A 56,798-nucleotide genomic window follows, 5' to 3' on the forward strand; every position below is an offset into this window, starting at 1 on the left:
TGGAGGTAAGCGGGATCGAACCGCTGACCTCTTGCATGCCATGCAAGCGCTCTCCCAACTGAGCTATACCCCCACTGAGGCGTTACGTTGTGCGTCAGTCACAACGTGGGGCGCATAATAGACGCCCGTTTTGGGTGTGTCAAGCATTGGTCCGCATTTTTTTGCCAGATGGTGCCGGGCTGCGGTTTGGCGGCCACTTGCCTTTATAATGCAGGCTTTGTTTCGGGCAGGGTGCTGTCATGTCGGTAGGGCATTACGAAAACTTTCCGGTAGGGTCCATCCTGTTGCCGCGGCGCATGCGCCGGGCGGTGCACGCTATCTACCATTTTGCCCGCTACGCCGACGATATTGCCGACGAGGGCGATGCGCAGCCGGCAGAACGGTTGGCCGCACTGCAGGCGCTGCGCGACGAGCTGGGCCGCATCGAGGCCGGGCAGGCGCCGCAAACCGCGCTGATGCAGCGGCTGGCGGCGGTGATTGCCGAGTACCGGCTGCCGCTGGCGCCGTTTTACGATCTGTTGTCGGCGTTCAGCCAGGACGTGGAGAAAACCCGCTACCAGAATTTTGCCGAGTTGGTGGACTACTGCCGCCGTTCGGCCAATCCGGTGGGGCGGCTGATGCTGCACCTGTACGGCGAGCACGACCCGAAAAGCGTGGCGATGTCGGACGGTATCTGCACCGCGCTGCAGCTGATCAACTTCTGGCAGGACGTGGCGGTGGACTGGAGCAAAGGCCGCGTCTACATTCCGCAAGACGACCTGGCGCGGTTTCGCATTGGCGAGGCGCAGATTGCCGCCCGCGACGCCGGCGGCGTGTGGCCGATGCTGATGGACAAGGAAGTGAAGCGCGCGCTGGCCATGCTGGAGGCGGGCTCGCCACTGGGGCTGAAACTGAAGGGCCGCCTGGGGCTGGAGCTGCGCCTGATCATCCTGGGCGGCGAGCGCATACTGAAAAAGATTCACGATGCCCGTGGCGATGTGCTGACGCAGCGCCCGGTGCTGGTGTGGAAAGACTGGCTGTACATGGTATGGAAGGCACTGACCGTACCGTACGCCACCAAGAGGAGGCGGGCGTGACCCCCCAACAATATTGCGAAGACAAAGCGGCGAAAAGCGGCTCCAGCTTCTATAGCAGCTTCCGTTACCTGCCGGCCGACAAGCGCGACGCCATGGTGGCGCTGTACGCGTTTTGCCGCGAGGTGGACGACGTGGTGGACGAGATTCACGACGACAACGTGGCGCGTACCACGCTGGCGTGGTGGCGCACCGAGCTGGCCGCGCTGTACGAAGGCACCCCCAGCCACCCGGTAATGCAGGCGCTGAAGCCGCATGTGGCGGCGTTCGACCTGCCGCAGGCCTGGCTGGCCGAGATCATCGACGGCATGCAGATGGACCTGGACGTGCCGCGTTACAGCCGCTACAGCGACCTGCAGCTGTACTGCCACCGCGTGGCCGGCGTGGTGGGCCAGCTATCGGCGCAGATTTTCGGCTACACCGACCGCGCCACGCTGAAATACGCGCACGAGCTGGGGCTGGCGTTCCAGCTCACCAACATCATCCGCGACGTGGGCGAAGATGCGCGCCGTGGCCGGCTGTACCTGCCGGTGGAAGACCTGCAGCGCTTTGGCGTGCCGGCGGCCGACATCATGGCGTACAAGGAGTCGGACGCGTTCGACGCGCTGATGCGCTTCCAGATCGAACGCGCCCGCGAGTGCTACCAGCGCGCGTGGCAGCTGCTGCCGGCGGCCGACCGCAAGGCGCAGCGCATCGGTCTGGTGATGGCGGCCATCTACCGCGCCACGCTGGACGAAATCGAGCTGGACGGCCCGCGCAAGGTGTTGAACCAGCGCCTGTCGCTGTCGCCGGGCCGCAAGCTGTGGCTGGCGTGGAAGACCGCCACCTTCGGCTACAAGCCTTGACCCCGCGCGTTGCCATTATCGGTGCCGGCTGGGCCGGCTTGTCGGCGGCCGTGGCGCTGGCGCCGGCGGCCAACCTGGTACTGTATGAAGCCGGCAAGGTGGCCGGTGGCCGCGCCCGCCGCGTCGAGCTGGACGGCATGGCGCTGGATAATGGCCAGCACATCCTGATCGGCGCCTACCGCGACACCCTGCAGCTGCTGCGTACCGTCGGCGTGGACCCGGCGGCACAGTTGGCCGCACAGCCGCTGGCGTGGCTGCAGGTAGACGGCATGGCCATGCGCTGCCCGGACTGGCCGGCGCCGCTGCACCTGCTGGCCGGGCTGCTGAGCGCGCGTGGCCTGCGCTGGCGCGACAAGCTGGCCATGCTGCGGCTGTTGACTTGGCTCAGGTGGCAAGGCTGGAAAATCGGGCAAGATGCGCCGGCTTTGGCCTGGCTAGCCGCCCACGGCCAGAGCGAGGCGCTGCTGCAGCGCTTCTGGACGCCGCTGATTCTGGCTACGCTCAACACCCCGCCGGTGCAAGCCTCCATGCAGTTGCTGGCCAATGTGCTGCGCGACAGCCTGGGTGCGCCGGCGGCCGACGCCAGCCGCCTGCTGCTGCCGCGCTGCGACCTGGGCCGCCTGCTGGTGGACCCGGCGCTGCAATGGTTGGCCGCACGCGGCGCCGACATCCGCTTGGGGCACCGTGTCGCCGAGCTTGCGCCACAACCGGATGGTAGCTGGCGGGTGGACGGCGACGCCTTCGACGCCGTGGTGGTGGCGGTGGCGCCGTACCACGCTGGCGCATTGCTGGACCACGCGCCGTTGCAGGCCTTGCTCAAGGGCTGGCAATACCAGCCGATAAGCACCGTATACCTGCAATTCGAGGGCAGGGTGCGTTTGCCGGCGGTGATGACCGGCCAGGCTTACGGCTGCGGCCAGTGGTGGTTCGACCGCCAGGCGCTCAGTGGCGAGCCGGGGTTGGTGTCGGTGGTGATCAGTGCGCAAGGGGCGCACGACACGCTGACGCGCGACGCGCTGCGCGAGCAGCTGCTGGCGGAAATGCGTCGCCATGTGCCGGATTTGCCCCCGCTGAAAGCCAGCTGGCAGATCACCGAGCAGCGCGCCACCTTTGCGGCCAACGTGGGCTTGCCGCGCCCGGACGTGCGTCTTGGCGTAGAATCCGCTTATCTTGCGGGCGACTGGCTGTGCGCCGATTACCCGGCCACGCTGGAAGGTGCCGTACGCAGCGGCATCGTGGCTGCCCGAACCCTCATGCAGGACTGGACTAAAAAGAATGATGGAAACCTTCGATAAAGATTACCTGGCCGGCCGCGTGCTGTTGGTGACCGGCGCTACCCAGGGCATTGGCCGCGAAACCGCGCTGGCCGCTGCGGCGCATGGCGCCACCGTGGTATTGCTGGCGCGCAGCGTGAAGGGCCTGGAAAAAGTGTACGACGCCATCGTCGAGGCCGGTGGCCCGGAGCCGGTGGCCATTCCGCTGGATTTGCTTACCGCCAGCGACGACGACTTCAACACGCTGGCCTACCAGATCAAGCAGGCCGTGGGCCGCCTGGACGGCATCGTGCACTGTGCCGCGCATTTCTATGCGCTGTCGCCGCTGCGCGACCAGCGTATCGATGAATGGATGAACCAGTACCGCATCAACACGGTGGCGCCGTTTGCGCTGACCCGCGCCTGCCTGCCCTTGCTGGTAGAGGCGCCGGACGCCAGCGTGCTGTTTGTGGGTGAAACCCATGGCCTGCAGCCGGGGCCGTTCTGGGGCGCGTTTGGCGCGTCCAAGGCCGGTGTCAGCTACCTGGCCAGCGTGGCCGCGTCGGAGTGGGACGTGTTCCCCAATCTGCGCGTGAACCAGCTGGTGCCGGGCCCGGTCAATTCGCCGCAGCGTACCCGCACCCATCCGGGCGAGGCCAAAAACGAGCGCGGCGAGCTGGCCGACCTGATGCCGCACATGCTGTACTGGCTGGGTGCTGCCAGCCGTGGCCGCAGCGGTGAAACCACGGTGCTGGATCTGCGCAAGAAACTTGCATAAGGACAAGGGATGCGGGCTTATCTGTTACTGCCGGCGTTGGCATTGCTGACGGGCTGCAACTGGGTGATGAACGTCAGCGGCCTGGCCGCCGAGTCGAACAAGGCGATCGGTGCGTCCTGCCGCCAGACCGGCCGTTCGCTCGAGGAGTGCTATAACCGCAACCCGGATGCAGACAAGGCGCAGATTTTTGCCGGCTGGCGCGAAATGCACGAGTACATGAGCAAGAACAAGCTGGAAACGGTGGCGCCGCCGCCCGACCCGGTGCCACCGCCGGTGGCCGAGGCCGAGGCGTCGCAACCGGCCCCGGCCGAGCAGGCTCAAAAAAAAAGTGACCACGCCGTAGCCCCGGCCGCGCCGGCAGCCGCAGCCGCAGCCGAGCACGGTGCGGCTGCGGCTCATTCCCCGGCCGCCGCTGCACAAGCGGCGGTGCCGCAGGGCAAGCGCGTGCTGACCAACGAAGAAGCCGAAGCGTTGGCCAAGAACGACCCGCTGATCGATTCCATCCTGTCTACCGTGCGCGGTGCCGAAAAGCAGGAGGGCGCCGCCAAAGGTGCCCCCAGTGCCACCGACAACCGCCTGCTGAACATCCTGAACGAGCTGGAGGCCGACAAGAACGCGCCGGCCGCCCCCGCCAAACCGGCCACCCCGGCGCCCAAGCCGGCGGCAGGCCACTGATTTCCCCGACATGGCAAAAATCAAGACGCAGTACCAGTGCGGCGAGTGCGGTGGCACCTCGCCCAAGTGGCAGGGCCAGTGTCCGCATTGCGGCGCCTGGAACAGCCTGAGCGAAACCGTGGCCGCGCCGCCGGCTGCTGCGGCCAACGCCCGCTTCCAGAGCTGGACGGCGCAGACGCAGCCGGTGCAGCAGCTGTCGCAAGTGCAGGCGGCCGAGGTGCCGCGCGAATCGTGCGGTATCGAAGAGCTGGACCGCGTGCTGGGCGGCGGCATCGTCAAGGGCGCCGTGGTGCTGCTGGGCGGCGACCCCGGCATCGGCAAGTCCACGCTGCTGTTGCAGGCGCTGGCCACCATCGGCAGCACCCGCAAGGTGCTGTACGTGTCGGGTGAGGAATCGCCGCAGCAGATCGCGCTGCGCGCCACCCGCTTGGCGGTGGACGCCAGCCGCGTGCGGCTGCTGTCCGAAATCCGGCTGGAGGCCATCATCCCCACGCTGCAGGCCGAAATGCCGGAAGTGGCGGTGATCGACTCCATCCAGACGCTGTATTCCGACCAAGTGACGTCGGCGCCAGGCTCGGTGTCGCAGGTGCGCGAGTGCGCGGCGCAGCTGACGCGCATTGCCAAGCAGAGCGGCATCACCATCATCCTGGTGGGCCACGTCACCAAAGAAGGCTCGCTGGCCGGGCCGCGCGTGCTGGAGCACATTGTCGATACCGTGCTGTACTTCGAGGGCGACAGCCACTCCAGTTACCGCATGATCCGCGCCATCAAGAACCGTTTTGGCGCGGCCAACGAGCTGGGCGTGTTCGCCATGACCGACCGTGGCCTGCGCGGCGTATCCAACCCGTCGGCCATCTTTTTGTCCAGCTACCGCGACGACGTGTCCGGCTCCTGCGTGCTGGTGACGCAAGAGGGCAGCCGGCCGCTGCTGGTGGAAATCCAGGCGCTGGTGGACGACGCGCACGGCTTTCAGCCCAAGCGCCTCAGCGTGGGCCTGGAACAAAACCGGCTGGCCATGCTGATGGCGGTATTGAACCGCCACGCCAGCATTGCCTGCTTCGACCAGGACGTGTTCCTGAACGCGGTAGGCGGGGTGAAGATCAACGAGCCGGCGGCCGACCTGGCAGTCATTCTGGCCATGGTGTCGTCGCTGAGGAACAAGCCGCTGCCGGAAAAGCTGGTGGTATTCGGCGAAGTGGGCCTGTCCGGCGAGGTGCGGCCGGTAACACGTGGCCAGGAACGCCTGAAAGAGGCGGCCAAGCTGGGCTTTACCCGCGCCATCGTGCCGGCGGCCAACAAGCCGCGGCAGGATATCGATGGCCTGGAAGTGATTGCCGTGGAGCGGCTGTCTGAGGCCGTCGATTATTGTGTGCGCCGTTAGGATCGCCATGACCATTACCCCGCAACAGATCGAAGCCGAACGCCCCTACTTGCTGCGCTATGCGCGGGCGCAGCTGCAAGACCAGGCCGCCGCCGAAGACGCGGTGCAGGACGCGCTGCTGGCGGCGCTGGAAGGGCAGGCGCGCTTTGCCGGCCAATCCAGCGTGCGCACTTGGCTCACGTCCATCCTGCGTTTCAAACTGGTGGATGTCATTCGCCGTCAGGGGCGCGAGCAGGCTACCGACCTGAGCGAAGACACCGACTTGTCCGACCTGGACGGCCTGTTCGATGGCCATGGCGCCTGGCAGCAGGCGGTGCGCGCCTGGGGCGTGCCGGAGGAGGGCTTGCTGGCCAAGCAGTTCTGGCAGGTGTACCAGCAGTGCGCGCAGGCGATGCCCAAACGCACGGCGATGGTGTTTGCCATGCGCGAGGTCATGGACATGGACATCGCCGAGATTTGTCAGAATTTATCGATTACGGCGACTAACTGTTCGGTAATGTTGTACCGCGCACGCATGAGCCTGCGCGAATGCCTGGAGACGCGCTGGTTTCAGCAGGAGGTAGCCCGATGATGATGAATTGCCAGCAGGCTAGCCGCCTGATTTCGGATGGCATGGACCGCCCGCTGACACGTAGCGAACAGGTGCGCTTGTCGTTTCACCTGCTGATGTGTCGCAACTGCCGCCACTTCCGCCAGCAGCTGCAGCAGTTGCGCCAGGGCATTCGCCGCGCCCGCGACGAGTAGGCGCAGGCGGCATGTGGCCGCAGACGATGCCCCGAAAAAGACGGCCAGCGCGCTACCCGCCGCTGGCCGTATCACATGAAGAGGAAGCGATCGTCCGCGTACGGACACGGTCGGGCCGGGCAGGGCCGGCCCTGGGGTAACTTGATCAGTGCTTGCGCGCCTTGCCGCCGTGGCTGGCTTTCTGGCAGGCATTCGGGCAGCTGGCACAGTGCGCTTTTTCGGCAATGCCGACACAGTCCAGCTGCTGCTTCAGCGAGCACACCGAACGGCGGCAGGCAATGAAGCGCACTTTTTCTTCGTTGGCCAGTTCGCGGAAGTGCTTCATCACGTTGTGGCCGAGGAAGTCGGTAAACAGGATCAGCAGGTCGGTGCCGGCCGGCAGGCGGTCCAGCTTGCGCTGGTGCGAGCTGTTGCGGCCGCTCAGGTGCTTGTGGATGCTGATGCCGTATTCGTCCAGCACGCCCGGGATATTGCCCAAAGTATCTGCGCCTACCAGCATGGCATTCATGTTGCGACTCCTGCATTGGTGAATTCGATGCGTGGATGATATCCATTCTCATTCTTGTTATCAAGAATAATTCTCATTAAAAGTTTGTGACTGTCGCGCAAATATGACATTGGTCGTGATGGTGCCGCCTGTGTCGGTTTTGTCCGACTTTGTAGCAGGGTTGATGTTGAAAATAACAATCAGTATTATTCCGCGCCCAACGATAACAGCCGTGCCGCCACGACGGCCACGGCAGCCAACCCTCTCCGGACCCGAACGCATGATGCACACACTTACTCCCCGTACCCTGCCGCTGCTGGTGCTGGCGGCGCTGGCCGGCCCGGCGCTGGCCGACGTCACGCTGCCGACAGTGACCGTTTCCGCCGACGAAGCCGCGTCTGCGGCCAACAACGCCCGTCTGCCAGAGGTGACCACCGCCACCCGCACCCGTACCCCGGCCAAACTGGTGCCGCAAACCATCGATAGCGTGAAAACCGAACAGATCACCGCCTACGGCCAGCGCAGCCTTAGCCAGGCGCTGGTCGGCGTACCAGGCGTGGACGCCAGTGGCGATACCCGTTTCGATGGCGTTACCATCCGCGGCTTCAGCGCTGGCACCGATATGTACCTGGATGGTTTCCGCGACGACATGCAGTACACCCGTGACCTGGGCAATATCGAACGGGTAGAGGTGCTGAAGGGTCCGGCAGCGGTGCTGTACGGCCGTGGCAGCAGCGGTGGCATCGTCAACCGCATCAGCAAGCGCCCGCAAAAGGGCCTGCCGTCGACCGTCAGCGCCGAGGTAGGCAGCCATGACCGCTACCGCCTGCAGGCCGACCTGAACGGCGAGTGGCGTGACGATATCCGCGTACGCCTGAACGCCGCGCAAGAGGAATACGGCAGCTTCCGCAATGGTGTGAACGGCACCCGCAAGCTGTTTGCCCCGTCGTTGAACTGGCGCCTGGCGCCAGACCTGAACTGGCTGCTGCAGTACGAGTACAACGAACACAGCCGCACGCCGGATCGCGGCATTCCCGGCGTGAACGGCGCGCCGGCCAACGTGCCGCTGGAAAGCGTGTATAGCGATACCCGCCGCGACAATATCCGCGATGTGTCGCAGTCGCTGCGCTCGCGCCTGAGCTACGACCTCAACGCGCAGTGGCAGCTGCGTCACCTGCTGGGCCTGATCCGCCTGGACAGCCAGTTCGACAATACCTACGTCACCGGCGTCAGCGGCAGCAACGTCAACCGCCAGCGCTGGCAGCAAGACCTGACGGCAGACAACCTGATCAGCCAGACCGAGCTGGAAGGCGAAGTCTACAGCGGCAACGTCAAGCACCAGCTGCTGCTGGGCCTGGACCAGGGCTGGCAGGAACGCAACCCCAAGCTGTACAACAACGCCACCACCATTGCGGCGGCCAACCTGTACCGGCCGGAAGCGCTGGCGCAGTACAACGGTGCCATGCGCGTCAACAGCGACGCCCAGCACCGCGTGCGCAGCCGCGGCGTGTACGCGCAAGACCAGCTGACGCTGGGCGACTGGCAATTGCTGGCCGGCCTGCGCCACGACGTGTTCCACGTCAGCAGCCGCCGGCTGGACACCGGCGCCAGCGAGTCGCGCAATAGCAGTAGCCTCAGCCCGCGCCTGGGCGTGGTGTGGAACGGTCTGCCGGCGCACGCGCTGTACGCCAGCTACAGCAAGACCTTTGCCCCGGTGGGCGGTAGCCTGATCGGCCTGACGCCGGGCAGCCAGGGCAACACGCTGGACCCGGAATACACCCGCCTGTACGAAACCGGCATCAAGAGCGACTGGCTGGGCAACCGCGTGGCCACCACGCTGTCGCTGTACCGTCTGGAGCTGTACAACCGCCGTACCACCGACCCGGCCGACCCCAGCCGCACCATCCTGACCGGTCTGCAGCGTAGCGAAGGCGTGGAGCTGAGCGCCCAGGCCCGCCTGCCGGGCCAGGCCTATCTGCGTGGCGGTGTGGCGGTGCAGGATGCCAGCCTGGTGCGTGCCGAGCCGGCCAACCAGGGCAAGCGCCCGGCCAACGTGTCCAAGCATAACGGCAGCCTGTTCGTGGGCGTGGACGCCAGCCAGGGCTGGTTTGGCGAGGTGGGCGTTACCGCAGTAGGCAAGCGCTTTGCCGACAGTGCCAACACCACCGTGCTGCCGGGCTACCAGCGCTGGGACGCCCGCGCCGGCTACCGCCAGAAAGCCTGGGACGCCACCTTGGCGGTGGAAAACCTGACCGATCGCCGCTACTTCGTCAGCGCCACGTCCAGCGCGCAGATCATGCCGGGCAACCCGCGCCAGTTCCAGCTGAGCACGCGTTACCGCTTCTGAGCGGGGTCGTATCCTGTTAACGCACAAGGCCTGCCGGCATTGCCGGCAGGCCTTGTGCGCATCTTGCGGCCAACCTTGCGTCAGGCGTTAACCGGCCCTAGTGCGCCTGGCTGGTGTCGGCCACGCGGGTGGGGCGCGGTGCCAGCCAGATCATGCAGGCGGCCAGCACGAACGACAGGCCGGACAGCCAGAACAGCTCGTTGGTGGACAGCATGATGCTTTGCGACTGGATCAGTTGCGACAGCTGCTGGCGACCGGCATCGATACTGCCGCCGCCCAGCTGCTGCAGTGCCTGCGGGCTGCTGTCTACCAGTGCCGTTAGTTCGGCATGGTAGTGGCTGGCCTTGTCGTCCCACGCGGTAGTGACGATGGAAGTGGCAAAGGCACCGGACAGCGTACGCATGAAGCTCATCAGGCCGGCGGCCGACGCCATTTCTTCCGGCTCCACGCTGGCCATGGCCAGGCCGGTGAGCGGCACAAAGAAGAACGGCATGCCCACGCCCTGGAACAACAACGGCAGCGCCACTTGCCAGAAGTCCATGTCGGTAGTGGCAAAGCTGCGGTACAGGGTGACTGCCCCCAGCCACATCACGCCGGCAAATACCAGCGGGCGTGGATCCATCTTCTGCGACAGCTGCGCGGCCAACGGTGCTACCAGTACCGCCAGGATGCCGCTCATCGCCGTGGCGTGGCCGGCCTCGGTGGCGGTGTAGCCCATATAGGCCTGCAGCCACTGCGGGGTCAGCACCGTGGCGCCAAAGAACGAGCCGAACGCCAGCGAGATGGTGGCCACGCTCACCCAGTAGCCGCGGTGGCGGAACACGCGCAGGTTCACTACCGGGTTGCGCTCGGTCAGCTCCCAGATCATGAAGGCGGCAAAGCCGATGGCGCTGACCACAGCCAGGCCTACGATGATGGGCGAGCCGAACCAGTCCAGGTTCTTGCCTTCGTCGATCATGATCTGGAATGCGCCCACCCACAGCACCAGCAGCGCCAGGCCAATGGTGTCAAAACGCATCTTCACGATGGGGCTTTGGTAGCGTTTGAGCAGGCCCCAGCCAAAGTAACCGCAGGCAATGGCAATCGGCACGTTGATATAGAAGATCCACGGCCAGCTGGCCTCGTCACACAACCAGCCACCCAGAATGGGGCCCATGATCGGTGCCACCAGCGTGGTCATGCTCCACAAACCGATGGCGGCGCCGGCTTTTTCCTTGGGGAAGATCTGCAGCAGCAGCGTCTGCGACATCGGCATCAACGGGCCGCCGGCCAGGCCTTGCAGTACGCGGAACAGGATCAGCATTTCCAGCGAGGTGGCCATGCCGCACAGCAGCGAGAACACACCAAACAGCACCATCGCACCGGCAAACAGCCGCACTGTGCCAACGCGTGCCGCCAGCCAGCCGGTCAGCGGCACAGTGATGGCCTCGGCCACCGCGTACGAGGTAATGACGTAAGTGCCCTGGCTGGACGACACACCCAGGCTGCCGGCGATATTGGGCACCGACACGTTGGCGATGGTGGTGTCCAGCACGGCCACGAAGTTGGCCGCCGCCAGCAGCAGGGCCGCCAGCCACAGCTGGCCGCCTTGCAGCGGGGTGATGGGGGGGGAGTTGGGCGCGGACATGCGGCCTCCTTATTCGCTACGGGTGTCGATGGTGGCGGTCATCGACAGGCCCACCTGCAACGGATGGCGTTGCAGCTCTGCCGGGTCCAGCGCAATGCGCACCGGTACGCGCTGCACCACCTTGATCCAGTTGCCGGTGGCGTTCTGGGCCGGGATGGTGGCAAAGGCAGCGCCAGAGCCGCCGGACAGGCCGGCTACCTTGCCGTGGTATTCCACCTCGCTACCGTACAGGTCGGCCTTCAGCGTGACCGGCTGGCCAATGCGCACGGTGCGCAGCTGGCCTTCCTTGAAGTTGGCGTCCACGTGTACGGCCTGCAGCGGCACTACCGACAGCAAGGCGCTGCCGGCCTGTACGCGCTGGCCCAGCTGCACCTGGCGTTTGGCCACCACGCCGTCTACCGGCGCGCGGATCACGGTGCGCGCCAGGTCCACGCGGGCCTGGTCACGTTTGGCACGGGCCAGCGTCACTTCCGGGTTGGTATCCACGCTGCTGTCGCGGGTAAGAGTCTGGTTGGCTTTCAGGCTGCCTTCGGCGGCGCGCAGGTTGGCGGCACTCTGTTTGGCGGCTGCTTCGGCGGCCTGGTACGCCGCTTCGGCCACGTTCAGCGTACTGCGGGCGTTGCTGACTTCCTCGCCGGATACCGAGCCGTTTTTGGCCAGTGCCTGGCGCCGGTTGTAATCGAGGCGCGCGCGTTCCAGTTCGGCACGGGCCGATTCCAGCTGTGCCTGGCTGCGCACCTGCTCGGCGGCGCGGGCCTGTACCTGGGCGCTGAGGCCTTCATCGCTGGCCAGATAGCCTTGTACGCGGCGCTGGGCGCGTGCCAGTTCGGCTTCGGCTTGCGCCAGCGCCAGGCGGGCATCGGTATCGTCCAGCACCACCAGTACGTCACCGCGCTTGACGGCTTGCGTATCCACCACGGTCACCTGACGCACGGTGCCGCCCACTTCGGGGGTTAGCTGCGCCATTTCGGCAGCCACGTAGGCGTTGTCGGTGCTGACGTGGTGGGACGCCACCAGATACCAGTAGCTGCCGTAGGCCAGCGCGCCGACGGCAACCACGCCGCCCAGCAGGGCAAACAGGGTTTTGCGGCGGGCGCCAGGGTTGGCCGCGTCGGCGGGCATGTCTTGTGGCGGGAGGGCTTGGGTGTGTTCGCTCATGATGTGTTTTCTCTCAATCGGTTTTGTCGGGTCAGGCGGGCTGGTGGTTGCCGCCCAGCGCCTTGGTCAGGGCGATGTCCAGTTGTGCCTGCTGGCTTTGCAACTGGGTCTGCGTGCGGCGTGCGGCAATCACGCTGTCTTCGGCGTTCAGTACGTCCAGGTAGCTGGCCAGGCCGCCCTGGTAGCGGTCGTGGGTGAGCTCCCACGACCGTTCGGCCGCCTCGGTGGCCTGCTGGCGCTGTGCCAGCTGTGCGGCCAACCCTTGTTGACGGGTGTAGGCCTGGGCGATGTCTTGCAGCGCTTGCAGCAGGGTCTGGTTGTAGCTGGCGACGGCGCTGTCGTATTCGCCGCGTGCGCTGCGGTAGCTGCCTTGCAGTGCGTCCTGGCGGAACAGCGGCAGGCTGATGGCCGGGCCGAAGCCGGCAATGCCGGAGCCGCCACGGGTCAGTGCGTCCAGCCCCAGGCTCTGGGCGCCAACGTAGGCGCTGAGGTTGACGTTGGGGTAGAAGCCGGCACGGGCGACCTGAATGCGGCTGGCGGCGGCTTCGGCACGCAGGCGGGCGGCGGCGAGGTCGGGGCGGTGGCCGATCAGGTTGGCCGCAAGCGTAGCCGGCAGCGCTTGCGCCTGGCTGACATTCAGCGCCGGGCGTTGCAGTGCCAGGCCGCGGTCGGGGCCGGCGCCCAGCAGGGCGGCCAGGGCCTGTCGTTGCAGGGTGATGGCTTCTTCGGCGGCCAGCAGCTCGGCTTCGGCGGCGGCGCGGCGCGAGGCGGCCTGGGCCACGCTGGCACGGTTTTCCAGGCCCTGGCTTTCGCGTTCGCGTATCAGGCCTTCGCTCTGGCTGCGTACCTTCAGCGCCTGCTGGCAGGCGTCACGGTCGGCAAACAGGCGCGCCAGCTCGGCGTACTGGCTGGCCACGGCGGTGGTGAGCAGCAGCCGGCTTTGCGCCAGTTCGGCCTGGGCGGCGGCCTGTTCGCTGCTGGCAGCGGCGATGGCGCTGCGGTTTTTGCCCCAGAAGTCCAGCTCGTAGCTGACGTCCAGCGCCACGCGGCTGCTGGTGTTGAAGCCCGGCGGCACGAAAGCGGGCGGCATGCCGTTGTTCAGGCTCTGGCGCAGGCGGGTGAAGTCGCCGTTGGCGCTGACGCTGGGCTGCTGTGTGGCGCCGGCCTGTTGTGCCAGGCCTTCGGCTTGCAGCAGACGGGCGCGGGCACTGTCCAGCGACGGCGACTGCGCCAGCGCTTCCTGCATCAGCTGGTCCAGCTGCGGGTCCTGATAGCGCTGCCACCAGTGCGCGCCCGCCCACTCGCCGTGGCTGTCCGGCAGCGTCTGCTGGCTTTGCAACTGGCTGGCCGGCAGCAGGGTGGGGCTGGCGGGCAGGTCGGGAACGCTGGCACAACCGGCCAGCAGGCTGCCGGCACCCAGCAGCAGGGCCAGCCGGGTACGCACATGAGATGCGGGAAGGGTCTGGTTCATGATCTCGCTCAATAATTAAACTGTACGGTACAGTTATAATCGTGGTGTACAATGGCTGTCAATAGAAAATTGAACTGACTGGTTCAGTATTGAGGGGTGAGCATGCGCGTCAAGACCGAAGCAAAGCGCCAGAGCATCGTGGATGCTGCGGCCGAGGTATTCATGGAGAAGGGCTACGAAGCGGCGTCGATGGCAGAAATTGCCAGCCGCGCCGGCGGCTCCAAGGCCACGCTGTATAGCTACTTTCCGTCGAAGGAAGAGCTGTTCCTGATGGTGATGAAAACGCTGGCGGAAGAGCGCATGAGCCAGGCCCACGCGCGGCTGACGGCCGATGGTGACTTGCGCGCAGCCCTGTTGCGTTTTGGCGAGCAGATGCTGCGCAATCTGCTTAGCCCGGAAATCGCCGCCTTACGCGGTATCGTGCTGGGCGAAGGGCGGCGTTCCGGCGTGGGCCAGCTGTTCTTCGATAACGGCCCGGCCATCGGCTGGGGCAAACTGGCCGCATTTCTGGAAGGGCAGATGCAGGCCGGTCGGCTGCGCCAAGCCAAGCCGTGGACGGCGGCGGTGCACCTGCTGGCGCTGCTGGAGGCCGAGTTCATGGAGTGGTTTATCGTCGGCGCGCGTGACATGCCGTCCGACGAGGCGGTCAGCGAGGCGGTAGTGGCGGCGGTGGACGTGTTTCTGGCTGGTTACGCACCGCCAGGCGCCGGCGCCTGAGGCGGGGAAGGCGAGCAAGCACAAGGGCGGCCTGCGCATGCAGGCCGCCCTTGGTATTGGTATAGCGCCTGGCTCAGGCGGTAAGGTCTAGCTGCGAAATCAGGCCTGCCTGGCCGCTTTCGGTCAGGTAGACGCCGGCTTTGCGCATCTGGGCCACTGTGTGGTTGGCCGCATCGGTGTGGCGGAACTCGGCGTCCACGTGCGGCAGCAGCAGCGCGCCGATGCCAACGTCCAGCAGGCTGGTCAGCTGGTCCTGGCCGTCTTGCTGGCCCTGCCACAGTTGCAGGCGGGCAAACAGCGGGTCGCCCTCGTCGATGGCACCGTTGCCGTCGCTGTCCAGCGCGGCCAGCTCGCCAAAGCCGTTGCCGCTTTGCGGGCCGAACAGCTCGTTCTGCTGGTCGATCTTGCCGTTGCCGTTGCGGTCCAGCGCCAGCCAGCCGCCGTTCTTCGGTACCGGCAGCGTATTTTTCTTGCCGTCGTTGTCGATGTCGAACTGCACGGTCGCCCCCGACAGCGTGCCGGCGTCGCTGCCCAGGCTGATCATCAGCGGGTCGCGTGCGGCAGCGCCGAAGTTCAGTGTTTCCTTGCTGCTCACCGAAAAACTGCGCTGCAGGCTGACGTCCAGCTGAAAGCTGAGGCTGCGGCCGTCGCGGGTGGTGATGTTGCCGCTGGCGGAAAACTGCAGCGCTTCCTGCTCGCTGTAACGCGTTTCGCGCTCGATGCGCAGCCCCCAGTCTTCGTTGCCCTGTTCGCGGCGCGACGCGGCCTGATCACCGTTGTCGCGCGTCTCGCCCTGCATGGCCTGTTCCTGGGCAGCCGCCTGCAGGTGTTCTTTGTCCATCGGGTAGACGTCGGACAGGTCGATGCGGATGCCGAAGGTGGACTCCAGGATATTGCGCAGCAAGGACAGCGTCGGGCTCAGGTCGGCCTCCAGCGGGCTGTCGCTGGCCTGCACGCTGTTAGCCGCCTGGGCGGCGTTGCTGTCGGCAACGTTCTGGCTGGCGGCGGACAGTGCACTGGCGGCGCGGCCACGCTCGCTGATGTCCACCTGGTCTTGTGGTGCGGTGTCACGCGGGTTCTGTTGCCAGAAGGTCACGCGCTGTTGCGTGCTGTGGGTTTGTTCCAGGTAATGCTGGCTGCTGAGGTCCAGCGACAGGCTGTCGATTCTCATGGCTGTTCTCCCGCGTGCCCGTCTGCGCTGCAGCGGAGGCAGTGAGGCGGTTTGATGCACTTATATCGGCAGCATGCCGCGGAGGCTTAGCGTTTTTTGATAGCGAACGCTAATAAAAATGCCCGGCGCTGGAGCAGCCGGGCAGTGTGGGTGTGCGGATGAAAAAGCCAGCGCCATCAGCAGGCTGGCAAGCAATGGCTGATCAGGCTTACAGGTGCTTGCCGGCGCGCCAGATCGACCAGATTAACCACAAACTGTTGAAAAAAGCAGCCATAAAGCCAAGGAAACCGAATAGTGGCAAGCCGAACAGCGTGGGCCCGCCCTTGACCGTCATCACGATGGACGAGCCGATGATCAGGCAGCCGGTGACGATGCCCATGGTCAGCCGGTTCACGCTCTTGTCCAACTGCTGACCAAACTGCTCCAGCCGCTTCAGGTCAAGATTGATGCGGAAGCGACCGTGGCGCACGTCCTTGGCCAGGCGGATCAGGTCGCCGGGCAGGTTGGCCAGCATGCCCAGGCCTTCGGTGACCGTGGTTTTGCCGCGTTTGAACAGGTTGCGCGGGTCGTAGCGCGCCAGGATCAGCTGCTTGACGAACGGTGCCAGGTGCTCCACCAGCTGGAAATCCGGGTCCAGCTGGCGCCCCAGGCCTTCCAGCGTGATCAGCGCCTTGAACAGCATGGCCATGTCCGGCGGCAGCAGGATGCCGTGGTCGCGGATCAGCGCCATGATGTCGTTGATCAGCTGGGTGATGTTCAGGTTTTTCAGCGGTACGTGGTCGTACTGGAACAGGATCTCGCCGATGTCTTCGGCAAACTGGTCTTCGTCTACCGGCGTGCTGCCGGTCCACTCCAGCAGCACGTTCATGATGCCGCGCTCGTTGCGCTCGGCCAGTGCGGCCAACATGTCCACGATCTCGTCACGCCGCTTGTGCGACAGCCGGCCCACCATGCCGAAATCGATGAAGGCGATGCGGTTGTCGGCCAGGAAAATCACGTTGCCGGGGTGTGGGTCGGCATGGAAAAAGCCGTTGATCAGGATCATCTTCAGCACCGCGTCGGCGCCGCGCTTGGCCAGTAGCGGCGGCGACAGGCCGGCCGCCGGCAGCGCGTCCACCGGCGTGGCCGACCAGCCGGCGATGTAGTCCTGCACGTTGATGCCGGGGCGGGTGTAGTCCCAGTACACCGCCGGCACGCGGATGTGCGGGTCGCCGGCAAAGTCCTTGCCGAAGCGCTCCATATTGCGTGCTTCTACCGCCAGGTCCAGTTCGCGCCGTAGCGAGCGCGAAAACTGCGCCACGATCTCGGATGGCTGGAAGCGGCGCGCGTCGGGAAACTCCAGCTCGATCAGGTGCGCAATGTGTTCCAGGATGCGCAGGTCGGCTTCCACCTTTTCCACAATGCCGGGGCGGCGCAGCTTGACCGCCACCTCGGTACCGTCTTTCAGTACCGCACGGTGCACCTGGGCAATGGAGGCAGAGCCGATGGGCTGGCGGTCGAACTCGGCAAACACCTCGTCAGGCTGGCAGCCCAGTGCCTGGCTGAGCAAGCCGTCCAGAAAGCCGTCGCCGATAGGCGGTACCGTGCTTTGCAGTTTTTCGAATTCGGTAATCCATTCCGGGCCGAACACGTCAACGCGGGTGGACAGGATCTGCCCCAGCTTGATGAAGGTGGGGCCCAGCTCTTCAAAGGCGCGGCGCACGCGAATGGGGGCGGGGATAGCGTTGGCCGGGTCGGGCAGGGTGATGTTCAGCCACTCGCCGGCTTTTTCTACTGCTCGCGGCAGGCGCAGGCGCTGCGCAAATTCGCCCAGACCGTGGCGGAACAAAATGCCGCTGATCTGTTTCAGACGGGGGAGGTCGCGCATGGCGATCAGGGTTTCTCTGAGCATGGCAGTCGTCTTGCAGAAGGGCGCGGGGCCGTGGACAGCGCACGCCGGCCGGCGTGGCCAGCGCAGTATCGCAATATTTACCCTGCATCGACAATAGCCGTGCTACCAGCGCCAGGCATGCATTGCTGCTTGGTTACCCGGGGCGAACGATGGTATCGTTCAGCACAATTTTGTTCAAAACCAGCCGCAGGACAGACAGCCGGCAGCGCCACGCCGCGCCGGCCCGGGCAGAACACCGCTTGCATCTATGACATTTCACCGACAACTGCTGGCCTTGTTTCTGGCAGGTTTCATGGCATTTGCCCACGCGGCGCCGGAAACCATGCCCGACGGCGAGGCCGACCCGATCGCCCGCTTTGCCGCCCCTGGCGAAGAAGCCGCCGGCGACCTGCTGCTACAGGCCATGAGCCTGCTCGGCGTAGCTTACCGCTTTGGCGGCAGCAACCCGGAAACCGGCCTCGACTGCTCCGGTTTCATCCAATACGTGTTCAAGAAGTCGCTGCGCGTCACCTTGCCGCGCACCGCTGCCGGCATGGCACAGGTTGGCCGCGAGATCGAACGCGATGAACTGAAGGCCGGCGACCTGGTCTTTTTCAACACCCGAGGGTTCCGCTATTCGCACGTGGGCATCTACCTGGGTAACAACAAGTTCATCCACGCCCCGCGTACCGGCAAGAACATCGAAGTGGCCAATATGAGCCAGAGCTACTGGACAGGCCGCTATAACGGTGCCCGCCGTGTATCGCGTACCGGCTTGCCGGCAGCAGCGCCCGAGGCAGACAAGCCGGTCAGCGCTGCCGTGGCCGAGAAGCGCAGCAGCCAGTACCGCAAGGCAGAGGCCCCGGCCCGCGAAGAACGCGTGGTCAAGGGCAAGAAGCGCAAGGCCAGCGACGACAAACCGTCCGCCAAGAAACGCCGTGGCGATAACGAGCAGCCGGTGGCCAAGAGCCGCAAGGGCAAGCGCGAGGCCGCCGACAGCAACGCGCGTAGCAAAAAGAAAACCTCGCGCGACGACAATGGCAGCAAGAAGTCCGCCAAATCGGCCAGCAGCGAGAAGAAAAAGAAAGCGGAGAAAAAGCACAAGGACTGACCGTCTGCGGCTTTACCGCTTTGCCGAGGCCCCGGTTCTGCCGGGCCTTGCCGTTTTATCCGGGCAGCGCGTGCGCTGCCGGCCCTTGCGGCCAACCCTGTGGAAAGGTAAGCATGAAACTGGATTTGCCGGTCTGGCACGGCCCCGATGGCAGTGTGGTGTCCTGCACCGAGAAGGTGAAGGTGATGACCGAAAACATGGAAGAACTGGCGCAAATGGCGCAAGACGCGTTTGAAGACGCCATCCTGATGGGCTGCGACGAGCACCAGGTGCGGGCCTTCCTGGTCAGCCTGATGCAGCAGCTGGACAACCCCTACCAGGCCTGAGCCCGATGTCGCTACCCTACGAGGTCTTTATCGGCCTGCGCTATCTGCGCGCGCGCCGTCGCAACGGTTTTATCTCGTTCATTTCGCTGATGTCGGTACTGGGCATTGCCTTGGGCGTGGCCGCGCTGATCGTGGTGCTGTCGGTGATGAACGGTTTTCAGCAGGAAATCCGCGGCCGCATGCTGTCGGTGGTGTCGCACCTGGAAATCGGCAGCTACGACGGCCAGATCGCCGGCTGGCAGCCGCTGCAAGCGCAGTTGCGGCAGCAGCCACACGTAGTGGCCACCGCACCGTATGTGAATGCGCAGGGCCTGCTGTCCAGCCGAGGCAATGTGCGCGGCGCGCTGGTGCGCGGCGTCGACCCCGCCGCCGAGCAGACGGTGGTGGCACTGGGCAAAGAGATGCTGCGCGGGAAGCTCACCGACCTGGAAGGCGGCAGCTTCCGCATTGTGCTGGGGGTGGAGCTGGCGCGCCAGTTGGGCGTGGAAGTGGGCGACAAGGTCACGCTGATCACGCCGCAGGGCAATGTCACGCCAGCCGGCATGATGCCGCGCCTGAAGCAGTTCACTGTTGCCGGCGTGTTCAAGGCCGGCATGTTCGAGTACGACTCGTCGTTGGCCATGATCTCGCTGCGTGACGCGCAGGTGCTGTTCCGGCTGGGGCAGGACGTGTCCGGCATTCGTCTGAAACTGGACGACGCCATGCTGGCGCCGCAGGTGAAAGCCGCGTTGCAGCCGCACCTGGCGGCCAACCAGGTGGCCACCGACTGGACCGACATGAACGCCAACTACTTCCGCGCAGTGCAGATCGAAAAGCGCATGATGTTCATCATCCTGACGCTGATCGTGGCAGTGGCCGCGTTCAACCTGGTGTCCACGCTGGTGATGGTGGTTACCGACAAGCAGGCCGACATCGCCATCCTGCGCACGCTGGGTGCCAGCCCGGGCAGCATCATGAAAGTATTCATGATCCAGGGCTCGGTTGCCGGCGTGCTGGGTACCGTCGCCGGCGTGGCCGGCGGCCTGCTGCTGGCTTACAACCTGGGCGCGGTGCTGAGCACGGTCGAACACCTGATCGGCGCCAAGCTGCTGTCCAGCGACGTGTACATGATCGACTACCTGCCCACCGACGTGCAGCTGGGCGACGTGGCTACCATCGGCCTGATTTCGCTGGCGCTGGCGTTGCTGGCCACCATTTACCCCAGCTGGCGCGCCGCGCGCGTGCGCCCGGCGGAGGCACTGCGTTATGAGTGACAAGCAAACCATCCTGCACTGCCAGGGCCTGGGCAAGCGCTTTACCGAGGGGCCGCAGGCGCTGGACGTGTTGGCCGGCGTCGATCTGGCCGTGGCACGCGGCGAGTTTGTCGCCATCGTTGGCGCTTCCGGCTCCGGCAAGAGCACCTTGCTGCACCTCTTGGGCGGGCTGGATACGCCGACCAGCGGTAGTGTCAGTGTGCTGGGCCAGGCGCTGGGCGGCATGAACGAAGCCGAGCTCGGCCGCTTCCGTAACCGCCACCTGGGTTTTGTCTACCAGTTTCACCACCTGCTGCCGGAGTTCACCGCGCTGGAAAACGTGATGATGCCGCTGCTGATCGCCCGTCAGCCGCGGGCCGAGGCCGCCAGCCGTGCCGCCGCCTTGTTGGGGCAGGTAGGGTTGGCCGCACGCGCCAGCCACAAGCCTGGCGAGCTGTCCGGTGGCGAGCGTCAGCGCGTGGCCATTGCACGGGCGCTGGTGATGCAGCCGGACTGCCTGCTGGCGGATGAGCCCACCGGTAACCTGGACCGTGGCAATGCCGAAGCCGTGTTCGCGCTACTGCGCGAACTGAACCGCACGCTGGGCACCGGCATGGTGATGGTCACGCACGACCGCGAGCTGGCCGCCCGTGCCGACCGCGTGCTGCTGCTGGGCCCTGCCGGCCTGCAGCCGTTGGCTGAGTAAAACCCGATTTACCCATAAGGACACGCATGCTGGAACACACCTCCACCCTCACTTTCGACCGTCTGGTCGCCGCCATCCAGGGGCCGACCGGCTGGCTGGAGCTGCTGGTTGCCGCCATTGGCGTGGCGCTGGCGTTCTGGTTGTCGCGCCGCATCCACGCTCGTTATTTCGCCAGCGACAGTGGCGACTGGGGCTTTGGCAAATACCTGCTGTACCGGTTGGTGTTGCCGTTGTCGGCGCAATTGTGGACCCAGGTGGCGGCGGTGATCTGGCAACTGGTCGTGGGCGTGAAGTCCGACCTGCTGGTGGTGTCGGCCATGCTGCTGTTGTGGATGTCCATCATCCGTATCCTCGCGGCCGTGGTGCGCCATGCGCTGCCGGATGGCAAGCTGGAGCGCAGTACCGAGCATTTCCTGTCCATGTTGCTGTGGCTGGCATTTGCCAGCTGGGCAGTGGGCGTCGATACCGTGGTGCTGGACTGGCTGGAGTCGATCAGCTTCCGTGTCGGTAAAACCCAGATCGACCTGCTGATGATCCTGTCGGCGCTGGTGTGGGTGTCGGTGATCATGGTCGGTGCGATGTGGCTGAGCAAGCTGATCGAAAAGCGGGTGATGAAGCTGTCCGACGTGGACCTCAGCCTGCGCATCGTGTTTACCAAGCTGGCGCGCACGCTGCTGATGGTGGTGGGCGTGATGGTGGCGCTGCCTATCGTCGGCATTGATCTGACCGTGCTGTCGGTATTCGGCGGTGCGCTGGGTGTGGGCCTGGGTTTCGGTTTGCAGAAAATCGCCAGTAACTACGTTTCCGGTTTCATCATCCTGCTCGATCGCTCCATCCGCATTGGTGACCGCCTGATGGTGGACAACCGCGTCGGCTACGTCAGCAAGATTACCAGCCGCTTCGTGGTGCTGAAGAGCGCCGACGGCTCCGAGATCCTGGTGCCGAACGAGGCGCTGATCGCCAATACCGTGATCAACCAGTCGTACACCGACAAGGCGCTGTGGATCAGCCTGCCGGTACAGGTATCGTACGAAACCAATCTGGAAGAGGCGCTGGCGCTGCTGCGCCAGGCCGCCACCCACCCGCGGGTGAAAACCGATCCGGCACCCGCAGCCTTCGTCATCGGCTTTGCCGACTCCGGCATCAACCTGGAAGTAGGGCTGTGGGTCAGCGACCCGGAAAACGGCATGCTGTCGCTGCGCTCCGAAATCAACCTGCGCATCTGGAAACTGTTTGCCGAGCATGGCATCCAGATTCCGTACCCGCAGCGCGAGGTGCGCGTGGTGAACGGGGCGGCGGCAGAATAAGGAACCGACATGACGCAGAAAACCCTGGCGGTCATCGATGATGACCTGGCGGTGCGGCAATCGCTGCTGTGGCTGCTGGAAACCCCGACGCTGGCCGTCAGCGGTTTTGACAGCGGCGAGCGCTTCCTGGCGCTGGGCGAGGCCGCGGCCAACTTCAACTGTCTGATCGTGGATCTGCGCATGTCCGGCATCAGCGGCATCATGCTGCTGGAGCGGCTGGCGCAGTGGCCGTACTGCCCGCCGGTGATCATGCTCACCGCGCACGGCGACGTCCCGCACGCCGTGGCCGCTTTCAAGCTGGGCGTGGCCGACTTCCTGGAAAAACCGTTTGACGACGCCCGCTTGCTGGCGCTGGTGGACGAATGCCTGGCGCGCGACGCGCAAGAGCGCGAGCGCTTCCAGCGCCGTGCCCGCGTGAGCGAGGCGCTGGCTACGCTGACCGAGCGCGAGCGCGAAGTGATGCAGCACATCCTGCAAGGGTTGCTGAACAAGCAGATCGCCGAGGTGCTGAGCATCAGCATGAAAACGGTGGAAGTGCACCGTGCCCGCGTGTTCGACAAGATGGGCGTCAAGTCGGCAGTGGAGCTGGCCGGGGTGATGGCGGTGCTGGACGAGGCAGGCAGCAAGGCATGAAAGCATTGAAACAACCGCAGTCGGTGCTGGTCGTCATCCACACCGCCGACCTGCAAGTGTTGCTGATCGAGCGGGCCGACAAGCCCGGCTATTGGCAATCGGTCACCGGCAGCCGCGAGGGTGACGAAGCGATGGCCGACACCGCGCGCCGCGAAGTGGCCGAAGAAACCGGCTTTGCCGCCGACGCTGGCCAGTGGCAAGACTGGCAACAGCAGAACGTCTACGAAATTTATCCCCACTGGCGTCACCGCTATGGCGAGGGCGTTACCCACAATACCGAGCACGTGTTCAGCCTGCAGCTGCCGGACACCCTGCGGCCAACCCTGGCGCCGGGCGAGCACCTGGCATGGCAATGGCTGCCGTGGGATCAGGCAGCCGAACGGGTGTTTTCGCCGTCCAATGCCGAGGCCATCCGCGCCTTGCCTTCACGGGTTATTTAAAGAATCTCGTTATTGATTCTTGCGCCATTTTGTAGCACCCACCATCATGTAAGAGAGAAGACGTGATGGAAGGAGGACATCATGGCGCTAGACCTGACCAAGCTCAGGATACTGGTGGTGGATGACCAGCTGCTGGTCCGTTCGCTACTCACCCAGTCGCTGAAGGCGATGGGGGTGAACCCGGAAAACATCTATCAGGCTATCGACGGTGCCACCGCCAAGCGCGCGCTGGACGGCAAGCCGGTAGACTTGGTGCTGTGCGACCTGCAAATGGAGCCGATGAACGGCATGGATCTGTTGAAAGAGATCCGCTGTGGCCGCACCATGAACCCGCCCAATATGCCCTTCGTGTTCCTGTCCGGCCACGCCGAAAAGCAGAACATCGTGCTGGCTGCCCAGCTGCACGCTGACGGCTTCGTCATCAAGCCCCCCAAGCCCGCCGAACTGGAAAAAAACATCGTGGCCGCGATGAGCCGCGCCCGCCCGGAGATGGACCCGTTCGCTTACTACCTGATTGCTACCGGCACCACCCACGACCGCGTGGTGTTCGGCGAGAAAATGGCCGAGGCCGCCCGCAAGCTGGATGAAGAAGGCCACCCGATGGAGACGCTGTCGCTGTCCGAGGTGAAAGCCGGCCGCATCCTGGGTGAAGACCTGTACAACAAGACCGGCCAGCTACTGCTGCAACGTGGTAGCGAACTGACGCTGACGCAGTTGCGTGTACTGCGCAACTACCCGGATCGTTTCGGCGTCAGCAAGGTGGTGTTGCGGCAGGAAGGCAGCCAGCAGGAAAGCGTAGACGCCTGAGACCGGTACCGCTGCGGACGGAGGGGGTATGGACAAAACGGTAAGGAGCACAGGGCAGACCTCGGCCATCGGCCGGGCGGTCGTCTACATCGTGCTGTTGCTGGGCGTCATCCAGCTGGTGGCATCCGCCATGCTGATCCGCTCCGGTATTGACGGTTACCTGCGCGCCCGCGAGCACGAAGGCCTGAACCGCGATAACCAGGGCCTGTTCACGGCGGCGCAGGCGCTGGCGCGCGAAAGCGACCAGACCATGCTGTTGCTGACCGGCTCGCGGGCGCCCTCCAGCATCGAGCTGGACCGGCTGCAGCCGCTGCGGCACCACACCGACCAGCAGTTGGCCGCTGCCGTCAGCCAGCAGCGGGATGACCCGGAAACAGCCGCGCTGCTGGCAGAGATCGGCAGCAAACGTGCCGTGCTGCAACGGCACCGCGGCGATATCGATAAAGCACTGCGCCGGCAGCCCTACCAGCTGGACGAGAACGCCAGCTACGGCTGGCGACTGTTCGTGGCGTCGATGTACAACTCGATCGACAAGGCGCTACGGCGCGACTCGTTCAACCTGGGCGACGAATCCGACCCCCGGCTCAACCGCATGGCCGAGGTGAAGTTCGATATCTGGAGCCTGGGCAAGGTGCTGAATGACGAAGCGCACGCGCTGAACCTGCGTGCCGAATTCCAGCGCAAGCTCAACAGCACCGACGAATACCAGCTGATGCGCAACCGCGAACGCGCCCAACTGATCATGGAACGGCTGCGCGAGTCGATCCAGTTTCTGCAGCAGCCCGCGCTGCAGGACAAGCTGCGCCAGCTTAACAGCAGCATTCTCAGCCTGAACCGCCAGACCGACCTGCAACTGCAGTTGCTGGACAACCATCAGGCCACGCAGCTGGTCAAGGGCGATTACCTGCCGTTGTGGGGTAGCCTCAGTACGCAAATGGATGCTTTCTTTACCAGTCTGAGCGAGCTGACCCACCAGCGGGTGCAGGACTACATGCGCGAGTACCAGCTCGGTTTGCTGTTCAACGGCCTGTTCGCGCTGTTGTCGGTATGCCTGTACGTCTACCTGTTGCTGCGCATGCGCGGCCACATCCTGTACCCGTTGCGCCGGCTGCAGCGGCTGCTGGACGCCGCCGGCGACGCCATCCTCACCGTGGACGCCGAGCGCAAGGTGGTGGTGGCCAACCATGGGGCCGAGCGCATGTTCGGCCGCAGCAAAGAAGACCTGGGCCAGTTGCCGATCGGCGAACTGCTGATCATCGATTCGCAAGACAGCGACTGGATGGAAAACGGTGCCACGCTGGATCGCCCGTTGCCGGGGCGTGGCATGCATGCAGATGGCAACATCTTTTACGCCGGGGTGTCGATCAGCGCGCTGGGTGACAAGGAAGGCGACCGCGACGACTACTTGCTGATCGTGCGCAACGAGCAGGAGCGGCGGGTGGCCGAGGCGTCGCTGGCGCGCAGCCTGCAACTGCTGTCCGGCATTCACCGCGTAGAAGGGCTGCTGTTCGCACGCAGCCCGCGCCACAGCGTGTATGCCGAAATCCTGCGCATCCTGCTGGAGTACTTCCGGCTGGAGAGCGGCCTGATCCTGGCGCTGGAAACCGGCCGCGACAAGACCTCGTCCTTTCATGTACAGGCCAGCCGCGGCGTCACGGTGGTGCCGCAATGGGTAGAAGACTTCCGCCGCAAACCCAACGCCCAGACCTTGCAGCTGGGCAGCCAGCACAGCGTGGTGCGCGATGGCGACTGGGTTTACATTCCGGTGGAAATCGACGCCCGCACCGTCATGGTGGCCGGCCTGCAGGACTGCCAGCTGGACGACGCGCAGTACGTGGCACTGCAGCCGCTGCTGGGTACCTGCGGCAGCATTGTCGGCTTCTATGCCGAGGAAGACCGGCGCCGCAATTCGGAACGCCACCTGCGCGAGGTGCTGCAGCAAGAAGAAGCCATCTACAGTGCGTCGCCGGTTGGCCTGCTGCGGCTTAATCGCGACTATGCCATCGTGCGCGCTAACCGCAGTGCCGAGCTGCTGTTTGGTGCCGGGCAGGATGGCTTGCAAGGCCTGGGTTTGCAAGAGGTACTGGCTACCGAAGGCGAGTGGCAAGTGCTGATGCAGCAACTGGAAAACGCCCGGCACAACGACCGTCGTCTGAGTGCCGAAATCGAGTGCGTGCAGGTGGGCGGCAAACCGGTATGGGTGATGTTTACCGGCCAGTTGCTGTTCCCCGGCATGCCGGAACAGGACATGATCCTGGCGTGCATGGACGTGTCGGCGCGCCGTAGTGCCGAAGAAGGCCTGCTGCGCGCCCGCGACGAAGCGGCCGAGGCGCGCAGCCAGCTGGTTGTGGCCATCGAGTCGCTGGAGGAGGCGTTCGCCTTCTTCGACGTGCACGACAAGCTGGTGCAGTGCAACCAGCGCTTTGCCGACCTGGTGGGCCACGGTTACCAGCCCGAGCAACTGCGGGGGCGTACTTTCGAGACGCTGGTGCGCGGCGCGCTGGACGAAGGCGAGCACCCGGAGGCCGGTTTCAGCAACAGTGAATGGGTGGCCGAGCGCCTGCGCCGTCATGCCAGCGGCAGCGCGGCCTTCCAGTTACGCGTTGGCGAGCGCTGGTTCCAGGTAAGCGACCACGCCACGCCGGGCGGCGGTTCGGTGTGCATTCATGCCGATATCACCAGCCTGAAGCGGCAGGAGGGCGACCTGCTGCTGGCGCGCGATCTGGCCGAGCAGGCCAACCGCGCCAAGAGCGCATTCCTGGCCACCATGAGCCATGAAATCCGCACGCCAATGAATGGCGTGCTGGGCATGCTGGAACTGCTGGCGCTGACGCGCTTGGAGGCCGAGCAGCAGGAAACCGTGGAAGCCATCCAGGAGTCGGCGCGCACGCTGCTGCGGCTGATCGACGATATCCTGGACTTTTCCAAGATCGAAGCCGGCAAGCTGGACATCATGCCGGAAACCTCGTCCATTCCCGACGTGCTGCACAAGGTGCACCAGCTGTACGCCGAGATGGCGGCCAACAAGCAGCTGTCGTTCCGACTGGAAATCGACCCGCACGTGGCCCCGGCGCTGCAGGTGGACCCGTTGCGCCTGCGCCAGATCCTGCAGAACTTCTGCAGCAATGCGCTGAAGTTCACCCAGCATGGTGAAGTGGTGATGCGCGTACGGTGCCTGGACGACCAGCCTTCGCAGCAACGGCTGCGCTTCGAGGTGCAGGATAGCGGCATCGGCATCTCGCGCGAGAACCTCAACCGTCTGTTCCAGCCGTTTACCCAGGCCGAAAACACCACTGCGCGCCGCTTTGGCGGCACCGGCCTGGGCTTGGCTATCTGCCGCCGCCTGGCCATGCTGATGCAGGGCGAAGTCGGTATGGAAAGCAAGGAAGGCGAGGGCACGCTGGCGTCGCTGGAGCTGGTGTTGTCCAAGGGCGATCAGGCCGATATCCGCAGCGCCCCGGTGGACATCACCCCGGTGGTGCTGGAAAGCAGCCGCGCTGAAGTGGCCTGCAACCTGCTGCCGGTGCTGTTTGTAGAAGACAACCCCACCAACCGCAAGCTGACGCTGAAGCAGTTCGAACTGCTGGGCTACCCGGTAGAGGCGGCTGAAAATGGGGTGGAAGCGGTCAACAAATGGCAGAAGGGCGAGTACTCGCTGATCCTGACCGATTGCCACATGCCGGAAATGGACGGCTACGAACTGGCGCGCACCATCCGCTACTACGAGAGCACCGTGTTCGATGCGCGCCGTATCCCCATCATCGCCTGCACGGCCAATGCCTCGCGCGAGGAGGTGGAAAAAACCAGCGCTGCCGGCATGGACGACTTCATGACCAAGCCGCTAAGCCTGGGCACGCTGAAGGCGATGCTGGAAAAATGGATGACCCAGGCCAACGAAGAGGCGCTGCAGGCGCAGGAAACGCACAACCTGCCCGCCGCCGCTGACGACGGTGCGCAGCAGCAGTTTGCCAGCGCCATGCCGATCGATCGCAGCGTGCTGGAGGTGTACAGCGGCGGCGACTGGATGATGGAGCGCGCCATCCTGGACGAATTCCTGTTGGCTAACGACGACGACGTGGCGGTGCTGGAGAAGGCCGTCAACGAGCGCAATGCGGAGCGGGTAGCGTGGAGCGCGCACCGCATCAAGGGCGCCAGCCGCATGGTAGGCGCGCTGATGCTGGGTGATGCGGCAGAACTGCTGGAAAAAGCCGGCAAGGCCGGTGAACTGGCAACCATCGATACCGAGTGGCCGGGGTTTGTGCAGACGCTGGCGGTGTTGAAGGCGTGGCTGGAAATCCAGCCCACGGCCTAGGCTGGTGGCGGGTCTGCGCCAAACAGGTCGGGTGTAAACGGCTGGGCGGCCGGCGCTGGCCGTAATGGCGCCGGGCAATCGGCCATCAGCCCGGCGGGGTAGGGCAGCAGCAGACGCGCCGCACTGGCCGGCTGCCGGCAGCCCAGCCAGCGGCCATACTGGCCACGCGGCACGATCACCAGGCTGCGCTTTTCTTCGCCGGGCCGGTGCATGCGGCGCATCAGCGGGTGATCATCCGCGTTGATAGTGAGCTGGGCAAAGGCCAGGCTGCTACTGCCGTCGGGCTCCTGCCAGCGGCGCCACAGCCCGGCCACGGCAAACGGCTGGCCGTCGGCCAGCGCAATGCGGTGCCGCACTGCGCGGCCCGCTTCGTAACACGGCTCGAAAAAAGCCTGCATCGGCACCAGGCACAGTTGGCCGCGCTGCCACGCTTCGCGCCAGGTGGGGCGTAGCGCGACGGTGTCGTCACGGGCGTTGAGCGTGGTCAGCCGCATGCCGTCGCGCTGGTGGCGGCGCGGGATGAAGCCATAGTTGGCCGCATAGGCTTGCAACTGGCCGTTGTTGTCCAGTAGCAAGATGGGCGCGGCATGGTCTTGCCAGCATTCGTCTGGCCAGTCATTGTCTGGCGGGGTAACGCCAAAGTGCTCGCGCAGCTGCTGGCGGTTGGCGGGGAGGTAGTTCACACACATGGCGCCACTATACCAGCGCATCCCCCTCCGCCTGGCATTGCCATGCGACACTTCTCAAGCCTGCGCCTCAGCAAGGCATAGCGTTAACAGGCCCCTAAATGACGTATTCCGTGGTGGCGGTGCCTGCTGCTGGCGGCGGCGCCTGATGGCAGGCGGCCATTTGCTGCAGTGGTCGGCTCAGCAAGTAGCCCTGCATCTCGTCTACGCCTGCTTGCGCCAGGGTTTCACGTTGCCTTGGCGTTTCAACGCCTTCACCGATAACGCGGACACCCAGCTGGTGGGCCAGTGCCACGATATGGCGGATCAGCTCGTTGGCGTGTGGCCGCCGGATGAATTGCTTATCCAGCTTGATGGCATCCAGCGGGAAGTCCAGTATGCGCGCTAGCGAAGAGTAGCCGGTACCAAAATCATCCATGTGAATTTCAATGCCCAGCTGACGCAACCCCTGCAGCCTTTGCTGCAGCAGTGCCAGGCTGGGTTCGGCAAACAGGCTTTCGGTAATTTCGAAGATGATGTGCTGCGGCGGCAGGCCGGATTGCACCATGGCCTGTTCTACCTGGGCTATAAAGGGTTTTTCCAGTAACTGCTTCAGGGAAAGATTGACCGCAATCTTGCAGTGCTGTTGATCCGGGTGCTCGCCAAGGTAGGCGGCCATGCTGTGAAAAGCCTGCAGCATGACCTGCTGCCCCAGTTGCTGGATCTGGTTGCTTTGCTCGGCCAGCGGAATGAATTCGTCCGGGGCAACCCAGCCGAGTTCTTCGTCGTACCAGCGGCATAGCGCTTCGAAGGCGACGATACGGCCGTCTGCGATGGCGGCAATCGGCTGGAACTGCAAATGCAGCGTGCGGTCCTGCAGGGCCTGTTGCAAACGGCGCGTCACTTGCTGTTTGCGGGCTCGCTTTTGTAACTGAGTTTCTTCGAAGTACACCGAGCCGCGTCCTCCTGCAAGGGGGTGACAAGTACATCCGCGCAGCTTCGCTTCGTGCAGGGCGATGTGGGCGCTGTGCAGATAAAAATGGCTGGCCTGACCGGCTTGGGCGCGGCCCCGGGCCAGGCCGATGCTCAGATGCAGGCCGTTGCCGGCCTCGGCCTGCCGACAGCCGCTTAGCAGGCTGCTCATCAGTGACTGGTCCAGCCCGCTTTGCGACAGTGCGCTAAGCCTGGCGTCGGCGACCAGCAGGGCAAAACGGTCGCCGCCCAGACGCGCCGGATAACAGGTGCTGTGGTGTGCCCGGTGAAACGCAGCGGCAAATTCATCTAGTGTCTGGCCAAGCGTGACCAGCAACTGGTCGCAGCGCTGGCTGCCCATGCTTTCGTTCAGATAGTAAAAGTCGTCGATGTCGATAATGGCGCAGAGTATCTCGTCGCCAGTGGCCATATGCCTGGCCAGCACATCGGTAAAGCCCTGGCGGTTGAGCAGGCCGGTTAGCGGATCATGCGTGGCCAGCTGCTGCAACTGGCGGGTGCGCTCGGCGATGCGTTGTTCCAGCAGCAGGTTGCTGTTGCTTACCGTTTCGTGCGCAGCTTTCAGCTGCTGTACCAAGATGTCGTTGCGGTGGCGCAGGCGCACGGTGCCCGCCAGCAGGCGGTAGTTGTACTCATGCGCCACCATCATGCCGGCGCAGTACGCCAGCATCGAAAAAGCGAATACCCATTCCGCTGCTGGCGCGGTAGCAAGAAATAAGACGCCTGGCAGCAGCGTCAGGGCTATGTATAGCTTGCCTACAAGCCGAAGGCTGGCGAGCAGGGCACTGGCCCCTGCGGCAACCGAGCTGCTGATGACACAAATGGTAGGCAGTACCGCCAGGGCTGTCGGTTTTTGCCAGGCCCAGCACATCAAGGCGGGCCAGATGGCGCCGGACAGCGCCAGCAGCAATAGCAGCTGGCGTGGTGGCTGCCGGCTGTCGACGGGCGCTTGACGCAGGCGCTGGTAGGCAAGCCGGTACAGGCTCAGCAGGACGATGCTGGCCAGCTAGGCGTGCAACCATTTATCTGCCAGCGGCCACAGGTAGACGTAGCTGGCCAGGGCGGTACTCAGGCTGAGCAGGGTGCCGGGCAGAAACTGCTTGCCGGTATTGTCCAGCAACTGGGTGCGCCAGTCGTGATAGGGGTGGGAGGCAGGCATGGTGGTGTTCACAGGCGGAAACTGTTGACGGCCCGATGCAGCCGTGCGGCCAACTGATGCATCTCGTCGGAAGCCATGGCGGCCTGATTGCTGGCGGTGGCGGTGTCGCTGGCACTGCTGGCAATACCTTCCACACTGTGGGCGATACTGTTGCTGGCCATGTGCTGCTCGCTCATGGCAGATGAAATTTCATGTAGCGCCTGCAATACCTGGCCAGTTGCCGTCACGATGCCGCCGATGGCGGCAACCCCTTCACGTGTGCACTGTTCGCCCAGCCCGACTGGCGGATGGCCTCTTGCATGTCTTGTATCGTATGGGCTGACAGTTGGTGAATGATGCCAATCTTGCCGGTAATTTCACTGGTAGCGCCGGCGGTGCGTTCCGACAGTTTGCGCACCTCGTCGGCTACCACGGCAAAGCCACGCCCCTGTTCGCCGGCCCTGGCCGCTTCGATGGCTGCATTCAGTGCCAGCAGGTTGGTCTGCTCCGCCACGTCCTTGATCATGCTGACGATCACCGAAATACCATCGATATTGCTGACCAGCTCATTCAGCGAACGTGCGGTGTTATCGACCACCTGTTTGATGCTGTCCATCTCGCTGGAGGCCTGGCTGACGATGTCGCGCCCGGTGGCCGAACTTTGCCGTGCTGTTTCCCCAAGGTTGGCCGCATGGCTGCTGCTATCGGCAATATGGCTGATGCCGACATTCATCTGCTCTACCGATGCCGCAATGGCGGTAGCGGCCGCGCTTTGACGTTCCGTGCTTTGGTTGAGCTGGCTAACGCTGGCATTCAGCTGGTCGGCCACCGCCACCAGCTTGTCGGCATGGCCGAGCACATCAGCGACCATGGTGCGCAGCTGGGTTTTCATGTTGCCGATCTGGTACAGCAGGCTGCCTGCCGGCGGTGTCGCCAGCGCGGGGTCGGTCTGCAGGTTGCCTGCGGCCACGGCTGCCACCATACGCGTGGCCTCTGCCGGCTCTCCACCGAGGGTGTGGATGACCAGGCGGATGATGTAGCTGCCCAATGCCAGGCAGATGACCATCACCAGTGCAATGCCAGCCAGCAACTGGATTGCCTGTGTCTTCACTGTGCGCTCGATGTGGTCTACATAGATGCCGGTACCGATGACCCAGCCCCAGCGCGGGGTGGTGGCCAGCGCCACCTGCTTGTCTATCAGCGTGGTACTGCCGGGTTTTTTCCAGGCATACGTCAGCAAGTGATCGCCCTGCAAGGCTTTGGCCAGCAAGTCGCCAAGGCGGGTGTTGTCCGGCAGTTGTTGTGACAAGGTGCTGCTGCCTTGCAGCTGCGGGGTGATGGGGTGGTGCAGATAGCGAAGCTGTTTGTCTAGAATGAAAAAATACCCGTCGTCACCAAAGCGCATGGCATCCAGGGCGGCGATAGCCTGTTGCCGGGCTGTTTTTTCGTCCAGATCGCGGCGTTCTTCGTAACGGCGCACAATGCTGGCGGCAGTGGCTGCCAGGTCTCGGGTTTTGTCGGCAGAGGCCTGCTGCAGCGTGTCGGACAAGGTCGCCAGGCTCCATAGTGCAATGCCCAGCATGCCGATCAGGCTGGACGCAATCAGGATCAAGAGCTTGGTGCGCAAACTGAGATTCGACATGATGTATTTTTATTAAATAAACAAGTGTTTGATTGTATCGATGGCCTTGCCTGGGGGAAGCTTTGTAGCGGCACTGAAACAATTGATGCGCCAGGCATGTCTTGATGGCGCGATAAAATGAAAAGTACATGGACGTGTACCTACAGCATGACGCCGATTTCTATCGTGACCTACAACCTGCACAAAGGCATGTCGCCGCTGGGCGGGCGCGTGCGCTTGCCGCAGATGGCGGCGGCGCTGCAGCAGCTGGATGCCGACGTGCTGTGCCTGCAGGAGGTGCAGGGCCGGCATCAGCGGCGCCAGCTACGGCATGATGGTTGGCCGCAGCACGATTATCTGGCGGCGGCGCTGGCGCGGCAGGCGTGCTACGGCATGAACGCCCGCTACGATCACGGCCACCACGGTAATGCGGTGCTGGCGCGTTTTCCGCTGGCGATGGCGGCCAACCATGACCTGTCGGTAAACCGGCTGGAGCAGCGCGGCCTGTTGCATACGGTGGTCCAGCCGCCGGGTTGGCCGCAGCCGCTGGCCTGCCTGTGCGGCCATTTCAATTTGCTGGCGCACGATCGCCGTCGCCAGTACCGCGTGCTGCTGGATTACCTGGCGCAGCATGTTCCGCCAGACATGCCGCTGATCCTGGCTGGCGATTTCAACGACTGGCGCAGCGAGGCCGACCGCCATCTGCTGGCCGAAGGCGGGCTGCAGGAAGCGCACGCCAGCGTACACGGCCGCCACGCGCGTAGCTTTCCTTCCGGTTTGCCGCTACTGCCGCTGGACCGCATTTACATACGCGGCCTGCATGTGGCCGAGGTGGCGGTGTGCCGCGGCGCACCGTGGTCGGCGCTGTCCGACCATCTGCCTGTGCTGGCAAGGCTGCAACTGGCAAGCTGAAGCCGGCACCGCGTAGCGTGCAGTTGGTGATTGCACGCCATTTATTTCATTTCATTAACGAGTATGAACCGCAGTGCAAAAAGCGCTGGTTCGTTATTGCAAATCATTCCCGTTGTCTCTAACATCGCCGCTCGCTGTACAAGCCAGCCGTGCGCGCACGGCAAGCCAGTCAGTTCCCTTTGTCATCACAAACCGAACCCGTACATGGCTTTCCGACTCTTTTCGCGCCGCGCCTCTGCTGCGGCCAACCCTGCTGGCGGCATCGCGCTGCGCACCCTGTTGCAATGGCACTGGATCAGTTCGGCTGTCTGTCTGGGCGGCATGCTGCTGTTTGCCATTACCGGCTTCACGCTGAACCACGCCAGCCAGATCGAAGCCAAGCCTGCCATTCATAACCAGCAATTCCCGCTGCCCAAGGCGCAGGCCGAGCGTCTGCAACTGCTGGCCGAAGCCGAGGCGCCGCCGCCGGTATTGCCGCAGGAAACCCGCACCTGGCTGGCTGGCCTGTGCCGCTGCCAGGTGGACGAGGCGGTGCCGGAGTGGTCTGCCGACGAGGTTTACCTGCCGATGCCGCGCCCCGGTGGCGACGCCTGGCTGCGCGTCAGCCTGGCCGACCAGGTAGTGGAATACGAAGTCACCGACCGCGGCTGGCTGGCCTATTTCAACGACCTGCACAAAGGCCGCCACACCGGCGACGCCTGGCGCTGGTTCATCGACGCCATTGCCATTGGCAGCGTGGTGTTCTGCGTTACCGGTTTGCTGATCCTGCAAAAGCACGCCGGCAACCGTCCGTCTACCTGGCCGCTGTTCGGCCTGGGCCTGTTGCTGCCTGTCCTGATTGCCTTACTGACCATCCATTAAGCCGACATGAACCCGACTTCCGCTTCCCCCCGTCGCCGCAGCGGCAAGCGCATTGCGCTGGCCGGCGGTATTGTTGCCGCCTTGGCGGCTGCCGGCTGGTATGGCTGGCAGCACTACCACGCCCAGGACGATGCGCTGTCCCGTTACCTGATCGCCACCGTACAGCCGGGCGACATCGAAGACCTGGTCACCGCCACCGGTAGCCTGCAACCCAGCGACTACGTTGACGTCGGCGCCCAGGTGTCCGGGCAGCTGGAAAAGATCTACGCCGAAGTCGGCTCGGTAGTGAAGAAGGGCGACCTGCTGGCCGAGATCGACTCCACCGTCTACCGTGCCACGGTTGACGCCCGCCGGGCGGCGCTGAAAAACCTGCAGGCAACGCTGGTGGCCCGCGAGTCCGACCTGCAGCTGGCCGAGCAGCAACTGCAGCGCCAGCAGAACCTGGCCCGTGACAGCGCCACCAGCGACGACAGCCTGCAGCAGGCGCAAGCCAGCCTGCGTAGCGCCCGCGCCCAGGTGGCGTCGGTGCAGGCGCAGATCGAGCAGGCCGAGTCCACGTTGCGTGTTGACGAAACCAGCCTCAAGTATTCGCAGATCCTGGCGCCGATGGACGGCGTGGTGGTGTCGATCTCGCTGAAGCAGGGCCAGACCATCAACGCCAGCCAGTCGTCGCCCACGCTGCTGCGCATTGCCGACCTGTCCACCATGACGGTGCAGACCCAGGTGTCCGAGGCCGACGTTACCCGCCTGCGCCCCGGCATGCCGGTTTACTTCACCACGCTGGGCAGCCGCAACCGCCGTTACCAGGGCGAGCTGCGCAAGGTAGAGCCCACCCCCACGGTGAACAACAACGTAGTGCTGTACAACGCGCTGTTCGACGTGAAGAACCAGCAGCGCAACCTGCTGCCGCAGATGACGGCGCAGGTGTTCTTTGTGGCAGCCGAAGCGCACGATACGCTGGTAGTGCCGGCCGGCGCGGTGAAACTGGCGCGCATGGCACCGGGCAGCCGTCGCGGCCAACAGGAAGCGTCCGGCCCGGCCGGCGAGCTGCCGCGTGGCGACGCCAGTGCCGGCCACGGCCAGTCGCCGCAGGCTGGCGCCACGGGGCCGGGCAAAGAGGGCAAGGACGGCAAAGCGGCGGCTGCGGCCAACCAGCAAGAAACCAAGCGCCAGGCGCCGCCGGCCAATGCTGCGATGGGCGCAGGCAGAATGCCGCCACCACCCGCCGGCGAACGCCCGGCCGGCTTTGGCGGCGCGCCGCTGTCCGACGCCGAGCGCGAAGCGCGGCGCAAACAGTTTGAAAGCATGATGCCGGAGCAGCGTGAAGCGTGGCGTGCCCGTCGCGCCGAGCAGCGCCAGGCGCAGGGCGAGGGCGACATGCCGCCGGCCGGCGCACGTGGCGGCGCCACGCAGCAAGCCGCTGCGGCCAACCCGGGAAAAACGGACAAAGCCGGCAAGGCGGCGGCCAACCCTGCTGCCGACACTGCCCGCGTCAAGCCACGCGCGTTGCCGGTGTGGAGCGGCGTCGGCAGTGGCGGCCGCCAGCAGCGCGTGCGCGAAGGCACCGTGCGCGTGGTGTTGCCGGACAACAGCATCGTGGAGCGCAAGGTAACGGTGGGCATTACCGACCGTGTCAGCTACCAGGTGCTGGGCGGCCTGAAGCCGGGTGAGCGCGTGATCGTGGGCGAGAAGGCGCAAGACAAGGAGGCGGCACGCAAGAGCAGCAACCGTAACGCCGAGATGGGCCCGCCGCCGGGGATGGGCGCACCGGGCATGGGGGCCGGTCGATGAGCCAGCAGCCAGCCGTACCGCTGATCCAGCTGTCGGCGGTCACCAAATCCTACCGCCAGGGCGAGCTGGAAAGTACCGTGCTGCACGGCATCGACCTCGCCATCCACGAAGGGGAGTTTGTCGCCATCGTCGGCGCGTCGGGTTCCGGCAAGTCCACGCTGATGAACATCCTGGGCTGCCTGGACCGCCCCGGCAGCGGCCGCTACTTGTTTCGCGGCCAGGACGTCAGCGGCCTTAACCGTGACGAACTGGCGCGCTTGCGGCGCGAAGAGTTCGGCTTTGTGTTCCAGAGCTACCACCTGATCGCCGCCGGCACGGCGGTGGAAAACGTGGAGATGCCGGCCATGTACGCCGGCGTGCCGCACGCCGAGCGCCGCGCCCGCGCCGTGCAGCTGCTGCGCGAGCTGGGGCTGGAAGAGCGCTTGTACCACCGCCCCAGCCAGCTGTCCGGCGGCCAGCAGCAGCGGGTGTCGATTGCGCGCGCGCTGATGAACGGCGGCCGCATCATCCTGGCCGACGAACCCACCGGCGCGCTGGACAGCAAGAGCGGCGCCGACGTGATGCGCTTGCTGAAAGACCTGTCGCAGCGCGGCCATACCGTGATCCTGATCACCCACGCCGCCGAGGTGGCCGCCCACGCCAGCCGCGTCATCGAAATCCGCGACGGCCATATCCTCAGCGATAGCGGCCGTCACGGCGAGCTGGCGGCCAACTACCAGCCGCCGCTGGTGCACCGCGCCTTCAGCACGCTGGCCGATCTGGCCGAAACCGTGCGCCTGGCGCTGCGCTCGCTGCGCGGCAACCTGTTCCGCGCCGTGCTGACGCTGCTGGGCATCGTCATCGGCGTGGGCTCGGTGATCGCCATGATGGCCATCGGCGACGGCGCCAAGCAGCGCGTGGTGGACAATATCAGCGCCATGGGCAGCAACTTGCTGCTGGTGCGCCCCGGCGGCAGCAACCAGCGCGGTTTCAGCCCGTCCACGCTGGTGCTGGAAGACGTGGCCGCCATCAACAAGCAGGTAGACAACGTGCTGGCAGCGGTGCCGGAGCAACAAACCAGCGTCACGCTGCGTGCCGGTGAAAACGACGTCAGCACCACGCTGATCGCCACCTCGGCCAGCTACCCGCTGGCGCGCAACTGGCCGCTGTCCAGCGGTACCTTCTTTACCGAAGAAGACGACGACAGCTACGCCGGCGTGGCGGTGCTGGGCAAGACCGCGGCGGAAAACCTGTTCCCCGGCAACCCCAGCCCGCTGGGCGAGTTCGTGATGGCCAATAACGTGATGCTGCAGGTGGTGGGCATCATGAGCCGCAAGGGCGCCTCGCCCAGCGGCACCGACCAGGACGACGTGATCATCGTGCCGTACGCCACCAACAACCTGCGCATCTCGGGCGCGCGCAGCCTGCGCAACGTCAACGTGGCGGTGAAGGATGTGGCACGTATCGATGAAACCCAGGCCGCCGTGGAGCAGCTGCTGGCCGAGCGCCACGGCAAGGTGGATTTCCAGATCCGCAACATGGCGTCCATCATCGCCACCACCGAGGAAACGCAAAACACCATGACGCTGCTGCTGGGCGCCATTGCGGCCATCTCGCTGCTGGTGGGCGGCATCGGCGTGATGAACATCATGCTGGTGTCGGTGACCGAGCGTACCCGCGAAATCGGCATCCGCATGGCTACCGGCGCCCGCGAGCGCAATATCCTGCAGCAGTTTTTGATCGAGGCGCTGGTGGTGTCGGCCATTGGCGGCGCCATCGGTGTGGTGGCCGGCCTGGGCACGGCCTGGCTGATCGCTGCGTTCGATACCCCGGTCAAGATCACCGTCATGCCCATTGTGCTGGCCTTTGGCTGCGCGTTTTCCACCGGCCTGCTGTTCGGCTACCTGCCGGCGCGCAAGGCTGCCCAGATGGACCCGGTGGCGGCACTGGCGTCGGATTAGGAGTCAAGCATCATGCGTTATCAAGCTTTTACCCTGTCGCTGCTGGCGGCCACGCTGGCCGGTTGCGCACAGACCACGCCGCCGCAAGACACTGCGCTGGCACTGCCCGACGCCTGGCAGACGCCGGCGGGCGCCCGTGGCAACGCCAGCGTGCTGGATGACCGCTGGTGGCAGCTGTTCGGCTCGGCCGAGCTGAACCGGCTGGTAGAGCAGGCGCTGCAAGGGAGCCCGGACCTGGCGCAGGCCGTCGCCCGCGTGCAGCAGGCGCAAGCCAGCGCCGACAGCGCGGCGGCCAGCCTGTTTCCGTCGGTCAGCCTGAGCGGCAGCAGCAGCCAGCGTGAAACCGAAACGGCCGCTGGCGCCCGCAGTAGCAGCAAGAGCAGCAGCCTGTCGGCCGGCCTTAGCTACGAAGTGGACCTGTGGGGCAAGGTGGCCGCCAGCCAGCGCGCGGCGGCGGCCAACCTGCAGGGCAGCCGCTACGACCTGGCCACCGCACGCCAGACTCTGGTGGTGGCGGTGGTCAACGCCTACTGCCAGCTGCAGGCGGTGCGCGAGCGGCTGGCGCTGGCGCAGGCCAATCTGCGCGACAGCCGCCAGTTGCTGGACATCAGCGAAGCGCGTTTGCGCCACGGCGCCGCCACCGAGCTGGACGTCAGCCAGGTACGCAGCAGTTGGCTCACGCAGCAGGCCACGGTGCTGAGCCTGCAAAACCAGCAGCAGCCGCTGTTGAACACGCTGGCCATTCTGGCCGGCCAGCTGCCGCAGGGCTTCAGTGTGGCCAGCGAGCCGTTGCTGGAGCTGAGGGTGCCGGACGTGCCGGCCGGCCTGCCGTCCGAGGTGTTGCGCCGCCGGCCCGATATCGCAAAAGCAGAAAGCGAGCTGGAAGCTGCGGCGGCCAACCTGGACGCCGCCCGCGCCGCGCTGTACCCCAGCCTGCAGCTGTCCGGTAGCGCCGGGCTGGCCTCTAGCGCCTTGCTGTCACTGTCCGGCGCGACGCAAACCCTGAGCCTGGGCGCCAGCCTGGCGCAAACGCTGTTTGACGGCGGCAAGCTGCGCGCGCAAGTGGCCAGCAGCCAGGTCGCCCGCCAGCAATTGCTGTACGGCTACCGCAAGAGCACGCTGACCGCGCTGGGCGAGGTGGAAGACGCGCTGAACGCGGTGGCGCTGGCGCGACAACAGGAGCGCCTGCAACAGCAAAGCAGCCGCGAGGCCGAACGTACGCTACAGCTGACGCGCATTCGCCAGCAGCAGGGCCTGGTCGATATGGCGACCTTGCTGGCGGCGCAGAAGAGCCACGCCAGCAGCCGCGACAGCCTGCTGCAGCAGCGGCTGGCACGCCAGCAAGCGGTGGTGACGCTGATCAAGGCGCTGGGCGGCGGCTGGCAGCCCGAGGCGTAGCTTGACCAGAGCGGCCACGCCGTATCGGCGTGGCGGCAGCAATAAGCAGTGATTGCATGCTTTTTGCATGAATGGTGTCGTGTTTTTATATATGATAATAGTTCTCAAATGGATTATTATTACGAAAATGAACGCACCGCATCTGTTCCCGCTGGCCTTGTTGCTCAGCCTGCCGGCCATGGCCGAAGTCAACCTGGTGTACCACGTCGATCTGCAGCTACAGGTTGGCCGCAGTACGCAAGACATGACGCGCGACATCCTGCTGGAAGACGACAGCGACGTGGCACGCAACCGCGTCCGCCAGCTGGAGTACCGGCCCGAAACGCAAACCGTCACCGTGCTGGAGGCCTACACCGTGCTGCCCGACGGCCGCCGCGTGCCGGTACCGGCCAGCGCGATGACTGACCAGCCGTACAGCAAGGGGCAAGACAACCCTTACACGCAAAGCATGCGCAGCCTGGACATTGCCTTTCCGCAGGCGGCCAAGGGGGCGCGCGTGGTGTACCGCTTCCGTACCGATAGCCAGCGCTTACCGCTACAGGCAGCGCAGGGCGACTTCTACCCGGCCAGCGTCAAGAACCTGCGTTCGGTGCGCTTCAGCCTTGGCGCGCCGGCCAGCTCGGGCCTGAAGGTGGCGGCCAATGCCGACATCCGCGAGCAGGCGCCGGCCGATGGCCGCGTGCAATGGCAAGCGCAGTGGCAGTTAAACGGCGACGGCGCGCAGCCGGTGCCGCACTTTGCCTACTCGGCCTACCGCGATTGGTCGGCCTTGGGTCAGGCCTACGCACAGCTGTGGCCGCTGCCGCAGCCGTCTGTTGCCGTCAAGGACAAGGCCGCGCAGCTGGTAGCCACCAGCGATGGCGAGCGTCTGAAAGAGATGCAGGCGCTGTACCGCTGGGTGGCCGAGCTGCCGGCCCCGTATCTGGCCTACAGCAGCCATGCGCTGCAGCCGCGTGCTGCCGAGCAGGTGCTGGCGCAGGGCTACGGCAATAGCCGCGACAAGGTGGCGCTGCTGCAGGCGCTGTTGGCCGCACGCGGTATCGACAGCTACCCGCAGCTGGCCCGGCGCCATCGCAGCGCGCTGCCACTGCTGCCCACCAGCCTGGCGTTTGATTACGTACTGCTGCACGTGCCGGCGCAGGGCAGCATGCGGGCGCAGTGGCTGGACCCGGCCGAGCGTGTCAGCGCAACGGCGTTAACCATGCTGCCTGTTGTGCCAGACGTCACGCCGCTGCCGTTTGGCAGTTTCAGCCAGGCACTGATGGGCAGCCCGCAGTTGCCGCTGCGGGCACCGTACGACCCGCGGCCGCTGTAAACCGATTTTGCATTGCAGCCTGGCTGCACTTTATCCACCCCCCTCCTAGCGAGTTTGAGCATGAAATACCGTTACCCCGTGGCGCTGGCGCTGGCGTCTGCTGCCGCACCAGGCATGGCGGCCAACCTGGCCGTGAAAGTAGAACTGCCGCAGCTGAACGTGGCCGAGTACCACCGCCCCTACCTGGCCATGTGGCTGGAAACCGCCGACCAGCAGTTCGCCGGCAACCTGTCGGTATGGTACGACCTGAAAAAGAAAGACAACGCCGGCACCAAGTGGCTGAACGACATGCGCCAGTGGTGGCGCAAGAGCGGCCGCGAGCTGACCCTGCCGGTAGACGGCGTGTCCAGCGCCACCCGTGCGCCGGGCGAGCACACGCTGGTGTTTGCCGACAACAAGACCGTGGTAGGCAAGCTGGCACCGGGTGCCTACCAGGTAGTGGTGGAAGTGGCGCGTGAAGCCGGTGGCCGCGAGCTGGTACGCGTGCCGCTGCAATGGCCGCCGAAGGGCGAGCAGCAGACCAGCGCCCAGGGTAAGGGCGAGCTGGGCAAGATCACCGTCATCGCCAGATAAGCGGGAGCGCACACCATGAACAAGAAACTGCTTGCCCTGGCCGCCATGGCCCTGGTCTCGCTGTCTGCCCAGGCCCACCGTGGCTGGCTGCTGCCGTCTGCTGGCGCCATCGAAGGCGACAAGCCGTGGGTAACCGTGGACGCCGCCGTGTCCGAAGCGCTGTTCGATTTCGAGCACCAGCCGCTGAAGCTGGATGGCCTCACCATCACCGGCCCGGACGGTGCTGCCGTCAACCCGCAAAACATTACCAGCAGCCGCTTCCGCAACAGCTTCGACATCGAGCTGAAGCAGCCGGGCAGCTACCGTGTTTCGCTGGTGAGCGAAGGCGCGATGGCCAGCTACAAACTGGGCAACGAAGTGAAGCGCGTGCGCGGTACACCGGCCACCATCGACCAGCAGATTCCGGCCGGGGCCACCGAGGTGAGCAAGTCGCTCAGCGTCAGCCGTATCGAAACCTTCGTGACCGCCGGTAAACCCACTGCCGGCGTGCAACAGCCAGTTGGCAAGGGGCTGGAGCTGCAAGCCGTCAGCCACCCGAACGAGCTGTTTGCCGGTGACAAAAGCACCTTCCGCCTGCTGATGGACGGCAAGCCGGTAGCCGGCATTCCGGTGAGCGTGGTACGTGGCGGCGTGCGTCACACCGGCCTGCTGGACGAGCAGGTGTACACCACCGACGCCAAGGGCGAGATCAAGGTGAGCTGGAAGCAGGGCGGCATGTACTGGGTGAATGCTAGTTGGCCCAAGCGCGAGGCTGCACCGCAAGGCGGCCAGCCGCCAGTAGCAGGCAAGCCGGGTCAGTCGGCACCGGCAGGCCAGCCGCCGGCGATGCCGCCGTTCCGCGCCAGCTACACCGCCACGCTGGAAGTGCTGCCATAAGCACGCCGGGCGGGTCGCATGACTCGCCTGTTTTGACACGGCAGGCCGCTGGCCTGCCGCTTGACGTTGAAAGACTGCACAAAAGCATGACTGCCATCCTCATTCCCCGCCATATCGACCCGGCCTGTCCGCCGGCCAGCGCCAGCGTAGTGCGCTTTGCCGGCCACGCCATGGGCACCAGCTGGCAGGTGCTGGTGGCGATCGATGGCGAGATCCCCGATTTTCTGGCCGCCGGCCTGCAGCAGCAGCTGGACGGCGTGGTGGCCGAGATGAGCCACTGGGAAGCCGGCTCCGACCTGGGCCGCTTCAACCGTGCGCCGGCGGGCAACTGGCAGCCGCTGCCCGGCGCTTTTTTTGGCGTACTGCAGTACGCGTTGCAGGTGGCGGCTGCCAGCGACGGCGCCTACAACCCGGCCGCCGGTGCGCTGGTGAACCGCTGGGGCTTTGGCCCGGCACCGCGCTACGACGCCCCCGGCTTTGTACCGCCGTCGGCGGATGAGGCCCGCGCCTTGCTGGCGCAGTGCCGCTGGCAGGCGCTGCAGCTGGATGTGGCCACCCGCAGCGCGCTGCAGCCGGGTGGCGTACAGCTGGACCTGTCGTCGGTAGCCAAAGGCTTCAGTGTCGATCTGCTGGCGCGCTATCTGCGCCTGTACGGTTACCGCCACTTTCTGGTGGAAGTGGGCGGCGAGCTGCGCGGCGAGGGCATGAAGCCGGACGGCCAGCCGTGGTGGGTGGCGCTGGCGCTGCCGGACGACAGCCAAGGCGCAGGGTGGGCCGCGCCGCGGCTGGCGCTGCATGGCCTGTCGGTGGCTACCTCCGGCGACTACCTGAAAGTGTTCTGGCACAACGGGGAGCGCTGCGCGCACACGCTGGACCCGCGCAGCGGCCAGCCAGTGCGCGGCGTGGCCTCGGTGACGGTGATCCACCCCGAGTGCATGGCCGCCGACGCCTGGTCTACCGCGCTGACGGTGCTGGGCCCGCACGCCGGCATGGCGCTGGCCGAGCAGCAAGGGTTGGCCGCGGCCTTCCTGCTGCGCGACGGCGAGCAGCTACAGGCGCGCTACAGCCGCGCCTTTCTGGACATGATGGAAGAGCAATGATGGAACAAGAACGCCTGATCTGGGCGGCCGGCCTGGGGCTGGCCTATGCCGGTGTGTGTGTGGCCGCGTGGCGGCAGTGGCGTCGCAGCCGGCGCGCCGCCAGCGTGGCCGCGCCGTGGCTGGTGGCCTACGCCAGCCAGAGCGGTCAGGCCGAGGCGGTGGCGCAGCAGTCGGCCGCCGCCTTGCAGGCCGCGGGCCTGGCCGTGCAGTGCCTGCCGCTGGCGCAGCTGGACGTAGCCGCCTTGCAGCAGGCCAGCCGCTTGCTGCTGGTGGCCAGTACCGCGGGTGAGGGCGAGCCGCCCGATATGGCGCGCCGTTTTGCGGCCAACCTGGCCATGCCGGCGGCCTTGCCTGGCCTGCAGTACGCTGTGCTGGCGCTGGGCGATCGCCGCTATGCGCAGTTCTGTGCCTTTGGCCGCGCGCTGGACGCCTGGCTGGCCGATAGCGGTGCCCGGCCGCTCTATCCTTGCTTGGCAGTGGACGCGTTGGACGAAGTGGCACTGGCGACATGGCGGCAGCAGCTGGCCGAGCTGGCGGGCCTGCCGGACGGTGACATCGCTATCGATATGGCGCCGGCGGCACAGCCGTTTGCGCGCTGGCAGCTGCAGGAGCGGCGCTGCCTCAACGAGGGCAGCTGTGGTGCCGCCACCTATCATCTGGCGTTGCGGCCGGCCGACGGCGGCGCGCTGCCGCAGTGGCAGTCTGGTGACTTGGTGGAGGTGCAGGTGCCGGCCGACCCGGCGCGGCCGCGCGAGTACTCGATTGCGTCGATTCCGGCTGACGGCAGCCTGCAACTGCTGGTGCGGGTACGCGCCGACGAGCAGGGGCGGATTGGCCTCGCCTCGCAGCACCTTACCCGCGACTTGGCGCTGGGCGAGGTGCTGAATGTGCGCATTCGCCCGCACCGCCGCTTCCGCCTGGCCGATAACGCCACGCGCCCGCTGATCCTGATCGGCAACGGCACCGGCTTGGCCGGCCTGCGCAGCCACCTGCGCGCGCGCCAGCAGTTGGCCGCCGCGCAGCCGGGCTGGTTGCTGTTTGGCGAGCGCCAGGCCGCGCACGATTTCTATTACCGTCACGAGTTGCAGGCTTTGCAGCAGCAGGGCGTGTTGCAGCACGTGGATACCGCGTTTTCGCGCGATCAGGCGCAGCGCCGTTACGTGCAGCACGTACTGGCCGAGCAGGCGGAGCGCTTGCAACAGTGGGTGGCAGACGGCGCGGCCATTTACGTTTGCGGCAGCCTGGCCGGCATGGCCAGTGGCGTGGATGCGGTATTGCGCGAGGTGCTGGGCGAGGCAACGCTGGACGCGTTGGCCGCAGAAGGGCGCTACTGCCGCGACGTGTACTGAGCCCGCAGCCCGTCAACGGCATGCCCCCGTTTGCTATGCAGGCGGGGGCATGCTTTTTTGCGGCTGGCGCTGTCAGGCCAGGCTTGTCCCTGCTGGTGGCGGCAGGGCTTGGCCGTTGCGTGGCAGGCTGGCCGGGTTCGTTCCCGTGGCGGGCCGCCGCCGGGTTTGTATCGCCAGTGTGTTGCCCGTGTATGAACAAGTGTTGCGTAAAATTAATGATAGTTGTTATCATTAACAAATTCAAAAGCAATGTAGCCAGCCAGCTGTCGCCCGCCGCCTAGGGTGTTTGACGCAGTAAGCCAGCAAAACCACTCACGACATCCCGTTTGGAGAATCAATTGGCTCACTCTGCATACATCAAAAGCAGCAAGACCCTGGGTCGACAAGCTGCTGCCATCGCGCTGCTGACCATGCCGGCCCTGGTGCTGGCGCAAACCGAAGCGACCCTGCCGACCACCAAGGTAGCGGCCCCGGAACAAACCACCCCGGTCATCAAGAAAGAAAAGTCGGCATCGCCCAAGCTGACGCAGCCGCTGGTGGATACCCCGCAGACCGTTACCGTGATCAGCAAGGAAGTGCTGCAGCAGCAAGGCGCGGTGTCGCTGATGCAGGCGCTGCAAAATACCCCTGGCATTACCATGCAGCTGGGCGAGGGGGGTAATACCAGTGCTGGCGATACCTTCAGCATGCGCGGCTTTTCCACCCAGACCAGCACCTTTGTCGACGGCGTGCGCGACCTGGGCGCGGTGTCGCGGGATACCTTCAACCTGGAGCAGGTGGAAATCGTCAAGGGCCCGTCCGGTGCCGACATCGGCCGCGGCGCGACCAGCGGCTACGTGAACCTGATCAGCAAGAGCGCCAATCTGGAAGACAATATCTCCGGCAGCATTGGTGCTAGCACCGCCGACAACCAGCGCTTCACACTGGACGCCAACAAGGTCATCGACGATACCACCGCCGTGCGCGTGAACCTGCTGCGCCAGCAGGGTAGTGTGGCTGGCCGCGACAAAGTAGAAAAGAACACTGACGGTGTGGCAGTGTCGCTGGCTACAGGCCTGGGCACCAACACCGTGTTCACGCTGAATGCGCAGCACATCAAGCAAGACAACGTGCCGGATGGCGGCGTACCCACCATCGGCCTGGAAGGCTACTACAATAGCGGCATGCCGGCTGGCGTTACCGCTTCCCCGGTGAACAGCAGCAACTACTACGGCTTGAATGGCGATTACGAAGACGTGACTGCCGACATGATCACCGGCAAGCTGGAACACACTTTTGCCAACGGCAACAAGCTGACCAACATCACCCGCTTCGGTAAGTCGGAGACCGATCGTATCCTGACCGCAGTGGGCTCCAGCACCACCAGCAGCACCAATTCTGCCGCGTGGACCAGCTCGCGCAGCCGCCAGAGCACGCTGCAAGACAACACCATCCTGGCCAACCAGACCAACCTGCAAAGCCAGTTCAAGACCGGCAGCATCGAGCACGACCTGCTGGTAGGCATGGAGCTGCTGCACGAAGGCCAGAACAGCTACACCCGTGATGGTCTGGGTACCGTGGCTGCAGCCAACGCCTACAACCCGAACAGCAGCGATACGCTGACCGCCTACGCCCCCAAACTGACCGGCGCGTCGACCAAGGGCTTTACCAATACCATTGCCGTGTATGGCTTTGATACGCTGAAACTGAACGAGCAATGGCAGATCAATGGCGGCCTGCGCCTGGAGCATTACAACACCCAGACCGATGTGACCACCGTGTCCGGCAGCAACCTGATTGCCAGCAACCTGGAAAAATCCGGCAACCTGCTGGGCGGCAAGCTGGGCCTGGTGTACAAGCCGGCGGCCAACGGCAGCGTTTACCTGGCGTACGCCACCTCGCAAAAGCCGGCCGGTAGCGACAACTTCACGTTATCCACCAGCGCCACCAGCAGCAGCAATACCGCGCTGGACCCGCAGAAGACCGAAAACATCGAGCTGGGTACCAAGTGGGACTTGCTGGACAACAAGCTGGGCCTGACCGCCGCCATTTACCAGACCACCAACAAGAACGAGCTGGCCAAGGCCGATAGCGTCACCGGCGCCATCGTGCAGTACGGCAAGCGCGAAGTGAAAGGCGTGGAGCTGGGCCTGGTCGGCCAGATCACCCCGGCATGGCAGGTGACTGCCGGCGTGGCTCACATGAAGACCGACATCACCGAAGGTTCCACCACCTCTACTGCAGGCCTGACCGGCCAGTCGGCAGACTGGTCGCCGGAGTGGAGCGCCACCCTGTGGAGCAGCTACAAGGTAAACAATGACCTCACCATCGGTGGCGGCGTGCGCTACATGGGCAAGAACACCAATACCAAGGTGCGTCCTACCGAGTACATTCCGGGCATTCCGGCCTACACCGTGGTGGATGCCATGGCCAGCTACAAGCTGAACAAGAACGTCAGCCTGCAACTGAACGTGTACAACCTGTTTGACGAGGACTACATCGCTTCGCTGAACAACAACCGTACCCGTTATGTGCCGGGTACCCCGCGTACCGCCAACCTGACCGCGAACTTCACGTTCTAAGTCGCTGCCGGGCTACTGCGTGCAGTGGCCTGGCCTGTACCGGCACCCCTGCTATAGGCAGGGGTGCGTTTTACATGATGACCCGACCCTGGTTACACCGATGAGTACTCTCAGTCTTACGCTTGATTCGCTGGCCGCGGCACTGCTGCCGGCCGGCAGCCAGCCGGCAGCGCAGCCTGCGCTGCCGCTGATCAGCAGCGAGCAGCTGTTTGCCCACTGCAAGGCCTTGCTGATCGAACACAACGGCCAGCAGTACCGGCTGCAGATCACCAAGCAGAACAAGCTGATCCTGACCAAGTAGCCGCCGGTGGTCGTTATCCGCGCCCCGTGGCAAACCACGGGGCGCGCTGCCGTCTGCAGCTTGCCAGGCTTGGCCATTGCCGGTAAAACGCCGTTTTGCCCAACGTAACGGAAACCCCGCCATGACGCCCGATACCTGCCGCCAGGCTGCCATTACCCTCGCTTCCCGCCGTCTGTCCGGTAGTCGCGGCCCGCTGTTGGCCGCCGAACTGGCGCCGGCCACGCTAGACGACGCGCTGGCCATCCAGCAAGCCGTCAGCGCACTGCTGGGCAATGCCATTGGTGGCTGGAAGTGCGGCCTGCCGGACGCCGAGCGCAAGGTGGTGGCGCCGATCTACGCCAGCACCGTCAGCGACGGCGATACCTGCCACGCGTGGGTGCGTGATGGCGTGGTGAAAGTAGAGCCGGAGTTGGCCTTCGTGTTTGCCGAAGGCCTGCCACCGCGCGCCACGCCGTATAGCGAGGCCGAGATTCTGGCTGCCATCAGCCAGGTACGGCTGGCGCTGGAGCTGATCGACAGCCGCTTTGACGCCGAACCCAAACCGCCGTTTTTGCAGTCGCTGGCCGACGGGCTGGTGAACCAGGGCCTGCACCTGGGGCCGGCGGTGGCCATCGACGCCGCACGGGCGGCCAGCACGCTGGCCTTGCGCGTGCAGCAGGGTGAGCGCGACGACACACTGGCTGGCGCGCACCCGGCCGGGCAGCCGCTGGCGCCCTTACTGTGGCTGGTGCAGCACCTGCAGGCGGGCGGGCAGGGCATTCTGCCGGGGCAGGCGGTGATTACCGGTAGTTACGCCGGGGTGCTGCTGTTGCAGCCGGGCGTGCCGGCCAGCCTGCAGTTTGGCGATTTGGGCACGCTGACCGTGACCTGCCAGTCGCGCTAGGCCGTGGTGGCAAGTTGCTGCAAAGGTTGGCCGCGGCGCTGATCGGCTGCGGCCAATGGCCAGTGGTAGTAACGTGGTAATAAATACTTGACACAAACGAACGGGTGATGTTCAATTGCGATCAAGATTTTGATTTAACGCCGATTTGACACAGCTTGCGGGCGTAAAACAGCTAAAGCGTGGGGAGTAGCAACCGACACTACTCGCCAGAATTTTCAAAGCCGAAAATTCCCAGCTTAAGCCCGCCAGCGTTACGGCGGGCTTTTTGCTTTGGAGCTTTGGATGATTCACCTCAAGAACGTACACAAGCGTTTCCGCAAGCCGGAAGGCGGCTGGTTCGACGCGGTACGTGATACCAGCCTGCACATCCGTGCCGGCGAGATCTTCGGCCTGATCGGGTTTTCCGGCGCCGGCAAGTCCACCTTGCTGCGCCTGATCAACCTGCTGGAACGTCCGGACAGCGGCAGCGTCACCGTGGACGGCCAGCAGCTCACCGCGCTGTCTGCCAGCGCGCTGCGTCGCGCCCGCCAGAACATCGGTATGGTGTTTCAGCAGTTCAACCTGATGGCCAACCGCACCGTGGCCGACAACATCGCCTTCCCGCTGGAAATTGCCGGCTGGGGCCGCGCCGAGATCGACGCCCGCGTCGCCGAGTGTCTGGACATCGTTGGCCTCGCCGAGCGCGCCCAGCACTACCCGGCGCAGCTGTCCGGCGGCCAGAAGCAGCGCGTGGGCATTGCCCGTGCGCTGGCGCCGCGCCCGCACGTGATCCTGGCCGACGAGCCTACCTCGGCGCTGGACCCGAAAACCACCCAGTCCATCCTCGACTGCCTGCAGGACATCAACGCCCGCTTTGGCGTGACCGTGGTGATCGTCACCCACGAAATGCACGTCATTCGCTCCATTTGCCATCGTGCCGCGCTGCTGGACGCCGGCGAAGTGGTGGAAATCCTGACCGTGCAAGACAAGCAGGTCAGCGCGCAGTCGGCGCTGGCCAAATCCCTGCTGGAGGTGGCGTAAATGGAAGAACTGACCCTGGCCCAGGCGCTGGCCAACCTGTCCGACCTGGCGCCCGAAATCTGGCAGGCCAGCCTGGAAACCGGCCTGATGCTGGCCATCGGCTTGAGCGCGGCCATCCTGCTGGGCGGCCCGCTGGGCATCCTGCTGTACCTGACCCAGCCCGGCCAGCTGTTCGCGCACCGCACCGTCAACGGCGTGCTGGGCTGGCTGGTGAACCTGGTGCGCTCCTTCCCCTTCATCATCCTGATGGTGTCGCTGGTGCCGCTTACCCGCGTGCTGGTGGGCTCCACCATCGGCCCGGTGGCCGCCGCAGTGCCGCTGTCGTTGGCAGCCATTCCGTACTTTGCCCGACTGGTAGAGCAGACCTTGCGCGAGATCCCGCGTGGCGTGGTGGAAGCGGCGGAAGCGATGGGTGCGAGCCCGGCGCAGATCATCGTCAAGGTGCTGATCAACGAAGCGCGTGCCGGCCTGATTTCCAGCCTCACCATTCTCACCATCAGCTTCCTCAGCTACTCGGCCGTGGCCGGTGTGGTGGGTGGCGGCGGCATCGGCGACCTGGCCATCCGCTACGGCTACTACCGCTTCCAGAGCGAAGTGATGATCGCCATGGTGCTGTTGCTGGTGGTGATCGTGCAGCTGATCCAGTTTGCCGGTAACCGCCTGGCCGCGCGCCTGGACAAGCGTTAACCCTGTCAAAAACAAAGAGATCCCTCTCACAAGGAGCTAGAACAATGCGTCGTATCGCCCTCAAGACCCTGGCAGTTGCCACCCTAGGCCTGGCTTTCGCGGCCAACGCTTACGCGGCCGACCCGGCCAAGAAAGAAATCGTGTTCGGTACCACCGTCGGTGACTTCGGCGACCAGGTAAAGCAGGCCATCAAGCCGATCCTGGAGAAAAAAGGCTACACCGTGAAACTGGTGGAGTTCACCGACTACGTGCGCCCGAACCTGGCGCTGCAGGAAGGCTCGCTGGACGTGAACGTGTTCCAGCACAAGCCCTACCTGGACAACTTCTCCAAAGAGCACAAGCTGAGCCTGAAAGAAGTGTTCCAGGTGCCCACCGCACCGCTGGGCGTGTACCCGGGCAAACTGAAGTCGCTGAAAGACGTGAAAGAGGGCAGCACCGTGTCCGCCCCGAACGACCCGTCCAACTTCGCCCGCGCGCTGGTGATGTTCAACGACCTGGGCTGGATCAAGCTGAAAAAAGGCATCAACCCGCTGACCGCCTCCGAGCGTGACATCGACGTCAACGTGAAGAAGATCAAGATCGTTCCGCTGGAAGCCGCCCAGCTGCCGCGCTCCCGCGCTGACGTGGACTTCGCCGTGGTCAACGGTAACTACGCTATCTCCTCCGGCATCAAGCTGACCGAAGCCGTGTTCCAGGAGAAGAGCTACGCCTACGTGAACTGGGGCGTGATCCGTGCCGCCGACGTGAACAAGCCGTGGGCCAAAGACGTGATCGCGGCCTACAAATCGAAAGAATTCCGCGCCTGGGCCGAGCCGAAATACGCTGGCTACAAATTCCCGGCGGAATGGAAGTAACAACAGCTTTACCCGCGCAGCTTGCGCTGCGCGGCCGATTTCCTTGAAAACTCCTGGCATTCAAGGCTTCTTGCGCGGGCTTCGGCCCGCCTTTTTTTTATGCCGTGATCGTGGCAACATGCCCGCTTTCCCCGTCCGGTGCCTGCCGTGTCACGATTGATCGCCTATCTGCCTGCTGCCCTGTGGTGGCTGGCTACTGTTTACTTGTTGCTGCTGAAGCCGGGCGGGCCGCCGTCTGCCATTCCCTATTACGACAAGATCGGTCACTTTTGTCTGTTCGGGCTGGGCGGGGTGCTGCTGACCCTGCCGCGCGCCTGCCACGGGCAGTCATTACGCCAGCTCATGCCGCCGGTGCTGGGCCTGTGCCTGTTATGGGCGGTGGGCTCGGAGGTGGCGCAGGGTACGCTCACCGCCACGCGTAGCGCCGAGGTGCTGGACGCAGTGGCCGACATGGCCGGGGCTTTGACCGGCGTCATGTTGGCCGCGCATGGCGTCGCCCTGTGGCGCAGACGGGTGTAAACTGGCGCGGTTTTCTCCTGCCTGGTTGCATGCTCATGCCGCATAGCCTGCTTCAACGTCGCCAGCAACTGCTGGCCACCCTGGGCGACGCTATCGCCGTCCTGCCCACCGCCCCGCTGCAAGTCCGCAACGCCGACGCCCACTACCCGTACCGCGCCGACAGCCACTTCCTGTACCTCACCGCGTTCGACGAGCCGGAAGCCGTGCTGGTGCTGGATGGCCGCCGTGGCAAATCCATCCTGTTCTGTCGCGATAAAAACCCCGACATGGAAATCTGGGATGGCTTCCGTTACGGCCCGGCGGCCGCCGTGGAGGCGTTCGACTTTGACGAGGCCTACAGCATTACCGAGCTGGATACCCGGCTGCCGCAGCTGCTGGAAAACGTGCCGGCGCTGTTCTGGCCGGTGGGCAACCGCAGCATCGATGGCCGCGTGGCTGGCTGGCTGGAGGCGGTACGTGCCCGCGCCCGCGCCGGTATCGATGCGCCGCAGCGCTTTGGCGACTTGCTGCCGTTGATCGACGAGATGCGGCTGATCAAGGACGAGCGTGAGCTGGCGGTGCTGCATCGTGCCGGCCAGATTTCGGCCGAAGCCCACGTGCGGGCGATGCAAGCCACGCGGCCCGGCATGTATGAGTACGAGGTGGAGGCCGAGCTGCTGCACCACTTCATCCGCAACGGTGCGCGCTACCCGGCGTACGAAAGCATCGTGGCCGGTGGTGCCAACGCTTGCACGCTGCACTACGCGGCCAACAATGCGCGCCTGAACGACGGCGATTTGCTGCTGATCGACGCCGGCTGCGAGTTTCGCGGCTACGCCGGCGACATCACCCGCACCTTCCCGGTGAATGGCCGTTTCAGCGGTCCGCAACGTGACCTGTACGACGTGGTGCTGGCTGCCGAACTCGCCGCCATCGCCGAGGTCAAGCCAGGGGCGGCGCTGGATGCGCCGGCCAACGCGGCGCTGCGCGTGCTGGTGCAGGGCATGCTGGATTACCAACTGCTGCAGGGTACGGTGGATGGCGTGATCGAATCTGGCGACTACCGCCGCTTCTACATGCACGGCATCGGTCACTTCATCGGCCTGGACGTGCACGACGTGGGCGCGCGCAAGCCGGGCGGTCAGTGGCGCACTTTCCAGCCCGGCATGTGCACCACCATCGAACCGGGGCTGTATATTCGCCCGGACGACCGCGTGCCGGTGGCTTACCACCATATCGGCATCCGCATCGAAGATAATGTGCAGGTGACGGCCAGCGGCCATTACGTGTACACCGCCGCAGTGCCGAAACAGATCGACGATATCGAAGCCCTGATGCGGGGCTGAGCCGGTTTTCTTTGCAAGGGGGCGCCCGCACAGGGTGAAGCAAGATGCAGAACATGCCACAGCATGGCGACGTAGTGATTGTGGGCGGCGGCCCGGTGGGCGCATTGGCCGCGCTGCGGCTGGCACAGGCCGGGCGCGACGTGATTCTGGTGGAGGCGCGGGCGCAGCGCGAGCCTGTGCGCGACGCGCGGGCGCTGGCGCTATCGTGGTATAGCCGCGAACAGCTGGCGCTGGCCGGTGCCTGGCCTGACAGCCTGCCAGCCACGGTGATCGACACCGTGCACGTGTCGCAGCAGGGCGGCTTTGGCCGCACCGTGCTGCAGCATGACGACCTGGGGCTGCCGCATCTGGGCGCCGTTATCGACTACCCGGTGCTGACTGCCGCATTGGCCGACGCGCTGGCTGCGTCCGGCGTGAAGGTGTTGTGGCAAACGCGGGTGGAAGGCGCTCAGTCGCTGTCGCGCTACGCCACGCTAAGCCTGCGCACGGCGGATGATGCGGTGGCCACGCTGACCTGCCGCCTGCTGGTGCTGGCCGAGGGCGGCGCGTTGGCCGAGCGCCTGCCGGGCATTACCCGCCGCGTACACGATTACCGCCAGAGTGCGGTGCTGGCTGAGGTCAGCAGCAGCCAGCCGCACGGCAATGTGGCTTACGAGCGCTTTGGCTCTGAAGGCCCGTTTGCCTTGCTGCCGCACGGCGAGCGCATGATGCTGGTGTGGACGCGCAGCCACGACGACGCGCAGCGCCTGAAGGAAGCTGACGACGCCAGCGTGCTGGCCGAACTGCAGCAGGCTTTTGGCGAGCGGCTGGGGCGTTTTGACAGCATTGGCGAGCGTGCCGTGTTCCCGCTGGCGTTGCGTCAGCTCAATCGCGTGGTGTCCGGCCGTGTGGTGATGATCGGCAACGCGGCGCAAACCATGCATCCGGTGGCGGCGCAGGGCTTCAACCTGGGCTTGCGCGACGCGGTGGGGCTGGTGGACGCGCTGGCCGGTGCGGCCGACCCGGGCGATGCGGCTGTGCTGCGCCGTTACAGCGCCGGGCGCCGCGTTGATAGCCACGCGGTGGTGGGCTTTACCCACGGCCTGATCCAGTTGTTTGATGGCCATCATCCGCTGGTAAAAGCCTTGCGCGGTGTCGGCATGAGCGCGCTGGACGCGCTACCGCCGGCGCGCCGTGCGTTTGCCAGCCACCTGGTGTTTGGCGTCGGCGTCTAGCAATGACGGTTTTCTTGCGGCCAACCTTCGGTTAAGGTTGGCCGCAGTCATGTCAGAAAGCAGAAAATGAACGAGCATTACGATGTGCTGGTGGTGGGCGGTGGCCTGGTGGGCGCCGCGCTGGCGCTGGCGCTGGACAAACAGGGCCGGCGTGTGGCCTTGCTGGAAGGGCAGGGCGAGCCGCTGGACGGCCTGGAGCAGGGCTGGGACGCCCGCGTCTACGCCGTTAGCCCGGCTAACCGGGCGTGGCTGGCCGGGCTGGGTGCCTGGCCCGATATGGCGCGCATTGGCACCATCACCGCGATGGACGTGTGTGGCGACCAGGGCGGGCGCATTGCGTTTTCCGCCGAGGATGCCGGGGCCCAGGCACTGGCGTGGATCGTGGAAAACCGCTGGTTGCTGGCGGCGCTGTGGCAGCAACTGCAGCAGGCCAGTGGTGTGACCATCCTGCGTGGACAGCGGCCGCAAGCGCTGTGGCACGGCCCGCGCGAAGCCGGCGTGGTGCTGGCTGACGGCAGCAAACTGACGGCTGCGCTGGTGGTGGGGGCAGACGGGGCGAACTCCTGGGTGCGGCAGCAGAGCGGCATTGCGGCCAACGTCAAACCCTATGGCCACAGCGGCGTGGTTGCCAACTTTGCCTGCGAGCGGCCGCACGGCGACATCGCACGGCAATGGTTTCTGGGTGACGGCATCCTGGCGTGGTTGCCGCTGCCGGGCAACCGCATCAGCATGGTGTGGTCTACCAGCCAGCCGCAGCCGTTGCTGGCGCTGGATGATGCGCGGCTGGCTGCCGTGGTGGCCGATGCCGGTGGCCCCGCGCTGGGGCGCCTGGAGGTCTTGACCCCGGCGGCGGCCTTCCCGCTGCGCCTGATCACGCCGGAGCAGGTGATTGCCGAGCGCGTGGCGCTGGTGGGTGATGCGGCGCATACCGTGCACCCGCTGGCCGGGCAGGGCGTGAACTTGGGCTTTCAGGATGCGGCCCGGTTGGCCGCAGCGCTGCACGGGCGCGACGACTGCGGCCAGTGGCTGGCGCTGCGGGCGTATGAACGAAGCCGCAAAGAGGCTGTCCGAACCATGCAGATTACTTGTGATACCTTGTTTGGCCTATTCCACGACAAGGGCACGCCGGGTCTGGCCTGGTTGCGTAATACCGGGCTGAACCTCACCAACCGCCTGCCGTTGATCAAGCGGCAACTCGCCCGCCACGCGGTGGGTTTTTGAGCAGAATTCAATAAAGGATGAGCATGTCTTTCCGTTTCCGCCAGCTGGTGCTGGCCACCATGATGCTGCCGCTGATGGCGTGCAGTGCTTCCGCCGCCGATGAGTCCAGCGATGCCGTCAAAGCTGCCTTCAAGGGCAAGTTCCCGCAGCACGAGGTATCGACCGTGCAGCCGGCGCCGGTAGCAGGCCTGTACGAGGTGGTGGTGAAGATGAAGCGCGGTGGTCGCGAAGAGTTCACCATCGTCTACGTGGACGGCAAAGTGGACCACCTGATTACCGGCGACCTGATCGATACCAAGTCGCGCCGCAGCCTGACCGAAGCCCGTCTGGATGACCTGAACAAGGTGGTGGTGGACTGGAAAACCCTGCCGCTGGACAAGGCCATCAAGGAAGTGCGTGGCAAGGGCGAGCGCAAGCTGGTGGTGTTCTCTGACCCGGACTGCCCGTACTGCAAGCAGCTGGAGCGCGAGTCGCTGGCCAAGCTGGATAACGTCACCGTTTACACCTTCCTGTACCCGCTGGCGCAGCTGCACCCGGATGCCGAGCGCAAGTCGCGCCTGATTTGGTGCAGCAAGGACCCTGCCAAGACCTGGACCGCATTCATGCGTAACGGCACCCCGCTGAGTGGCAAGGATAACTGCCCGACCCCGCTGGCCGAAGTGGCTGCCATCGGTGAAAAGCTGGGTATCAGTGGTACGCCGGCGTTGATCTTCCCGAATGGCACGCTGGTGCCCGGCGCCATCCCGCTGGCGACCATCGAGGAAAATCTGGCTGCCAAGTAAGCCATGCAGCTGTTACCGCGCACACCTGCCGAGCGCCTGCTGTGTAGTGCCTTGCTGGCGCTGGCCTGTCATCTGGGCCTGCTATTGCTGCTGGATGCCTTGCCACCGGCGGCTGGTGGTGCAGCAGGGCTGATGGTGCGGTTGCAGGCTGCGCCACCAGCCAAGGCCTCATTAGTCGCCCCGGAAAAGGTGGTAGCCGCTGCCGGGCTGTCAGCAGAGGCTGTTGCACCGCCGGCGGCACAGCAGGCGGCGGTTACCGCACCTGATGCAGCCCCAGCGGCGAATACCGTGGCGCCGGCTTTGGCGATGGCGCGCTTTTTTAGCGCCAACGAGCTGGATGTGCTGGCCGAACCATTGCAGCCTATCGTGTTACCCGAAACCGACGACTTGCCGGCTGATGTGCGTTTGCAGGTTTACATTGATGCCAGCGG

52 protein-coding genes and 1 tRNA gene (1 of these 53 running past the window's edge) are annotated in these 56,798 nt (G+C 65.1%); 41 read left to right on the forward strand and 12 right to left on the reverse strand.

Annotated elements, in window-relative coordinates:
- A tRNA-Ala gene (locus tag FLQ03_RS07115) sits at positions 1-73 on the reverse strand.
- A gap of 166 nt (positions 74-239) precedes the next feature.
- On the opposite strand from FLQ03_RS07115, the gene hpnC reads away from it, so the two are divergent.
- From hpnC to FLQ03_RS07155, 8 genes are read left to right on the forward strand one after another with little or no spacing between them, the layout of a single operon-like run.
- Positions 240-1,076 carry a squalene synthase HpnC gene (gene hpnC / locus FLQ03_RS07120; protein ID WP_144371296.1) on the forward strand — a complete coding sequence of 279 codons (837 nt, stop codon included), beginning with the start codon at positions 240-242 and terminating at the stop codon, positions 1,074-1,076.
- On the forward strand, positions 1,073-1,918 hold the full coding sequence (hpnD, locus tag FLQ03_RS07125; RefSeq protein ID WP_144371297.1) for a presqualene diphosphate synthase HpnD: 846 nt from the start codon (positions 1,073-1,075) through the stop codon (positions 1,916-1,918). Before hpnC ends, hpnD begins: the two co-directional genes overlap by 4 nt.
- Complete coding sequence (hpnE, locus tag FLQ03_RS07130) at positions 1,915-3,213, forward strand: hydroxysqualene dehydroxylase HpnE (protein ID WP_144371298.1); 1,299 nt, start codon at positions 1,915-1,917, stop codon at positions 3,211-3,213. The genes hpnD and hpnE overlap by 4 nt, the downstream gene beginning before the upstream one ends.
- Positions 3,197-3,949: an SDR family oxidoreductase gene (locus tag FLQ03_RS07135; RefSeq protein ID WP_206210891.1), complete on the forward strand. Its 753-nt coding sequence runs from the start codon at positions 3,197-3,199 to the stop codon at positions 3,947-3,949. The genes hpnE and FLQ03_RS07135 overlap by 17 nt, the downstream gene beginning before the upstream one ends.
- Positions 3,950-3,958: 9 nt before the next feature.
- A complete protein-coding gene (locus tag FLQ03_RS07140) occupies positions 3,959-4,624 on the forward strand; it encodes a hypothetical protein (RefSeq protein ID WP_144371300.1) in 666 nt (221 codons plus the stop codon).
- Between the two features lie 10 nt (positions 4,625-4,634).
- A complete protein-coding gene (gene radA, locus FLQ03_RS07145; RefSeq protein WP_144371301.1) occupies positions 4,635-6,005 on the forward strand; it encodes a DNA repair protein RadA in 1,371 nt (456 codons plus the stop codon).
- A gap of 7 nt (positions 6,006-6,012) precedes the next feature.
- Positions 6,013-6,576, forward strand: coding sequence for a sigma-70 family RNA polymerase sigma factor (locus FLQ03_RS07150; RefSeq protein WP_144371302.1), 564 nt, complete (start codon positions 6,013-6,015; stop codon positions 6,574-6,576).
- Complete coding sequence (locus FLQ03_RS07155; RefSeq protein ID WP_144371303.1) at positions 6,573-6,749, forward strand: zf-HC2 domain-containing protein; 177 nt, start codon at positions 6,573-6,575, stop codon at positions 6,747-6,749. The genes FLQ03_RS07150 and FLQ03_RS07155 overlap by 4 nt, the downstream gene beginning before the upstream one ends.
- 145 nt (positions 6,750-6,894) lie before the next feature.
- Here the strand turns inward: FLQ03_RS07155 and FLQ03_RS07160 are convergent, their stop codons facing one another.
- On the reverse strand, positions 6,895-7,257 hold the full coding sequence (locus FLQ03_RS07160; protein ID WP_144371304.1) for a DUF2325 domain-containing protein: 363 nt from the start codon (positions 7,255-7,257) through the stop codon (positions 6,895-6,897).
- Between the two features lie 259 nt (positions 7,258-7,516).
- On the opposite strand from FLQ03_RS07160, the gene FLQ03_RS07165 reads away from it, so the two are divergent.
- Positions 7,517-9,583 (forward strand): TonB-dependent receptor, encoded by a 2,067-nt coding sequence (locus FLQ03_RS07165; RefSeq protein ID WP_144371305.1) that lies wholly within the window; start codon positions 7,517-7,519, stop codon positions 9,581-9,583.
- A gap of 97 nt (positions 9,584-9,680) precedes the next feature.
- Here FLQ03_RS07165 and FLQ03_RS07170 read toward each other — a convergent pair whose 3' ends face one another.
- From FLQ03_RS07170 to FLQ03_RS07180, 3 genes are read right to left on the reverse strand one after another with little or no spacing between them, the layout of a single operon-like run.
- Entirely contained in the window at positions 9,681-11,210 is a 1,530-nt protein-coding gene (locus FLQ03_RS07170) for a DHA2 family efflux MFS transporter permease subunit (RefSeq protein WP_144371306.1), read from the reverse strand.
- A gap of 9 nt (positions 11,211-11,219) precedes the next feature.
- Positions 11,220-12,368 carry an HlyD family efflux transporter periplasmic adaptor subunit gene (locus tag FLQ03_RS07175; protein WP_144371307.1) on the reverse strand — a complete coding sequence of 383 codons (1,149 nt, stop codon included), beginning with the start codon at positions 12,366-12,368 and terminating at the stop codon, positions 11,220-11,222.
- 31 nt (positions 12,369-12,399) lie between these two features.
- Positions 12,400-13,839 carry an efflux transporter outer membrane subunit gene (locus FLQ03_RS07180; RefSeq protein ID WP_144371308.1) on the reverse strand — a complete coding sequence of 480 codons (1,440 nt, stop codon included), beginning with the start codon at positions 13,837-13,839 and terminating at the stop codon, positions 12,400-12,402.
- A 102-nt stretch (positions 13,840-13,941) separates the two neighbouring features.
- Here FLQ03_RS07180 and FLQ03_RS07185 point away from each other — a divergent pair, with 102 nt between their 5' ends.
- Positions 13,942-14,556: a TetR/AcrR family transcriptional regulator gene (locus FLQ03_RS07185; RefSeq protein WP_144371309.1), complete on the forward strand. Its 615-nt coding sequence runs from the start codon at positions 13,942-13,944 to the stop codon at positions 14,554-14,556.
- A 73-nt stretch (positions 14,557-14,629) separates the two neighbouring features.
- Here FLQ03_RS07185 and FLQ03_RS07190 read toward each other — a convergent pair whose 3' ends face one another.
- Together FLQ03_RS07190 and FLQ03_RS07195 are read right to left on the reverse strand one after the other, a co-directional pair.
- Entirely contained in the window at positions 14,630-15,727 is a 1,098-nt protein-coding gene (locus FLQ03_RS07190) for a hypothetical protein (RefSeq protein ID WP_144371310.1), read from the reverse strand.
- Between the two features lie 208 nt (positions 15,728-15,935).
- Complete coding sequence (locus FLQ03_RS07195) at positions 15,936-17,618, reverse strand: ABC1 kinase family protein (RefSeq protein ID WP_144371311.1); 1,683 nt, start codon at positions 17,616-17,618, stop codon at positions 15,936-15,938.
- A gap of 247 nt (positions 17,619-17,865) precedes the next feature.
- Here FLQ03_RS07195 and FLQ03_RS07200 point away from each other — a divergent pair, with 247 nt between their 5' ends.
- The 9 genes from FLQ03_RS07200 to FLQ03_RS07240 all read left to right on the forward strand — a co-directional run bounded on the left by FLQ03_RS07200 (position 17,866) and on the right by FLQ03_RS07240 (position 28,471).
- The gene (locus FLQ03_RS07200) at positions 17,866-18,708 is read left to right on the forward strand and encodes a C40 family peptidase (protein ID WP_144371312.1); all 843 of its coding nucleotides are present in this window, start codon (positions 17,866-17,868) and stop codon (positions 18,706-18,708) included.
- A 113-nt stretch (positions 18,709-18,821) separates the two neighbouring features.
- Positions 18,822-19,034, forward strand: coding sequence for a hypothetical protein (locus FLQ03_RS07205; RefSeq protein ID WP_144371313.1), 213 nt, complete (start codon positions 18,822-18,824; stop codon positions 19,032-19,034).
- A 5-nt stretch (positions 19,035-19,039) separates the two neighbouring features.
- Positions 19,040-20,287: a lipoprotein-releasing ABC transporter permease subunit gene (locus tag FLQ03_RS07210; RefSeq protein WP_144371314.1), complete on the forward strand. Its 1,248-nt coding sequence runs from the start codon at positions 19,040-19,042 to the stop codon at positions 20,285-20,287.
- Positions 20,280-20,972, forward strand: a complete 693-nt coding sequence (gene lolD, locus FLQ03_RS07215) for a lipoprotein-releasing ABC transporter ATP-binding protein LolD (RefSeq protein ID WP_144371315.1) — start codon at positions 20,280-20,282, stop codon at positions 20,970-20,972. Before FLQ03_RS07210 ends, lolD begins: the two co-directional genes overlap by 8 nt.
- Before the next feature lie 26 nt (positions 20,973-20,998).
- On the forward strand, positions 20,999-22,279 hold the full coding sequence (locus FLQ03_RS07220; protein ID WP_144371316.1) for a mechanosensitive ion channel family protein: 1,281 nt from the start codon (positions 20,999-21,001) through the stop codon (positions 22,277-22,279).
- Between the two features lie 9 nt (positions 22,280-22,288).
- A complete protein-coding gene (locus tag FLQ03_RS07225) occupies positions 22,289-22,912 on the forward strand; it encodes a response regulator transcription factor (RefSeq protein WP_144371317.1) in 624 nt (207 codons plus the stop codon).
- A complete protein-coding gene (gene nudB / locus FLQ03_RS07230; protein ID WP_144371318.1) occupies positions 22,909-23,352 on the forward strand; it encodes a dihydroneopterin triphosphate diphosphatase in 444 nt (147 codons plus the stop codon). Before FLQ03_RS07225 ends, nudB begins: the two co-directional genes overlap by 4 nt.
- An 81-nt stretch (positions 23,353-23,433) precedes the next feature.
- Complete coding sequence (locus FLQ03_RS07235) at positions 23,434-24,159, forward strand: response regulator (protein ID WP_144371319.1); 726 nt, start codon at positions 23,434-23,436, stop codon at positions 24,157-24,159.
- Between the two features lie 28 nt (positions 24,160-24,187).
- A complete protein-coding gene (locus FLQ03_RS07240) occupies positions 24,188-28,471 on the forward strand; it encodes an ATP-binding protein (protein ID WP_144371320.1) in 4,284 nt (1,427 codons plus the stop codon).
- Here FLQ03_RS07240 and FLQ03_RS07245 read toward each other — a convergent pair.
- The 5 genes from FLQ03_RS07245 to FLQ03_RS07260 all read right to left on the reverse strand — a co-directional run bounded on the left by FLQ03_RS07245 (position 28,468) and on the right by FLQ03_RS07260 (position 32,906).
- A complete protein-coding gene (locus FLQ03_RS07245; RefSeq protein ID WP_144371464.1) occupies positions 28,468-29,160 on the reverse strand; it encodes an SOS response-associated peptidase in 693 nt (230 codons plus the stop codon). The two genes, FLQ03_RS07240 and FLQ03_RS07245, sit on opposite strands and share 4 nt — an antisense overlap.
- A gap of 94 nt (positions 29,161-29,254) precedes the next feature.
- On the reverse strand, positions 29,255-30,796 hold the full coding sequence (locus tag FLQ03_RS07250; RefSeq protein WP_170252338.1) for a putative bifunctional diguanylate cyclase/phosphodiesterase: 1,542 nt from the start codon (positions 30,794-30,796) through the stop codon (positions 29,255-29,257).
- A gap of 336 nt (positions 30,797-31,132) precedes the next feature.
- Entirely contained in the window at positions 31,133-31,285 is a 153-nt protein-coding gene (locus tag FLQ03_RS19085) for a hypothetical protein (RefSeq protein WP_170252339.1), read from the reverse strand.
- Positions 31,286-31,293: 8 nt separating this feature from the next.
- Entirely contained in the window at positions 31,294-31,461 is a 168-nt protein-coding gene (locus tag FLQ03_RS19090; RefSeq protein ID WP_170252340.1) for a hypothetical protein, read from the reverse strand.
- A 47-nt stretch (positions 31,462-31,508) separates the two neighbouring features.
- Positions 31,509-32,906 (reverse strand): methyl-accepting chemotaxis protein, encoded by a 1,398-nt coding sequence (locus FLQ03_RS07260; RefSeq protein WP_144371323.1) that lies wholly within the window; start codon positions 32,904-32,906, stop codon positions 31,509-31,511.
- Positions 32,907-33,053: 147 nt separating this feature from the next.
- Between FLQ03_RS07260 and FLQ03_RS07265 the strand changes: the two genes are divergently transcribed.
- The 22 genes from FLQ03_RS07265 to FLQ03_RS07370 form a co-directional block, all read left to right on the forward strand.
- Positions 33,054-33,797: an endonuclease/exonuclease/phosphatase family protein gene (locus FLQ03_RS07265; protein ID WP_144371324.1), complete on the forward strand. Its 744-nt coding sequence runs from the start codon at positions 33,054-33,056 to the stop codon at positions 33,795-33,797.
- A 204-nt stretch (positions 33,798-34,001) separates the two neighbouring features.
- The gene (locus FLQ03_RS07270; RefSeq protein ID WP_144371325.1) at positions 34,002-34,658 is read left to right on the forward strand and encodes a PepSY-associated TM helix domain-containing protein; all 657 of its coding nucleotides are present in this window, start codon (positions 34,002-34,004) and stop codon (positions 34,656-34,658) included.
- Positions 34,659-34,664: 6 nt separating this feature from the next.
- Positions 34,665-36,449, forward strand: coding sequence for an efflux RND transporter periplasmic adaptor subunit (locus tag FLQ03_RS07275; RefSeq protein ID WP_144371326.1), 1,785 nt, complete (start codon positions 34,665-34,667; stop codon positions 36,447-36,449).
- Positions 36,446-38,389 (forward strand): MacB family efflux pump subunit, encoded by a 1,944-nt coding sequence (locus FLQ03_RS07280; protein WP_144371327.1) that lies wholly within the window; start codon positions 36,446-36,448, stop codon positions 38,387-38,389. Before FLQ03_RS07275 ends, FLQ03_RS07280 begins: the two co-directional genes overlap by 4 nt.
- A gap of 12 nt (positions 38,390-38,401) precedes the next feature.
- On the forward strand, positions 38,402-39,787 hold the full coding sequence (locus tag FLQ03_RS07285) for an efflux transporter outer membrane subunit (RefSeq protein WP_144371328.1): 1,386 nt from the start codon (positions 38,402-38,404) through the stop codon (positions 39,785-39,787).
- A 127-nt stretch (positions 39,788-39,914) separates the two neighbouring features.
- Positions 39,915-41,102, forward strand: coding sequence for a DUF3857 domain-containing protein (locus FLQ03_RS07290; RefSeq protein ID WP_170252341.1), 1,188 nt, complete (start codon positions 39,915-39,917; stop codon positions 41,100-41,102).
- Between the two features lie 60 nt (positions 41,103-41,162).
- Positions 41,163-41,675, forward strand: a complete 513-nt coding sequence (locus tag FLQ03_RS07295) for a DUF2271 domain-containing protein (protein WP_144371330.1) — start codon at positions 41,163-41,165, stop codon at positions 41,673-41,675.
- A gap of 15 nt (positions 41,676-41,690) precedes the next feature.
- On the forward strand, positions 41,691-42,551 hold the full coding sequence (locus FLQ03_RS07300; RefSeq protein WP_144371331.1) for a DUF4198 domain-containing protein: 861 nt from the start codon (positions 41,691-41,693) through the stop codon (positions 42,549-42,551).
- An 86-nt stretch (positions 42,552-42,637) separates the two neighbouring features.
- Entirely contained in the window at positions 42,638-43,651 is a 1,014-nt protein-coding gene (locus FLQ03_RS07305; protein ID WP_144371332.1) for an FAD:protein FMN transferase, read from the forward strand.
- Positions 43,648-45,000: a sulfite reductase subunit alpha gene (locus tag FLQ03_RS07310; RefSeq protein ID WP_144371333.1), complete on the forward strand. Its 1,353-nt coding sequence runs from the start codon at positions 43,648-43,650 to the stop codon at positions 44,998-45,000. Before FLQ03_RS07305 ends, FLQ03_RS07310 begins: the two co-directional genes overlap by 4 nt.
- A 338-nt stretch (positions 45,001-45,338) precedes the next feature.
- On the forward strand, positions 45,339-47,561 hold the full coding sequence (locus FLQ03_RS07315) for a catecholate siderophore receptor Fiu (RefSeq protein WP_206210886.1): 2,223 nt from the start codon (positions 45,339-45,341) through the stop codon (positions 47,559-47,561).
- A gap of 100 nt (positions 47,562-47,661) precedes the next feature.
- Positions 47,662-47,862, forward strand: coding sequence for a hemin uptake protein HemP (gene hemP, locus FLQ03_RS07320; RefSeq protein ID WP_144371334.1), 201 nt, complete (start codon positions 47,662-47,664; stop codon positions 47,860-47,862).
- Positions 47,863-47,983: 121 nt separating this feature from the next.
- On the forward strand, positions 47,984-48,745 hold the full coding sequence (locus FLQ03_RS07325; protein WP_144371335.1) for a hypothetical protein: 762 nt from the start codon (positions 47,984-47,986) through the stop codon (positions 48,743-48,745).
- A 282-nt stretch (positions 48,746-49,027) separates the two neighbouring features.
- Positions 49,028-49,765, forward strand: coding sequence for a methionine ABC transporter ATP-binding protein (locus FLQ03_RS07330; protein WP_144371336.1), 738 nt, complete (start codon positions 49,028-49,030; stop codon positions 49,763-49,765).
- Positions 49,766-50,452 (forward strand): methionine ABC transporter permease, encoded by a 687-nt coding sequence (locus FLQ03_RS07335; RefSeq protein WP_144371337.1) that lies wholly within the window; start codon positions 49,766-49,768, stop codon positions 50,450-50,452.
- 44 nt (positions 50,453-50,496) lie between these two features.
- A complete protein-coding gene (locus tag FLQ03_RS07340) occupies positions 50,497-51,306 on the forward strand; it encodes a MetQ/NlpA family ABC transporter substrate-binding protein (protein WP_144371338.1) in 810 nt (269 codons plus the stop codon).
- Between the two features lie 147 nt (positions 51,307-51,453).
- Positions 51,454-51,825, forward strand: a complete 372-nt coding sequence (locus tag FLQ03_RS07345) for a VanZ family protein (RefSeq protein WP_240802219.1) — start codon at positions 51,454-51,456, stop codon at positions 51,823-51,825.
- A gap of 35 nt (positions 51,826-51,860) precedes the next feature.
- Positions 51,861-53,150: a Xaa-Pro aminopeptidase gene (pepP, locus tag FLQ03_RS07350; protein WP_144371339.1), complete on the forward strand. Its 1,290-nt coding sequence runs from the start codon at positions 51,861-51,863 to the stop codon at positions 53,148-53,150.
- A 44-nt stretch (positions 53,151-53,194) separates the two neighbouring features.
- The gene (locus FLQ03_RS07355) at positions 53,195-54,364 is read left to right on the forward strand and encodes an FAD-dependent oxidoreductase (protein ID WP_144371340.1); all 1,170 of its coding nucleotides are present in this window, start codon (positions 53,195-53,197) and stop codon (positions 54,362-54,364) included.
- Positions 54,365-54,430: 66 nt separating this feature from the next.
- The gene (locus tag FLQ03_RS07360) at positions 54,431-55,585 is read left to right on the forward strand and encodes a UbiH/UbiF family hydroxylase (RefSeq protein WP_144371341.1); all 1,155 of its coding nucleotides are present in this window, start codon (positions 54,431-54,433) and stop codon (positions 55,583-55,585) included.
- A 23-nt stretch (positions 55,586-55,608) separates the two neighbouring features.
- Positions 55,609-56,367 (forward strand): DsbC family protein, encoded by a 759-nt coding sequence (locus FLQ03_RS07365; RefSeq protein ID WP_144371342.1) that lies wholly within the window; start codon positions 55,609-55,611, stop codon positions 56,365-56,367.
- A 3-nt stretch (positions 56,368-56,370) separates the two neighbouring features.
- Positions 56,371-56,798, forward strand: partial view of an energy transducer TonB gene (locus tag FLQ03_RS07370; RefSeq protein ID WP_144371343.1) — the 5' portion only. The gene runs 157 nt beyond the window's last position; only the first 428 of its 585 coding nucleotides appear in the window; it begins with the start codon at positions 56,371-56,373; its stop codon lies off the right edge, out of view.

This window comes from Vogesella urethralis, assembly GCF_007644045.2.
In the GTDB taxonomy this organism is placed as follows: Bacteria; Pseudomonadota; Gammaproteobacteria; order Burkholderiales; family Chromobacteriaceae; genus Vogesella; species Vogesella urethralis.

Coding starts and splice junctions, on each gene's coding strand:
- hpnC (WP_144371296.1), top strand. CDS start 240: ATGTCGGTAGGGCATTACGAAAACTTTCCGGTAGGGTCCATCCTGTTG.
- FLQ03_RS07135 (WP_206210891.1), top strand. CDS start 3,197: ATGGAAACCTTCGATAAAGATTACCTGGCCGGCCGCGTGCTGTTGGTG.
- FLQ03_RS07140 (WP_144371300.1), top strand. CDS start 3,959: ATGCGGGCTTATCTGTTACTGCCGGCGTTGGCATTGCTGACGGGCTGC.
- radA (WP_144371301.1), top strand. CDS start 4,635: ATGGCAAAAATCAAGACGCAGTACCAGTGCGGCGAGTGCGGTGGCACC.
- FLQ03_RS07150 (WP_144371302.1), top strand. CDS start 6,013: ATGACCATTACCCCGCAACAGATCGAAGCCGAACGCCCCTACTTGCTG.
- FLQ03_RS07155 (WP_144371303.1), top strand. CDS start 6,573: ATGATGATGAATTGCCAGCAGGCTAGCCGCCTGATTTCGGATGGCATG.
- FLQ03_RS07160 (WP_144371304.1), bottom strand. CDS start 7,257: ATGAATGCCATGCTGGTAGGCGCAGATACTTTGGGCAATATCCCGGGC.
- FLQ03_RS07165 (WP_144371305.1), top strand. CDS start 7,517: ATGATGCACACACTTACTCCCCGTACCCTGCCGCTGCTGGTGCTGGCG.
- FLQ03_RS07170 (WP_144371306.1), bottom strand. CDS start 11,210: ATGTCCGCGCCCAACTCCCCCCCCATCACCCCGCTGCAAGGCGGCCAG.
- FLQ03_RS07175 (WP_144371307.1), bottom strand. CDS start 12,368: ATGAGCGAACACACCCAAGCCCTCCCGCCACAAGACATGCCCGCCGAC.
- FLQ03_RS07180 (WP_144371308.1), bottom strand. CDS start 13,839: ATGAACCAGACCCTTCCCGCATCTCATGTGCGTACCCGGCTGGCCCTG.
- FLQ03_RS07185 (WP_144371309.1), top strand. CDS start 13,942: ATGCGCGTCAAGACCGAAGCAAAGCGCCAGAGCATCGTGGATGCTGCG.
- FLQ03_RS07190 (WP_144371310.1), bottom strand. CDS start 15,727: ATGAGAATCGACAGCCTGTCGCTGGACCTCAGCAGCCAGCATTACCTG.
- FLQ03_RS07195 (WP_144371311.1), bottom strand. CDS start 17,618: ATGCTCAGAGAAACCCTGATCGCCATGCGCGACCTCCCCCGTCTGAAA.
- FLQ03_RS07200 (WP_144371312.1), top strand. CDS start 17,866: ATGACATTTCACCGACAACTGCTGGCCTTGTTTCTGGCAGGTTTCATG.
- FLQ03_RS07205 (WP_144371313.1), top strand. CDS start 18,822: ATGAAACTGGATTTGCCGGTCTGGCACGGCCCCGATGGCAGTGTGGTG.
- FLQ03_RS07210 (WP_144371314.1), top strand. CDS start 19,040: ATGTCGCTACCCTACGAGGTCTTTATCGGCCTGCGCTATCTGCGCGCG.
- lolD (WP_144371315.1), top strand. CDS start 20,280: ATGAGTGACAAGCAAACCATCCTGCACTGCCAGGGCCTGGGCAAGCGC.
- FLQ03_RS07220 (WP_144371316.1), top strand. CDS start 20,999: ATGCTGGAACACACCTCCACCCTCACTTTCGACCGTCTGGTCGCCGCC.
- FLQ03_RS07225 (WP_144371317.1), top strand. CDS start 22,289: ATGACGCAGAAAACCCTGGCGGTCATCGATGATGACCTGGCGGTGCGG.
- nudB (WP_144371318.1), top strand. CDS start 22,909: ATGAAAGCATTGAAACAACCGCAGTCGGTGCTGGTCGTCATCCACACC.
- FLQ03_RS07235 (WP_144371319.1), top strand. CDS start 23,434: ATGGCGCTAGACCTGACCAAGCTCAGGATACTGGTGGTGGATGACCAG.
- FLQ03_RS07240 (WP_144371320.1), top strand. CDS start 24,188: ATGGACAAAACGGTAAGGAGCACAGGGCAGACCTCGGCCATCGGCCGG.
- FLQ03_RS07245 (WP_144371464.1), bottom strand. CDS start 29,160: ATGTGTGTGAACTACCTCCCCGCCAACCGCCAGCAGCTGCGCGAGCAC.
- FLQ03_RS07250 (WP_170252338.1), bottom strand. CDS start 30,796: ATGCTGGCGTACTGCGCCGGCATGATGGTGGCGCATGAGTACAACTAC.
- FLQ03_RS19085 (WP_170252339.1), bottom strand. CDS start 31,285: ATGCCTGCCTCCCACCCCTATCACGACTGGCGCACCCAGTTGCTGGAC.
- FLQ03_RS19090 (WP_170252340.1), bottom strand. CDS start 31,461: ATGAGCGAGCAGCACATGGCCAGCAACAGTATCGCCCACAGTGTGGAA.
- FLQ03_RS07260 (WP_144371323.1), bottom strand. CDS start 32,906: ATGTCGAATCTCAGTTTGCGCACCAAGCTCTTGATCCTGATTGCGTCC.
- FLQ03_RS07265 (WP_144371324.1), top strand. CDS start 33,054: ATGACGCCGATTTCTATCGTGACCTACAACCTGCACAAAGGCATGTCG.
- FLQ03_RS07270 (WP_144371325.1), top strand. CDS start 34,002: ATGGCTTTCCGACTCTTTTCGCGCCGCGCCTCTGCTGCGGCCAACCCT.
- FLQ03_RS07275 (WP_144371326.1), top strand. CDS start 34,665: ATGAACCCGACTTCCGCTTCCCCCCGTCGCCGCAGCGGCAAGCGCATT.
- FLQ03_RS07280 (WP_144371327.1), top strand. CDS start 36,446: ATGAGCCAGCAGCCAGCCGTACCGCTGATCCAGCTGTCGGCGGTCACC.
- FLQ03_RS07285 (WP_144371328.1), top strand. CDS start 38,402: ATGCGTTATCAAGCTTTTACCCTGTCGCTGCTGGCGGCCACGCTGGCC.
- FLQ03_RS07290 (WP_170252341.1), top strand. CDS start 39,915: ATGAACGCACCGCATCTGTTCCCGCTGGCCTTGTTGCTCAGCCTGCCG.
- FLQ03_RS07295 (WP_144371330.1), top strand. CDS start 41,163: ATGAAATACCGTTACCCCGTGGCGCTGGCGCTGGCGTCTGCTGCCGCA.
- FLQ03_RS07300 (WP_144371331.1), top strand. CDS start 41,691: ATGAACAAGAAACTGCTTGCCCTGGCCGCCATGGCCCTGGTCTCGCTG.
- FLQ03_RS07305 (WP_144371332.1), top strand. CDS start 42,638: ATGACTGCCATCCTCATTCCCCGCCATATCGACCCGGCCTGTCCGCCG.
- FLQ03_RS07310 (WP_144371333.1), top strand. CDS start 43,648: ATGATGGAACAAGAACGCCTGATCTGGGCGGCCGGCCTGGGGCTGGCC.
- hemP (WP_144371334.1), top strand. CDS start 47,662: ATGAGTACTCTCAGTCTTACGCTTGATTCGCTGGCCGCGGCACTGCTG.
- FLQ03_RS07325 (WP_144371335.1), top strand. CDS start 47,984: ATGACGCCCGATACCTGCCGCCAGGCTGCCATTACCCTCGCTTCCCGC.
- FLQ03_RS07330 (WP_144371336.1), top strand. CDS start 49,028: ATGATTCACCTCAAGAACGTACACAAGCGTTTCCGCAAGCCGGAAGGC.
- FLQ03_RS07335 (WP_144371337.1), top strand. CDS start 49,766: ATGGAAGAACTGACCCTGGCCCAGGCGCTGGCCAACCTGTCCGACCTG.
- FLQ03_RS07340 (WP_144371338.1), top strand. CDS start 50,497: ATGCGTCGTATCGCCCTCAAGACCCTGGCAGTTGCCACCCTAGGCCTG.
- pepP (WP_144371339.1), top strand. CDS start 51,861: ATGCCGCATAGCCTGCTTCAACGTCGCCAGCAACTGCTGGCCACCCTG.
- FLQ03_RS07355 (WP_144371340.1), top strand. CDS start 53,195: ATGCAGAACATGCCACAGCATGGCGACGTAGTGATTGTGGGCGGCGGC.
- FLQ03_RS07360 (WP_144371341.1), top strand. CDS start 54,431: ATGAACGAGCATTACGATGTGCTGGTGGTGGGCGGTGGCCTGGTGGGC.
- FLQ03_RS07365 (WP_144371342.1), top strand. CDS start 55,609: ATGTCTTTCCGTTTCCGCCAGCTGGTGCTGGCCACCATGATGCTGCCG.